Origin of the sequence: Pandoraea terrae (assembly GCF_902459695.1) — a bacterium.
GTDB lineage: Bacteria > Pseudomonadota > Gammaproteobacteria > Burkholderiales > Burkholderiaceae > Pandoraea > Pandoraea terrae.
Genome location: NZ_CABPRZ010000029.1, coordinates 1 through 57,671, shown reverse-complemented (window position 1 = coordinate 57,671; position 57,671 = coordinate 1). Strand labels below are relative to the sequence as shown.

Genomic DNA, 57,671 nt, shown 5'->3' with positions numbered 1-57,671 from the left:
TTCGAGACAACACCAAGATCTTTATCCTATCCAACCCGCACAACCCGACGGGTAACGTGTGGACCGAGGATGAACTACGCACCATGGGCGAGATTTGCTTGAACCATGGGGTGCTGGTGATGGCTGACGAAATCCATTGCGATTTCGTGCTCGCCGCAGGAAGAAAGCACACTCCGTTTGCTTCACTCGATCGGCGATTCGCCCACAACTGCATCACCTGCACGTCAGCGAGCAAAACATTCAATCTGGCTGGGCTGCAATGCGGCAACATGTTCATCGCCGACAAGGTGAAGCGAGACGAAATCACCCGGACCATCGAGAGAAACCACAACACCCGCATCAATCTGCTGGGAATGGTTGCTACCGAAGCCGCGTTCCGGCACGAAGCTGACTGGGTGGATGAACTGGCGGCCTACATCGCACAGAACCAGCGGCACTTTGCCAACCGCATCAACACGCTCGATGCTGGCTTAAAGGTGATCGACATGGAATCGCTCTATCTGGCCTGGATCGACTGCCGCGCACTAGGAATGACGCCCGAGGAGCTCGAAGACTTCATGCTCGTCAAGGGCCGTGTATGGCTGGACAAGGGGGCGAAGTTTGGCGTTGAAGGGCACGGCTTTATGCGTGCGAATCTCGGCTGCCCTCGCCAGACGGTGGACTTGGCGATCGAGCGTATCTCCAAGGCGCTTGCGCAGCGCTGAGTACCTCCTTGAGGTCGCGCTGAAAGCCTCTCTTGCGCGCACCCTTCATTGAACGTGTTCGCGCGGGCCCGCATACAAGGCCCGCTCAAGTGGGCAGTCGCTAAATCACTCACGACTGAGCATTGAATTGACTTTCAATTGTGAGTGAGGACTGTGAGTATTAGAATTTCTCAAAAGTCATGCAGTGACGAGGAAGGCGATGGATTCACTTAACTTCTCATGTGGTTCTTGGTCATTGGAGCGCGCCATCCCCGCGCGTCAGATCGAGCCCGCAAACGGTGGTGTCGTATGAACACCGATCAGAAGACCGCGCTAGCTGGAATCAAGGTCCTGGATCTCTCCCGTATCTTGGCGGGCCCCAGTGCGGCCCAGCTTCTTGGCGATCTTGGGGCTGATGTCGTCAAAGTCGAAAAACCTGACGAGGGGGATGACACGCGCAAATGGGGCCCACCCTACGTACGCGGGACGTCGGGGGAGCAAACGGAGGAGAGTGCCTATTACCTCTCGGCCAATCGCAACAAGCGATCGATTGCCATCGACATCGGATCTGCCTCGGGTCGGGAACTCGTGCATCAGCTGATCGCGCAGGCCGATGTACTGGTGGAGAACTACAAAGTGGGCGGCCTTGCCAAGTACGGCTTGGCGTACGAGCAAATCAAGGACCGATATCCGCGCCTGATCTATTGCTCTGTCACGGGTTTCGGGCAGACGGGCCCGTACGCCGCCCGACCTGGCTATGATTTCTTGATCCAGGGCATGGGGGGCATCATGAGCCTTACCGGCGTGCCGGACGGCGAACCGATGAAGGTGGGTGTTGGGATTGCCGATGTCATGACAGGCATGTACGCCACCGTCGGAATCCTGGCGGCTCTGCAGCATTGTCAGCGAACGGGAGAAGGGCAACACATCGACATTTCCCTCCTCGATACGCAGATCTCCTGGCTCGTCAATGCCGGCACGAATTACCTGGCTGACAGGCAGCTACCGACTCGCTTGGGTAACGGCCACCCGAACATCGTTCCATACCAGGTGTTCTCGACGGCCGATGCGCCGATGATCCTTGCCGTTGGAAACGATGCCCAATTTCGCCGGTTCTGCGAGGTCGCGGGGATGGACGAACTCGCGTCCGACGAGCGTTATGCAACCAACCCGATGCGAATCCGTCATCGAGCCGCACTGTGCGAACTTGTTGACCACGCGCTAAGAACGCGGTCTCGCGCGACATGGCTGCGGGAGCTCGAAACGGTCGGTGTCCCGTGCGGGCCCGTGAACAATTTGGAAGACGTATTTGCCGATCCACATGTCAAAGCCCGCGGCGCCGAGCTGCGCATGCCGTGCGAGTGGGCGATGGACGGGGAGATTCATCTCCTGGCAAATCCTCTAAGGATGTCCGCAACGCCACCGAGCTACATGCGACCACCGCCACGGCTCAATGAGCATGCTGCAGAAGTACTGATGGATTGGCTTGGAAACACTAAAACGCTTTAGGAGACGCCATGTACGACCTGACCCCTGAACAGTTGAATCTGCAGGCGAAAGCACGAGAGCTCGCGCAATCTGTATTCGCCCCCACCGCCGCCAATACGGACCTCACCGAACAGTATCCGTGGGATAACGTCGCGCAGCTGCGCGACGCGGGATTCATGGGCATGACACTGCCAAAAAACGTGGGCGGCCGGGGCCTCTCTTATTTGGACACTGTGATCGTCATTGAAGAGATGGCCAAGGCGTGCGCCACCATGGGGCGGATCACGGTAGAGGCAAACATGGGGGCGATCGGCGCCATCGCGAAGTATGGAACCGAGGCGCAACTGAGGTTGGCGGCCGATCTGGTGCTATCGGGAGACAAGCCGGCGATCTGCGTCTCGGAGCCGAATGCCGGCAGCGCCGCCAGCGAGATGACCACGCGTGCCGACAAGAAGGGGGATGACTACATCCTGAATGGAGAGAAGTACTGGATCACTGGCGGTGGCGTTTCGCGGTTGCACCTGATCTTCGCGCGCGTGTTCGACGACGGTGTGGAGCAAGGCATCGGTGCATTCATCTGCGTGCGGGATGGCAACGCACCTGCCGAACTCGTGGTGGGACGAAGGCTTTACGCCATGGGTGTACGCGGCATCCCCGAAACCCATCTCGAGTTCCGTGACCTCAAGGTGCACAAGTCGATGCTGGTGATGCCCCCCGCCGGGCTGAAGCGCGGTTTCGCCTCACTGATGACAGCCTACAACGCGCAGCGTGTCGGTGCAGGCACGGTGGCCCTGGGTATCGCGCAGGGCGCGTTTGAGGAAGGCATGGCCTACCTGAAATCCCGGCATCAGTTCGGCCGACCTATTGCCGAATTTCAGGGGCTGCAGTGGATGTTGGCCGACATGTCGACCCAACTGGAGGCAGCCCGATTGCTGCTGCGTTCCGCGGCTTCCAGCGGCGCGGATTTCCCGGATATCGACAAGGCGGCACGGGCCAAGATCTTTGCGGCTGAAACGGCCAACAAGGTCACCAACGACGCTCTGCAGTTCTATGGGTCGTCCGGTTACGGGCGGCATCACCCGATGGAGCGGCACGTACGTGATGCCCGCATGTTCACCATCGCCGGCGGCACGGCGCAGATTCTGCGCACGCAGGTCGCTGCCACGCTGCTCGGAATGAAACTACCGCAGACGCGCGACGGCTATCTGAAAGCGGCAGAGCAAGCCCGCCTGAGTTGATACGAGTAACGAAGCACGTGGGCCACGTGCTTCTCCATCCAACATTGCCGTGCCTCCTTTTTTCTCCAACCGTTGCATGCATCGTTTTGTACAATCGGGGCGCTCGACCTCGGCGAGGCACACATGAATCGTCAATTGCTTTTATGTATCGGCCGTGCCGGTACCTGCATGGGCACGATGGCATTTGCAGGTGCATTGCCAGTACTCCGTTCCGTATGGCACATGGACGCAACAACTGCCGGTGCGATCCAAACCGCGTTCAATCTGTCCAACGCAGTTGCGCTCCTGGTTGCCTCGTGGCTTTCCGATAGCTTGGGCGCCAAGCGCGTGTATCTGGCTTGCACATGGGCAGGTGCCGCTGCCTTGGTGATGTTCGCGATTTTTGCCAGATCGCCGCATACCGCGTTGATCTTGATCGTGTTCGTCGGGCTAACACAGGGAGGCGCGTACACACCCGCGCTACTTCTGGTAGCGGATTGGAGCTCACCAGCAGAGCGGGGTCGCGCAATGGGCCAGATGCTGGCGGCGGGGTCATTCGGCTATTTGCTTTCCGTCTCTCTCTCGATGTGGGTTGCGAGGGCGTATGGGCCGGCGGCGGGCTTTGCCATATGTGCGATCGGCGCTTTGGCTGGCGCGATGGTTGGACAGTTCAGTCTCAAAGGCGTTGAGAACCGCCGTTGTCAGCGTGAGGCAGAAGGATCTTCAGAGCCAATTCAATGGAAGAGTGTGTTCGGCACAACGTCTGTATGTCTTCTTGTCGGCTACGTTGCCCATTGTTGGGAGTTGCTAGGTAGCTGGGCTTGGACTCCAACGTTGTTGGCGACGGTACTTCAACCGTCTGGATTGGGCGCAATGACCATCAGCCTGATTGTGGGGGGCACGGTACACCTATCGGGCATGATCGCCACGGGAGTCGTCGGTGCGCTGTCGGATCGATGGGGACGATCGCGCGTGCTGATTTGCGTTGGGGCAATGGGCGCCCTATGCTCTACGTTGATAGGTTGGTCCGAGCAGTGGGGCGCCGGCTGGGTGATCGCGCTGGCAGCCATCGGCAGCTTCTTTATCCTGGCCGACTCGGGCGTGCTTTCGGCCGCCATGACTGATGAGGTACCCGCAGTCTATCTGGGGCGCGTGATGGGCGTTAGATCGATTTTGGGGTTCGGAGCTGGGGCGCTTGCGCCAATGACGTTCGGAGCAACGCTCGATTGGACCCACCAGTGGGGGTGGGCGTATATGCCGCTCGCTGCTGGGGGGCTCGTCGCGTTCCTTGCTGCTTTGGGGTTACGGAAAATCAGCCAGCCTGTGGCGGGTATCACGGCCTTGGCAAGGACCGACTTATGACAAGCAGGATCAGGAGCCAGTGGTCCGCGTTGCCAGGAGACAACGCCAAGCAAGCCATGGCACAAACGGCCGGCGGGGCAAACTGAATGCCAATCAGGGGCCGTTGAGCCGCGGGCAACGCTGCCACGCAAGGCCAGCCAGAGGAGCTTGGTGGCCGCATCGTCACTGGGGAAGTGACCGCGTGTTTTGATGATCTTGCGCAAGCTCGCCGGGAAGACCGCCCCCAACGCTTCCTCCATGCCCTGCAATCCATCGGTGACCGCAATCAGGATGGCCTGCACTCCGCGAGTCTTCAGGTCGTTGAAGACCTTCAGCCGGAACTTCGCGCCCTCGGTGTTCTCGATCCACAGGCCGAGGATGTCGCGCGTGCCGTCGGGCAAGATGCTCAGTGCAAGGTGCACCGCCGTGTTTCGAACCACGCCGTCCGAGCGAATCTTGACCCGCAATGCGTCGAAGAAGACCACCGGATACATCGGAACGAGCGGGCGGGATTGCCAGGCCAGTACCTCATCCATGACAGAATCGGTGACGGAGTTGACGAACTCCGGCGAAACCTCCGTGCCGTACTGTTCGAGCAATAACGTCTGGATATCGCCAAGGCGCGTTCAATCAGCGCCTTCTTGAACGCCATCGCCCCGTCCTGCACGGCTTCTGCCGTCATCGGACCTTTGATGAACTGGTCGATCAGCTCCGGCGGGATCCCGGGTAGGGGGTATGCCAGGAGCGCCTGCCGCGCGAGCCGCTGCGCATTGTCGACGGCGAGGTTGCCGTCCCCGATCGGCCGGGGCGCGGCATTGAGATCGACATGGCCCGTGTGACGGAGGCCCATGAGCTTTACAAACGCATCGGCACCCGCGCGCGCGATGACGCGATAGCGATGCAATACCTCGTGCCGGGATGGACGTACGATCCCAAGCGCCCCAGCCTGGGACGATAGATGGCGTGCACGCTGGCGGCATTCTTCGTATGAAACGTTGCCAGCGGCACATCATCCTCACTGGCTTGCTTATGACGCCGTAGGCATCGCGAATTCGGCACCCTTGGCCGTATCGTCGAGCCACCTTTGCATGACACTTTTCTGGCGCGTAAAGAAGCGAACACCTTCCTCGCCGTATGCGTGCATGTCGCCGAACAAGGAACGTTTCCAGCCGCCAAAGCCGTGCCAAGCCATGGGAACGGGGATCGGGACGTTGATGCCAACCATGCCGACTTCGATTCGCCGGGCGAATTCCCGCGCGACGTGGCCGTCTCGCGTATAGCACGCGACGCCATTGCCGTATTCGTGATCATTGACAAGCTTGACCGCTTCGGAAAAGTCCTTCACACGAATGCATGAAAGGACCGGGCCAAAGATCTCTTCCTTATAGATCCGCATGTGGGGCCTAACGTTGTCGAACAGGGTCCCTCCGGTGAAGAAACCTTTCTCATGGCCGGGGACCGTGTAATTGCGACCGTCAACGACCAGGTCTGCCCCTTCTTCCACCCCGAGGGCGATATAGCTCTCGATACGCTCCAGCGCCTGTGCCGTGACGATCGGCCCCATTTCGGCATCCGGCTCAATGCCGTTCTTGATGACCAGTGCCTTCGCGCGCTCGGCAAGCTTCGGCACGATCTTGTCCGCAACGTCGCCTACAAGGACCGCAACAGAGATGGCCATGCAGCGCTCGCCGGCTGAGCCATATCCTGCGCCTACAAGCGCGTCAACGGTTTTGTCGATATCCGCATCGGGCATCACGACCAAATGATTCTTTGCCCCTCCCAGGGCCTGGACACGTTTGCCAAGCCTGGCGCCAGTCTCGTAGATGTAGTTGGCAATGGGCGTAGAACCCACAAAGCTTACGGCCTTGATATCTGGATGGTGGAGCAGTGCGTCAACAACCACCTTGTCCCCTTGCACTACGTTGAAGACGCCATCGGGCAGGCCAGACTCCTTCAAGAGACGCGCAATGAACAGCGACGCGGACGGATCGCGCTCGCTCGGCTTGAGCACAACGCAATTACCCGATGCAATCGCGATCGGGAACATCCAGCAGGGGACCATGCACGGAAAGTTGAACGGCGTAATGCCGGCCACCACGCCCAACGGCTGTCGCATGGTCCAGTTGTCCATGCCGGTCGATACCTGATCGGTATAGTCGCCCTTGAGCAACTGCGGAATACCGCATGCAAACTCGATGATATCGATGCCGCGGCTGACTTCTCCGATGGCGTCACTTAATACCTTCCCATGTTCGGCCGTGATGATCGCCGCGAGTTCTTCCTTGTGGCTGTTCATCAGCTCCAGAAACCTGAGCATGATCCGAGCGCGCCGAATCGGTGGAATGTTCGACCACTTCGGAAACGCCTTGGCGGCACTGCCGACGGCTGCATCGACGTCATCGTTGGTTCCCAGGCGTACATGCCGTGCGATCGCGCCGGTGGCGGGATTGAAAACCGCCTGCGTTTGGCTGCCTGCTCCCGCATAGGGCTGACCGGAAACAAAGTGGGTAACGTCGTCAGTGCTGGTAAAGGGCGTGGTCACGGAAGATCTCCTTTAAGAGGTGGCAGCGTGGCGGCTGCAACGAATACGTTGACCGCAGTGTAGGCAGTGGTTCAGCGCAGCGGTAGCCGTCCATTCATAAATTCATTGTTCAGAATTTTGTGCTATTGAAATAGCAAAATGGCAAAATTGGCGAATGATATGACTTTGGATTGGAGGGCAAGAAAGTGAAGCACGATGCTGTGGAGGGGCTTTGGGCCCACTTGCATTGGCTGACGGTGCTGCAACAGCAGGGCAGTTTCAGCAAAGCTGCAGCCCGGCTTGGGGTTAGCAAGGCGTCGATGAGCCAACACATCGCTGATCTCGAGAAGGCGACAGGAATCGCGCTCGTGCAACGAACGACGCGAAGCGCAAAATTGACCGAAGCCGGCAAGCAATTGGTTGAGTCAACGCGAGGTGCCTTTGAGCAAATTGCGACGGGATTCGCAAGCGTTCGCGACCTGGCCGGGGCTCCAAGGGGCTCATTGCGTGTCACCGCGCCGGTTGCGTTCGCACGTCAGCAGTTGGTGCCTCGGCTGCCTGAGTTTCTCAGGCGGTATCCCGCGATCCATCTGGAGCTCGACATGTCGGACCGTATTCGGTCGTTGGCACAAGAGGGATTCGACGTCGCTGTGCGCCACACCGGGGCTCCCCCGGAGACCCATGTCGCCTGGACGCTCACGCCGACCCGCACGGTGTTGGCGGCGAGCCGCTCTTACTTGAGAGCAAGAGGCATTCCTGAAACGCCACAGGCACTATCGTCGCATGCTTGCTTGCACTATCCACGCGCCGAGGGAACCCCGACCTGGACATTCGTTCCTGCACGCAGTGCCCCGTCGGGTCCTGCAACGTCGCACGTCGATCCTATGACCGTGGCGGTGGCTGGCCCGATGGCCGTCAACAACAGTGAAGCACTGCGGGACGCCGCCATTGAGGGGCTGGGGATCGCGCTCTTGCCCGACTTCAGCGCGCAGTCAGCCCTGGAAACAGGTCGACTGATTGAGGTCCTCCCGGAATGGAGGCCGACAGGCGCGTTCGGGGAGTGGCTCTATGCCATCCGCCCCTATTCGGCTCATACGTCGCGTGTTTCGCAAGTGTTCATCGAGTTTCTCCGCGGGGCCTTTGCAAACGGCTTTTCGACGAAGGCGCCGACCCTGATCTAAGGGGGGCGAATCTTGGCGCGCACTACATTGCGCTTTGGCTATATCTTCAAAAAATATCAACCAAAATAATCTTGATTAAGATATTTCGATTACTTAAACTGACTTCAAGCCAACCACGTTAGGCCTTGGCCGCAGCGAAGCGGTCGGGCACGGGCGCTTGCATTGACAGATACCAGAGGAAGGGAGATGGAAGCCACAAAGCCCGATCGACGCACGCTCACAGTACGAATCATTCGTGGTGCTGCTGCCGAAGACAACTGCGACACCTACCACGTTCCGTGGAGAGAGAATCAAACTGTGCTCGATGTGGTAACCGAGGTTCAGCGCCGGTTCGACCCCACGCTTTCCTACCGCTTTGCCTGCCGGGTCGGGGTATGCGGGTCATGCGCAATGACAGTGAACGGAAAGCCGCGATGGACGTGCCGCACGCATGTCAGTCGAGTCCAAGAGGACGGCGTGATCGTGATCGAGCCCTTGCGCAATATGCCGCGCATCAAGGATCTGGTCGTTGATATGTCCGAGTTTTTCCAGAAATGGAAGAAGGCTGGCAACACGTTCGTCGGCACGGCCAGTCGCAACGATCCGCCCGCTAACGTTTCTCCTGCCAGCCGTAAGCGGAAGATGGCCGATGCTGCCATCGAATGCATCAATTGCGGTGTTTGCTATGCAGCTTGCGACGTGGTCTCCTGGGACAAGGAGTATCTCGGGCCGGCAGCGCTCAATAGGGCATGGACACTGTTCAACGATGAGCGCCACGCTGATCCCAAGGATGTCTTGCGCAAAGCGACTTCAGGAAGCGGATGTAACTCTTGCCATACGCAGGGAAGCTGCATGACCCACTGCCCTGTGAGCCTGAGTCCGACGGGAAGCATCGCCGGGCTGAAGAAGAACGCGTTGATGCAGTTCTTGAAAGGAGGGGAGTAATCATGGAGCCCCGCCTGTTTGCGCTCCAGCGACTGACCGCCATGATCATGGCGCCCTTCGTGTTGATCCATTTGGCCGTCATTCTGTACGCCGTTCGCGGCGGCCTGACTGTCGCCAGCATCCTTTCGCGTACCCAAGGTAGCTGGGGGTGGATATCGTTCTACTCCCTGTTTGTGGTAAGCGTCGGCATCCACGTGCCCATTGGCCTGCGCAACATTCTGATTGAGTGGGGACGTATCAGTCGCGCCTTCGCGTCCGTGATTTGTCTGGTGTTTGGCCTTGTGTTGTTGACCATGGGGCTGCGAGCCGTCATCGCCGTTGGAGGGCTGCTTTCATGAAATCGCCTCGCAATCACAGGGCTTATTGGGCTTTCCTCGGCCACCGCCTCTCGGGCCTGGCGCTCGGGCTCTTCCTGCCTGCTCACTTTTATGTGCTTGGGATGGCCCTGCAGGATCGTTCTCGCATGGATGCGTTCCTCAGATTTGCCGAATTAGGGGCAGTGAAATTCGGTGAGTGGGGATTAGTACTGCTGCTTTCGATTCATTTGTGCTTCGGAATGCGCCTGCTTGCACTGGAACTTCTTCCGTGGAGCTCAACGCGCGACGCGCGCGTTTCCTGGATTCAGTGGGGGGCTGTGTTTTCGCTGGCAGTCGGACTGGTCTTCGCCCTGGGGGTAATTTGAATGCAAATCGAGAACCATAAAACCGACATCCTGATTCTTGGAACCGGCGGCGCAGGGCTTTTCGCGGCACTCCACGCCAAGAAGGCAAATCCGGCGCTCAAGGTGTCAGTTGCCGTCAAGGGGCTGCTGGGCAAGTGCGGATGTACTCGCATGGTACAGGGCGGGTACAACGTCGCATTGTCGGCCGGCGACTCGGTCGAGCGCCACTTCATGGACACGATCGAAGGTGGCAAGTGGTTGCCTCGTCAGGATCTCGCATGGCGCCTGGTCGAGGGCGCAATTGAGCGAGTGCGGGAGCTGGAGAACGAGATTGGATGCTTCTTCGACCGGAATCCAGACGGGACTCTTCATCAGAAGGCGTTTGCAGGACAGAGCTTCGACCGTACCGTACACAAAGCTGACCTTACTGGCATTGAAATCATCAATCGCTTGATGGAGCAAGTCCGGGCGCTTGACGTAGAGGAAATGGAGGAGCACCGGGCGATCGAACTGATTCCGGCTGCCGACGGCTCGGGAATTGCCGCCGTGTTGTTCATTGATATGCGCCGCGGCACCTATCGCATGGTGCAAGCCAAGGCAGTGCTGCTGGCGACGGGGGCCGGCCCGACAATGTATCGGTATCACACGCCCTCTGGCGACAAGACATGCGACGGCTTGGCGATGGCGATGCGGTACGGGCTTAGCCTGCGGGATATGGAAATGGTCCAGTTCCATCCTACGGGTCTGCTCGGTGGCCCCGAAACCCGCATGACCGGTACGGTACTGGAGGAGGGCTTGCGCGGCGCCGGCGGTTACCTGATCAACGGCAACGGCGAACGGTTCATGACGAACTATGACTCACGCGGAGAGCGAGCTACCCGTGATGTCGTGAGCCGCGGAATCTACGCCGAGATGCGAGCTGGCAGAACTGGTCCGATGGGCGGTATCTACATCCAGATGAGCCACTTGGGTCCAGAAAAGGTTGCCAAGACTTTCCCGGGCATGGTCAATCGCTGCAAGGATTGCGGCTTTGACCTGGCGGCTGGGCGCGTTGAGGTCGTGCCCACCGCCCACTACCTGATGGGAGGCGTCGAATTCAATGTGGACGGCTCCACCGCCTCACCAGGTTTGTTTGCCGCAGGTGAGGACTGCGGCGGTGTCCATGGTGCGAATCGGCTCGGCGGGAACGGTGTGGCCAACTCGACTGTCTTCGGGGGGATTGCCGGCGATTCGATGGCGGCTTACGTTGCCAATGTGAGTCAGTGGCGGGAGCCTGACAAGCGCGTGATCCAGAGCGGTATCGAGCGCGCCGAATATCCATTCTCCCGCCCGGCGGGGGCGATCCATCAGTTGCGTGACGCGTTGGCTCAGACGATGTGGGACGACGTCGGTGTGCTGCGTAACGAAGCGGCGATGCGCCGCGGTCTTGATGCGATCGGCACGCATCGCGCATCGCTACTCGGCATGGGCGTAGCCGACGGTGATCGCCGATACAACGTCACCTGGCACGATTGGTTGAACTTGCAGAGTCTCGTTGATCTCTCCCGGGTGATTGCCGTGTCTGCGCTCGCACGCGAGAACAGTCGTGGCGCGCATTTCCGTCAGGACTTTCCGGACGCCGGCGACCTGCATACCAGCCGGTACACGCGTGTAACGGCCGATGGCGATGGACTGCGCCTGGAAATGGTTCCGGTGACGTTCGATATCGTGCGGCCCGGGACTTCCCTGATATCCGGCGAAGCCGGTCAACCCCCGAAAGTTGAAGCATAGACAGGACCGCAACGATGACAATATCCATCGATCGGGTCGAGGAAGCCGCGTTGGAAATCATGCGACGCGCCGCGATCCAGATCCCCAAAGACTACAAGCAAGGCATCCAGGAGCTTCAGAAAACGGAGACCGGCAAGCTGCCTCGCTTCGTTATCCACGCCATGATGGACAACTGGGAGGCCGCGGATCAGGATCAGCGCCCCATGTGCGCTGACACCGGTTTGCCTCGCTATTATGTCAAGGTGGGTAACGATACCTCCGTGCAATCCGGCTTTGTTGCAGTTGAGAGAGCGCTTCGCAAGGCGACGGCCGACGCAACTCAGGCGATTCCCCTGCGGCCTAATCGAGTGCATCCGCTTTGGCGAACCGATAACAACAACAATGTTGGTATTAACGCGCCCGAGATCGAATGGTCTTTTGAGCCGGACGCAGACTGGATCGATATTACGACCGTCCACAAAGGCGGGTTGTTCGGCACCGACTACAGAATGCTGTTCCCCGGGGACGGCATTGACGGAATCAAGCGCTTTGTCCTTGACACGCTGATTGCGTTCGGGAAGCGCGGACTTGCCTGCCAGCCCGCCATCGTCGGTATCGGCCTGGGCGGGTCAAAGGATACGTGCATGCAGTTGGGCAAGCAGGCCGCCTGTCTGCGGGTGGTGGGCGACCGCAACCCGGACCCAAAAATTGCTGAACTCGAGCTGGAACTGAAGAAGCTTGGGAACTCTATCGGCATGGGCGCGATGGGTTTTGTCGGATCTTCGATGGTGGTCGACTGCCACATTGAAGTCGGTCATACCCATACCGGCGGCATGCCCATCAGCCTCCACACCTTCTGCCTGTCCTCGCGGCGCGCCACGGCACGCATCCATGCAAACGGCGACATCGAGTATCGCACGGACCCTCAGTGGTTCACCCCTTACATGCGCAGGGAGACAGTGGAATGGTAGACCAACAGGCAGATGAGATGAAGGTGTTCCACATCAATGTCCCAGCCTCGACCGAAGACGTCGCCAGGTTGGAACTGGGGGCGGCAGTTTATCTGAACGGCCTCATCTATACGGCACGGGAGGGCGTGTACAAGAAGGTACTCGACGAAGGACTCGAGTTGCCCGTTGAACTGAAAGGGCTGAGCAATGTGAACTTTCATTGCTCGCCTGCTGCAGCGCTCGATGAAAAAGGTGGCTACAACGTCGGTGCGGTGACCGCCACCGCAAGCTTTCGATTCTCGAAGTGGATGCCGAAGTGGATTGCGCGGACGGGTTGTCGAATCGTCATCGGAAAGGGGGGGATGCCGGCCGACGACTACAAGAACGTGCTGGCGCCAGGAGGGGCCGTCTACCTGACCACCGTTGGCTATGGTACTGGAGCGTTGCTCGGGCGGGGCATCAAGCAAGTACGCGATGTCTTCTGGCTCGACGAGCTTGGTATCGCACAGGCGATGTGGATGTTTGAAGTCGAAAGCTTCGGTCCGTTCATCGTCGAGAGCGATCTCCAAGGTAACTCCTTGTTCGCCAAGCATGGCGAAGAAATCAATATCGGCATCGAGAAACTGTATGCGGGGCTCAAGCCACCGGCGTTGCATCGCTACGGTGAGACTGACGACCGTAAGAACGAGGTGATGTGACGCGCTTCGTGTAAATCCAGGAAAGGAAAAGAAATGATCGTTGACTTTCGACTTCGCCCACCACTCGGCGGCTTCCTCAGTACGCTCATGTATTCGGCGGGCGAACGACGGGATGGCTTTACCCGGACTGTGGGCTTTGATCCGTCCCCTGCGGCGCAGCAGCATTCCATGGATCTCCTGATCAAGGAGATGGACGATGCCGGGGTGGACAAGGGCGTTGTGGTGGGACGTCTGGCCGGCACGCTGGGCAGTGTCACTAATGCTGACGTGCAACGGATTGTTCGAGACTTCCCGGGGCGTTTCGTAGGGGCGGCCTCCATCGATCCAACGAAGCGCGTAACTGCCTGTGAAACGATCACTGAAGCTGTTAAAAGCGGTTTCAAGGCAATCAACATTGAGCCAGGTTCGTATCCTGTGCCGATGTATGCCGACGATCGCCGTCTGTATCCGATCTACGCTCATTGTGAGGATCTGAACGTACCGGTCATCATGATGGTTGGTGGCACAGCCGGACCGGATCTGAGTTATTCGGATCCCATCCGTACAGACCGTGTGCTGGCAGACTTCCCGCGGCTGAACGTCGTGGTGGCGCACGGCGGCTGGCCATGGGTGACGGAAATCCTCCATATCGCATTCCGTCGCCAGAACATGTATCTGTCACCTGACATGTACTTTTCCCGGATGCCTGGCTGGGAGGAGTATGTCAAGGCCGCGGACACATTCCTCGCTGACAGGATGCTGTACGCGAGCTCATTCCCCTTCTGCCCGGTCCGGGACTACAAGGTCTGGTTTGAGCAACTTCCGATCCGACCCGAAAACCTCGAGAAGGTGATGGGCGGAAACGCGCAGCGACTGCTGGGACTGTAGAAGAAGATGGAGGCGTCCTTGCGGAACAATGACGATTGCAACAGACTAGCCTGTCTGTAACGTACTACACCTTGTCAATCATGGACGTCAAAACACTCTACACCTTAGTCGCCATCGCGGACCGCGGCAGCTTTGCCGAGGCGGGAAACGCGATCGGACTGTCTCTGTCTGCGGTCAGTATGCAAATGCGTGCCCTGGAAGAGGAGCTCGGGATGACCATCTTCGACCGTAGCAGGCGACCACCCGTTCTCACCGACGCAGGCCTGGCGTTCACGAATCGCGCCAGAGACTTGTTGACGCATTGGGAAAGCATGAGTGCCGCTCTCAAGCGGGACGCGGCAGGCGGCGTACTCAAGATCGGTTCCGTGCACACCTCCGTGTCTGGCGTGCTTCCGCTGGCACTGAAAAGGATGCAGCAACAGGGGCACAGGATCGATGTTCACCTGACTACTGGCCTGACTCACGAACTGGAGAAGGCAGTGCATCGTCGCCAACTCGACGTTGCAGTCGTCACCGAACCGGAGGTGCAGCGCCTGGACCTGCAGTTCTTGCCTTTCGTGGACGAGGAATTTGTCGTCATTACACATGTGACAACGAGGGGCGACTCAGACAAGGGGGTGCTCGAAACCACGCCGTACGTCCGCTTTAACCGCGCTGCACGTGTCGGGTTCATTGTGCAGGAGGAAATGGTCAGACGACAGATTGCCGTTCGCTCAATCATGGAGATCGATACCCTCGAAGGGGTCATTGCGATGGTGGCAAATGGCTTGGGTTCCTCCGTGGTGCCTGCTCGCGGCGTTGAGAATGAGTTCCCGCCGACGATCAGGACAATCCCGTTCGGGTCTCCACCACTTACACGAAGGCTGGGCATTTTGGTCCCTCGCGACAATCCGCGCTCGTATTTTTCGAATGTGCTCTTGGACGCCTTGCGGGCTGTAACGTTGCCGGGCGCTGCGTCAACTCAGGAAGGCCAGCCGAAGTTGATCGAGAGAGGTTAGGCATGGATTAAACACATACCTGCTTAGACCGTTCACAGGAAAGACATGACAGTCGCGAAGCAAGCGACGCAGCAAAGGAGACAGTGATGAATTCACGATACCTGACCAGCACCATCAGCAAACTGGTAGCGAATGGGCTGACACGCATTATCGGACGGCAGGTCGATATTACGGCCGGCGTTAACCTTGCAAGGCGTCATGCAATTCGACGCCGTATGTCGGCCGCGCTCGCCATGTGGGCTTTCGCCGTCGTTCCCTTGTACACGAACTCCGCAAATGCCGCAGACTGGCCAACGAATCCAGTCCACCTCGTCATCCCGTTCGCCGCGGGTGGAGCAACGGATTCGCTCGGCAGGGCACTGGCCCGCGAGTTGGGCAAACAATGGAAGCAGCCTGTGATCGTTGACAACCGCCCGGGCGCCGGCGGTGCAGTCGGCGCTGACGTAGTCGCCAAATCGGCGCCGGACGGATACACGCTTCTACTTGCCTCCGGAAGCATGTTTACCGTCAATCCGTTCATCTATAAGAAGCTCCCGTACTCTGCGGCGAGCTTCGAGATGATCACCAAGGTTGCTAGCGGCCCAATGGTGGTAACAGTCAATGCGCAGGTACCCGCGAAGAGCCTGAAGGAGTTGATAAGTTACGCCAAGGCGAATCCCGGGAAACTCAGCTTCTGCTCAGCTGGTATTGGTAGTCAAGTGCACATGGCCGGCGAGGCATTTGCGGACGCGAGCGGCATCAATATTGTTCACGTTCCGTACAAGGGGGAGGGCCCGGCGTACTCTGACCTGATGGCAGGCGTGGTCGAGATGACGGTCGGAAATATCAATGCGATTGCTCCGCTTCTCAAGACCGGAAAACTGCGCGCCCTTGCCGTAACAAGTAAAGAACGCTCCCCCATGCTCGCAGATGTGCCTACGGTTGCGGAAGCTGGGCTGCCCGGCTTTACCTTCTCCGGCTGGTTTGCATTGATGGCACCCGCAGGCACGCCAAAAGAACTGACGTCAAAGATGTACGCTGACGTTGAGCGCGCAGTCGCCGACGCTGATATGCAGCGCTATCTGGCAACCCTCGGAATGACAAAGACATTGTCTCCCAAGGGCACGCTCGCTGACGAGGTTGTCCAGGAATCGGTGCGATGGAAGATTTTGGTCAGTAAGCGGAAGATTTCTGCCAACTAGCCCCAAGGTGGGGGTGCACATTTTCAGCGAGTCAGTTGCATGGGCATAGACCACTACGTTGCATTGGCGCTCACCGTTGTTGTCGCATATGCGGTGTTTGGGCTCACTGGTTTTGGGGCGGCCATGGTTGCCGTCCCGGTGCTGGTTCAGTTCATTCCGCTGCATTTTGTGGTTCCGATGCTTTTGATGTTGGACCTGGTTACCACTACGGTGGTGGGAATGCGGAACTGGTCCCTGGTGTCTCGGCGCGAGTTGACGAGGTTATTTCCGTTCATGTTGGTGGGCGTGGTGCTTGGGACTTCAGCATTGGCGAAACTTGACTCGCGGTTATTGTTGATCGGACTTGGGGCGTTTGTCCTCCTTATGACCGTGCGTACGTTGCTTCGGTCCACATCCGGGGCAGACCAAACGCATGGGATCTGGGCAATTCCGGCCGGTGTTATCGGTGGCGCGTTCAGCGCTCTATTCGGTACGGGGGGGCCGATTTACACCATGTATCTTTCGCGGCGACTGACCAGCCTCAATCAGTTTCGCGCCACGATTTCGGCAGTCATTTTCGTCAGCGCAGTGCTTCGTCTCCTGACGTTCGCAACAAATGGATTGCTGCATCAGGCGGACTTGCTGCGCAGCGCCGTCGTCGCCATGCCTTTTAGCTTGTTCGGGTTAGCCGTCGGGGCGCGTTTGCGCCAACGTATTGCTCCACACGTGGTACGCCGTGCCCTGTTGCTGTTCTTGGCAGCGAGCGGAGTATCGGTGCTATACCGCGGCCTAATGTCGTGAATACATCTGCCTGAGTGGTCTCGGTTGAGAGGCATAGCCATAGGTCGCGTGAACATTGGCATGCTCAGAAGGCGGAGGAGACAGAATGATCAGATTACACAGTGACCTTCGCTGCCTGCGAGTGGGTCGCGCCATATCGCATCGAATAGCCCACAAGCTCAGGAGGGGCACACAATGAAGCACGCCAATCGTTTCAGGAAGGATTACTACGGGGGCGGCCTCATGACGCTGGTAGGCCTGGCCGCAGTTGTTGCGGGCCTGCAGTACCGTACCGGCGCGCTTAGCCGCATGGGGCCTGGCTTTTTCCCGGTGGCGGTGGGTTCGCTCCTGGCACTGGTTGGCGTCCTCATCGCTGTGACTGCGCGTAGCGAGGCGCCGCAAAGCATGCTGCCGGTTACCCAGGGGCACAGCCACTGCGCGCCTGACCTGCGCGGTGCGCTGTGTATCGTGCTGGGCGTGCTGGCCTTCCTGCTGCTCGGCAAGTACGCCGGTCTAATCCCGGCCACCTTTGCCATCGTCTTCATTTCCGCATTGGGCGATCGTAGTAACACCCTCAGGCAGGCCGTGCTACTGGCGTTGGTCATGTGCGTGGTGGCCGCCGTCGTGTTCTGGTGGGCGCTGAAATTACAGCTGCCGCTCTTTACCTGGGGAGCTTGATTACCATGGTTTCCAACGCTTTACATGATCTTTGGTTTGGCTTCGGCGTTGCCTTTCAAGGCAGCAATCTGATGTGGTCGTTCGTTGGCGTATTGGTAGGCAACCTGATTGGCGTGCTGCCCGGCATGGGGGCACTTTCTGCCATTTCCGTCCTCTTGCCGATAACCTATGTGTTGCATCCGGTACCCGCCATCCTGATGCTGGCTGGCATCTTTTACGGTTCGCAGTACGGGGGCGCAATTGGTGCCATCCTGCTGAACCTGCCGTCGCACCCGCCCCACGCGGTGACCTGCCTGGACGGCTACCCGATGACGCGAGCTGGAAAGGGGGGCACCGCGCTGGGCATCACGATGATCAGTTCGTTCTTTGCTGCGTCGGTGGGCATTCTCGTGATGATATTTGCATCTCCGTTGCTCACCACCATCGCATTCAAGTTTGGACCTGCCGAGATCTTCTCGATCATGCTGCTTGGCTTGCTTGCAGGCTCGACGATGTCGCGTGGCTCACCGTTGAAAGGGGTCGCGATGACGCTGTTCGGTCTACTATGTGGCATGGTCGGCACGGACGTGAACACAGGAACGTTCCGGTTCGCAATGGGCATCCCTGAGCTAAGCGACGGCCTGGAGCTCGTGGCGATCGCAATGGGCTTGTTCGGTGTGGCGGATTTCTTGCTTAATGTGAACCGCATGAGTGCGGTTACGAGCAGCAAGACGAAACTGCGCGTCCGTGACATGCGACCCAGCCTGTCCGAACTCAAGACAGCGTTCTGGCCGATGGTGCGAGGCACTGGCGTGGGAACGCTTTTCGGCGCCATGCCTGGCACGGGGCCCACGATTACGACTTTCGTTGCCTACGCGCTTGAGCGCAAGATTTCCAAGACGCCGCAGAAATTTGGTACCGGCATGATCGCGGGGGTGGCGTCGCCGGAGGCATCATCGCACTCCAAGACACAGGTGGACTTTATCCCGACGATGAGTCTGGGCATTCCGGGCGACGCGGTGATGGCGCTAATCCTTGGAGCGCTGATGATTCAGGGCATCACCCCTGGACCTCAACTGATCAGCGAACACCCCGATATCTTCTGGGGCCTGATCGCCAGCTTCTGGATCGGCAACGTACTGTTGATGATTTTGAACGTACCGTTGATCGGCGTGTGGGTCAAAATGCTGCAGGTGCCATACCGCTACCTGTTCCCGTCGGCCATGTTCTTTATCGTGGTGGGCGTGTTCAGCACGCAGAACAGCCTCTTCGGTATCTGGGAGGTCTTGGCCTTTGGCGTGATCGGCGCGGTACTGCTGTACCTGGAATTTTCGGTGGCTCCTATCCTGCTCGGCTTTGTTCTTGGACCTATGATTGAAGAGAACTTCCGCCGCTCGCTGCTGCTGTCGCGCGGCGACCTGACCGTGTTCCTGCAGCGCCCGATAAGCTGCACATTCATGATTGTGTCGGCACTACTGCTGATCGGAGTAACCTGGTCAGCCTGGCGCAACAGCGCTGCCAAGAATGCGTCCTTCGAAGTGCCTGAGTCTGACATCGCGGTCAGCGAGTAGAGCTGCACGGCTTTGCCGCCATCGAGAACCTTGACGGCGGACGCTGGTGGACGACGCTATCTTCCCGGCCGGTCGACGGCCGGGCGTACCTAACGTCTGCCGTGGACCGCGGATTCAACCGACAACCGTTTTCGACCGTTACGTCCGTTCGGGACGCATTGCGTCACTGTCGAATCTCGCTTACTTGCGGCACTTCGAGCCACGCACGGCGTATTTGGCCAGCTTGCGCCGTCATTCGCGGTCTGTGTACCGCCCGGCGCGGTTCGGATGGTGCAGCGTAACAAGGGCGATAGCCGTTGGCGCACGCTGCAAGGACCTCGCACAGCGCCAACAGCTGACTATGTCGCGTTTGCAATAGTAGTTTGTCGCTCTCGTTCTAGGAACGGCATTTATGGCTGGTTCTAATGGTCCGGCACCTTTCGCAGCGTGCCAAGCGCCCTTGCCATACGGTCGGGCCCAGGTCATCGCCTGACAATATGCGCGCTCCCATCAATTCTGAATGGAATGCCTCATGATGAAGACCGATCAGCCTCAAGTTGATCCGAAGACGCTCAGAAAAGTAATCGTTGCCGCAGCGGTCGGAAACTTTGTTGAATGGTTCGATTTTGCCGTCTACGGATTCCTGGCGACACTATTGACACGCCAGTTCTTTCCAAACGGCGATCCAGCGATTGCCTTGATGAAGACTTTCGCTGTGTTTGCGGTCGCATTTGCTTTCAGGCCGCTCGGCGGCATTTTCTTCGGCATCATCGGCGACCGCGTTGGCCGCAAGAAGACCCTGGCAACGACCATTCTGATCATGGCGGGGGCTACCACGCTGATTGGTTTTCTGCCGACCTACGCCACAGCCGGTGTTGTGGCACCGCTACTGCTGACTATCGTGCGGTGCGTGCAGGGCTTTTCGGCGGGCGGGGAATACGCGGGGGCATGTGCCTATTTGATGGAACACGCGCCCAAGCATCAGCGCGCGCGCTACGGAAGCTATCTTCCGGTCTCGACGTTTCTGTCTTTCGGCTGCGCCGCTGTCGTAGCGTTCGGCCTGGATGCGCTATTGCCGGCAAGTGAGATGAACAGTTGGGGTTGGCGCGTGCCCTTCATTGCTGCAGCGCCGATCGGCCTCGTCGGCCTGTACCTTCGCAACCGCCTGGGCGAAACACCGTCATTCGTAGCCGTAGAGGGAGACCATGCCCTGGCGCATGCACCGCTCAGGGAAACGCTCCGCACGCAAGGCAGCAAGATCGTGCGACTGGGGGCGTTCGTATCAGTCACTGCGGTGTCGTTCTACACCTTCACCACCTACTTTTCCACATACCTCCAGGTAGTCGGGGGGCTGGGCCGCGCGGCTTCACTACTGATCACGGTCATCTCGCTCGTGTTCGCGGCGGCGCTCTGCCCGATTGCCGGCCGCTATTCGGATGCGGTGGGTCGACGCAAGACTATGGCCACGGTGTGCCTGATCATTATCGCCGCGGTCTACCCGTCGTTTGCGCTAGGTGGGGCAGGTGGGTTTGCTGCCGCGACAATCGGCGCCATGATGCTCGCATTTGGCGCAGTTCTCTCGGGGGTGGTCACCGCCGTGCTGCTCTCCGAAGTGTTCCCGACACGCACCCGGTATACCGCGTCCGCGGTTACGTACAACCTTGCATACACTGTTTTCGGGGGCACTGCGCCGCTGATTGCTACTTTCCTTATCGAGAAGACGGGAAACAGCATGTCTCCGGCATTTTATCTGATGGCGGTCTCGGTGCTGGCGCTCATCGGGGGCTTGTCGCTGCCGGAAACGTCGAAGAAATCGCTCGACGGAAACATGGAAGAGGATTCAATGACACCATACGCAGCTAAGAATTTCGGCCGGGTCACAGGCGACCTTCGATAACATGACGAGGGACGAGGAACAACCATGAAAAGCTTGCACGAAAGCAGCATTATTATCGATGGGCTTAACACTTCGCGGTTCGAGCGAACGGTTTTCGAGGATATGCGTCGCGGTGGCATCACGGCGGCAAACTGCACGGTGGCGTACTGGGAGAATTTCGAGAAGACCGTTGACAACATCGCCCAGATGAAAAAGCAGATTCGCGACAATAGCGAAATGCTGACATTGATACGCAACACGGAAGATATTCTGCGAGCGAAGAAGGAGAAGCGTGTCGGGGTAATACTCGGTTTCCAGAATACGCATGCATTCGAGGATAACCTGGGATACATCGAGGCTTTTGCCGACATGGGTGTGCGCGTGGCTCAACTATGCTACAACACGCAGAATCTTGTCGGCACCGGATGCTACGAGCGAGATGGAGGTCTATCCGGTTTTGGCCGGGAAGTCATCGCCGAGATGAACCGGGTCGGCATCATGGTTGACCTTTCTCACGTCGGTGCCAAAACCTCGTCGGAGGCCATTGCGGCCTCGACGAAGCCGGTATGCTATTCACACTGCCTACCCTCCGGACTCAAGGAGCATCCGCGTAACAAATCCGACGAACAACTTAAGGAAATTGCTGACGCAGGAGGTTTCGTCGGCGTTACGATGTTCGCGCCGTTCCTGAAACGCGGCATTGAGGCGACAGTCGACGACTACATTGAGGCGATCGACTACGTTGTGAATCTGGTTGGCGAAGATGTGGTCGGTATTGGAACGGATTTCACGCAGGGCTATAGCGTCGACTTTTTTGATCGGATCACGCATGACAAGGGGCGCTACCGCCGTTTGACCAATTTCGGCCAAGTCATCAACCCGGAAGGCATCCGCACAATCGGCGAGTTCCCCAATCTGACCGCCGCGATGGAACGGGCTGGATGGAGCGAGGGGCGTATCCGCAAGATCATGGGCGAAAACTGGGTACGTGTGTTCCGTGAAGTGTGGGGCGCCTGAAACGCCTTGCGGTGAATTGCAACCGCGATTTGACCGTTTGGTGCATGTGCGCCCCGCCCCCCGGGGGCAAGTCCAGCCCCGGCGCCGCCAAGGCATGTTGACAGTATGCCTATTGCCGAACCATTCTTGAACCGAGGGCCGAGATGCAACCCGAATTGCCGATTCACGTCGATCCCGAGACCGGCGTCTGGACCACCGACGCACTGCCAATGCTGTATGTTCCGCGTCACTTCTTCACAAACAACCATGTCGCGATCGAGGAGGCGCTGGGTCGCGACGCCTACGCAGAAATACTGTATCGCGCTGGATTTGCTTCAGCGTACCACTGGTGCGACAAGGAAGCGAAGCAGCATGGTTTGAGGGGCCTCGCAGTATTCGAGCACTATCTGAAGCGCTTGTCGCAGCGTGGCTGGGGCCAATTCAAGTTCGCGGTGGCAGATCCTTCCCGTGCCCATGCGCGAATTGAATTGCGCAACTCATCGTTGGTACTTGCGCAGCCCGACAAACATGGCAAGCTCTGCTACATGTTCTCGGGATGGTTCGCCGGCGCCATGGATTGGGTCAACGACGACGGCGGTCGGGCCCAGCGCTCGAAATCCAGGGAAGTGCAGTGCGCGGGAGAGGGACGGGAGTTTTGCGTATTCGAGGTGTCAGCGTTAGATTGATTCATCCGGGGTCCCCCGCTCGGTCGTGCCGTTTTGCTGCGGGGGGAACCTCGGGCCCTGGAAGCTGGAATGGAGTGGATGACGCGCGAGACCGCTTCAGAACACCACCGTCCGGTTGCCGTTGATGAACACCCGCCACTCGATGAAACCTTTCACCGCGCGCGCCAGGCTTACGCATTCCGCGTCGCGCCCCACGGCGAGCAGTCGTTCGGGGCTGTAGGTATGGTCGACGCGCTCCACCACCTGTTCGATGATCGGCCCCTCGTCGAGGTCGTCAGTGACGAAATGGGCAGTGGCGCCGATCAATTTGACGCCCCGCGCATAGGCTTGGTGATACGGGCGCGCGCCCTTGAAGCCGGGCAGGAACGAGTGGTGGATGTTGATCGCGCGACCAGCCAGCTGCTGGCTGGCGTCGGCCGACAGCACTTGCATGTAGCGGGCCAGGATCACTAGTTCGGCGCCCGTGCGCTCCACCAGGGCGAGCAGCCTGGCCTCCTGCTCGGGCTTGGTCTCCGGCGTGACCGGCAAGTGGTGGTAGGCGATGCCGTGCGCCTGTGCCATCGGCGCGAGGTCCGGGTGGTTGGAGACGATGGCTGCGATGTCCATTGGCAGCTCGTTCATGCGCCAGCGAAACAGCAGGTCAGCCAGGCAGTGGTCGAGCCTGGAAACCATGATGATGACCTTCGGACGGCGCGCCATGTCATGCAGTTGCCAGTCCATGCCGAATTGCCGGCCGATCGGCGAGAAGTCCTGCCGCAAGTCGGCCAGGTCGAGCTCGGCTCGGCCGGTGCCATGGAACAGGCAACGCACGAAAAAGCGAGAGTTTTCCTTGTCGTCGAATACCGCAAGTTCGTCGATGTAGCCGCCGCGCTGGTCGAGAAAACTGACCACCGCAGCCACTTCGCCGGCCTCGCTCGGGCAGGACAGGGCCAGGCAGAACTGGCGGGGAGTGATCGAAGTTTCCATTGAGATGCTCTCCTGTTGGACGTCAGGCGGCCAGCGACGCGGACCGCGCGTTTTCGTCGGGATAAGCGGGGAAACGTTCACACAGCGCGCGCGCCTGCTCGCGCACTGTGGCGATTACTGCCGCATTCTCGTGATCATCGAGTACGTCGCACACGCAGGCGGCGACCGTTTGCGCCTCGGGCACGCCGAAGCCGCGCGAGGTAATCGCGGGCGAGCCGATGCGGATGCCGCTGGTGACGAACGGCGACTGCGGATCGTTGGGCACGGCGTTCTTGTTGACGGTGATATGCGCTGCGCCCAGCGCGGCGTCAGCCGCCTTGCCGGTCAGCGGCTTGCCAATCAGGCTGACCAGGAACAGGTGGTTGTCGGTGCCGCCCGAGACGATGCTGTAGCCGCGCGCCTCGAACACCGCGGCCATCGCGCGGGCGTTGTCGACCACCCGCCGCTGGTAGTGGCGGAATTCGTCGCTGGCCGCTTCCTTGAGTGCCACAGCCTTGGCGGCGATCACGTGCATCAATGGGCCGCCTTGGGTGCCGGGGAACACCGTCGAGGCGATCTTCTTCTCGATCTCGGCGTTGGTCCGGCCCATGATGAGGCCGCCGCGCGGGCCACGCAGCGTCTTGTGCGTAGTGGTGGTGACGACGTCGGCGTGCGGCACCGGGTTCGCGTACAGGCCCGCGGCCACCAGGCCCGCCACATGGGCCATGTCGACGAAGAGCCACGCGCCGACGCGATCGGCGATGGCACGGAAGCGCTCGAAGTCGAGCTGGCGGGAGTAGGCCGAAAAGCCCGCTACGATCATTCGCGGCTGGTGTTCGACGGCCAACGCTTCGAGCGCGTCGTAGTCGATCATGCCGGCGTCGTCAATGCCGTACTGCACGGCGTTGTAGAGCTTGCCGGAGAAGTTGACCTTGGCGCCGTGGGTGAGGTGGCCGCCGTGCGCCAGGCTCATGCCGAGCACCGTGTCGCCCGGTTGCAGCAGCGCCTGGTAGACCGCCGCGTTGGCCTGCGAGCCGGAGTGCGGCTGCACGTTCGCCCAGTCGGCGCCGAACAGGGCCTTCGTGCGGTCGATCGCCAGTTGTTCGACTTTGTCGACAAATTCGCAGCCGCCGTAATAGCGCTTGCCAGGATAGCCCTCCGCGTATTTGTTGGTGAGCACCGAGCCCTGTGCTTGCAGCACGCGCGGGCTGGTGTAGTTTTCCGAGGCGATCAGCTCGATGTGCTCTTCCTGGCGACGCGCCTCGGCGCCCATCGCGGCCCACAGGGCGGGGTCGAAATCTTCGATGTTCATGCGGGTGGAAAACATGGCGAGGTCCGTTAAGATGGTGGTTATTCCGGCTCTGTCGGCGCTCACCGGGGGAAGCGCCGCGAGCCACAAGTACAACAGAGGCCGCTGCACACGACTAGAACAGAATCGCCTCGACGGCAGGACACGTGCGCCATGCCCCCTACCGGACACTCGGAAGAGATTCAAGCGATGACAACCCACGCCCATCAGGATGTACCGCAGGTGCGCTTCGGCATTGTGTTGCTGCCGAACTTCACGCTGACCGCCCTCTCGGGGCTGATCGACGTGCTGCGGCTTGCCAGTGACGAAGGCGACAAGAGCCGGCCGGTGCGCTGCTCGTGGAAGATCATCGGTGAATCGCTGGCGCCGGTGCGCGCGAGCTGCGGCATCGAGATCGCGCCCTGGGAGACGTTCGGCGACCCCGCGCGGTTCGACTACATCGTGGTGGTGGGCGGCTTGCTGCACTCCGGGCCGGAACCCGGCCGCGCCACGCTGGAGTTCATTCGCGCGGCCGGCGCCACCCGCGCCGAACTGGTGGGCGTGTGCACCGGCACCTTCGCGCTGATGCGTGCCGGCGTGCTGGACGGCCACCGCATCTGTGTGAGTTGGTTCCACTACTGGGATTTTGTCGATCAGTTCCCGGCCACGCCACCTGAGCTGGTGCTGGCAGACCGGCTGTACGTGGCCGACCGGCGTCGCATCACTTGCTCGGGCGGGCGAGCGTCCATCGATGTGGGCGCGGCGATCCTGATGCGCCACATCGAGCCGTCCATCGTGCAAAAGGCGCTGCGCATCCTTCAGGTGGACGAGCAGCACAAGTCCAACGCCCCGCAGCCTCACCCTCCCGGGCTGGCGCCGGCCGCGCATCCCAAGATCAAGCGCGCCATCCTGCTGATGGAACAACACCTGAGCAGCGCGCTCACAGTCGACGAGATGGCGAAGAAGCTCGACATGTCCGTGCGCCAGCTCGAACGCCTGTTCAAGGCCGAGACCGGCAGTACCCCGCAAGCGTACGCCAAGGCCATGCGAATGCGCGTCGCGTCGTGGATGCTCACGCACTCGGGCAGGACGGTCGCGGCGATCGCCTCGGCCTGCGGGTTTTCCGACGCTTCGCACATGGGCCGAGAATTTCGCCATGCGTTCGGCGTGTCGCCCGGCGCTTATCGCAGCGGAGGCACGGAGGGCGCCGCGACGCAAGGCCAGGCGCCGGAGGCCGACTATGGCGAGGTATACCCGGGCCGCAAAGAGTTTTACTGAGCGGCGGTAGCAACCTCGTTCTGACGCCACCGGGCCGTGGCGCATTTATTCCAATCGGACGGCGTTCCCGTTCTATCCGGCGATGCGGGCGTTTTGATGTACTAGCGCCACGTTACCGGCATATGCGAGAGGCGTCATGTCCATCAGTGCGTTTGACCTTTTCAAGATCGGGATTGGCCCGTCGAGCTCGCACACGGTCGGTCCGATGATCGCCGCGCATCGGTTCGTCAACCGATTGGGTGAGGAAGGGAAACTTGAATCCACGCGGATGGTGCGCGCCGAGCTGTACGGCTCGTTGGGGGCCACCGGCAAAGGACACGGCAGCGACAAGGCCGTACTGCTCGGGCTGGAAGGCGAATTGCCCGACAGCATCGACCCGGATGTGATCGCGCCGCGGCTGGAGACGATTCGCGCCAGCCGCGAGTTGCGCCTGCTCGGCTCGCACCCGATCGCCTTCGTCGAGAAGGAACACCTGCAGTTTTTCCGGCGCGAAGCGTTGCCTCAGCATCCCAACGGTATGCGCTTCACCGCTTTCGACGTGGCTGGCGACGTCCTGATGAAGAAGGAGTATTACTCGGTCGGCGGTGGCTTCGTGGTTAATTGCGAGGGTGTGCGCGTCAACGGTGCGCCGGACGCCGCCGGGGTGCCGTACCCGTTTCGCACCGGCGATGAGTTGCTGCGCATTTGCGCCGAGACCGGCCTGTCGATCGCCGGGCTGATGTTCCAGAACGAGATTCACTGGCGTTTGGCCGAAGACGTTCGGGCGGGGCTCCAGAAGATTTGGGAAACGATGGCCGCTTCGGTGCGGCGCGGCTGCGCGGTTACCGGCGAGCTGCCCGGCCCGATGCGCGTCAAGCGCCGCGCGCCCACGCAATACGAGCAACTGAAGAGCCGTCCCGAAGAATCGCTGCGGGACCCGCTGTCCATGCTGGACTGGGTGAACTTGTATGCGATGGCGGTCAACGAAGAGAACGCCGCAGGCGGGCGCATCGTCACCGCGCCCACCAATGGCGCGGCGGGCGTGATCCCGGCGGTGCTTCATTACTACACCAAGTTCGTGCCGGGCGCGAACGACGACGGCGTGATCACTTTCCTGTTGACCGCCGCCGCCATCGGACTGCTCTACAAGGAAAACGCGTCGATCTCTGGCGCCGAGGTGGGTTGCCAGGGCGAAGTCGGCGTGGCGTGCTCGATGGCAGCCGCCGGTCTGGCCGCCGTGCTGGGCGGCAGCAACGCGCAAATCGAGAATGCCGCGGAGATCGGCATGGAGCACAACCTCGGCATGACTTGCGACCCGGTCGGCGGGCTGGTGCAGATCCCGTGCATCGAACGCAACGCGATGGGCGCGATCAAGGCGATCAACGCCGCGCGCATGGCACTGCGCGGCGATGGAAACCATTATGTGTCGCTCGACAAGGTCATCAGGACCATGATGCAGACGGGGGCCGACATGAAGACCAAATACAAGGAAACGTCGCGCGGCGGCCTGGCCGTGAACGTGATTGAGTGTTGAGGAAACCATGAGCCGATATTCGATTTTCAGCCTGATTCGCAACGGGCTCAGCTATCACGAGAACTGGCAGCGCGCTTGGCGTAGCCCCGAGCCGCGGCGCGAATACGACGTCGTGATCGTCGGCGGCGGCGGCCACGGCTTGGCCACGGCCTACTATCTGGCCAAGGTGCACGGCGTGCGTAACGTCGCTGTGGTCGAGAAGGGGTGGATCGGTGGCGGCAATACCGCGCGCAACACCACCATCGTGCGCTCCAACTATCTGTGGGACGAGGCCGCTCAACTGTATGAGAAGGCCATGAAGCTGTGGGAGGGGCTGTCGCAGGACCTCAACTACAACGTCATGTTCAGTCAGCGTGGAGTGATGAACCTGGCTCACACGCTGCAGGACGTGCGCGACACCCAGCGGCGTATCGGCGCAAACCGCTTCAACGGCGTGGACGCAGAGTGGCTCACGCCGCAGCAGATCAAGGAGATCGTGCCGATCATCAATCTCCAGAGCCGCTATCCGGTGCTCGGTGCTTCGTTCCAGCGTCGTGCAGGTGTGGCACGTCACGATGCGGTGGCCTGGGGCTTCGCACGAGGTGCCGACCGGCTCGGTGTCGACATCATCCAGAACTGCCCGGTGACCGGCATCCGCCGCGAGAACGGCGCGGTCACTGGCGTGGAGACCGGCAAGGGCTTCATCAAGGCGAAGAAAGTCGCGGTGGTCGCCGCCGGGCACTCGAGCGTGATTGCCGACATGGCGGGAATCCGGCTGCCGCTCGAGAGCCATCCGCTGCAGGCGCTCGTCTCGGAGCCGATCAAGCCAATCATAAACACGGTAGTGATGTCCAACGCGGTGCACGCATACATCAGCCAGTCCGACAAGGGCGACCTCGTGATCGGCGCCGGGGTAGACCAGTATACAGGCTACGGCCAGCGCGGCAGCTTCCACATCATCGAGGGGACGCTGCAGGCCATCGTCGAGATGTTCCCAGTGTTCAGCCGCGTGCGCATGAATCGCCAATGGGGGGGCATCGTCGACGTGTCTCCCGATGCCTGCCCCATCATCTCGAAGACGGACGTCAAAGGCCTTTATTTCAACTGCGGCTGGGGTACGGGCGGCTTCAAGGCCACGCCTGGATCGGGGTGGGTGTTTGCCCACACCATCGCGAATGATGCGCCGCACCCGCTCAACGCACCGTTCTCGCTCGACCGCTTCTATACCGGCCACTTGATCGACGAGCACGGCGCCGCCGCGGTCGCTCACTGATTTCGGAGACTGTCGATGTTGCTGCTTACCTGTCCCTGGTGCGGACCGCGCGCCGAAAGCGAGTTCAGTTGCGGCGGCGAAGCCGATATCGCCCGGCCGCTGAAGTCAGAGGAAATGACCGACCGCGAGTGGGGTGACTACGTGTTCATGCGCGAAAACACGCGCGGCCTGCATCGCGAGCAATGGCACCACAGCCAAGGGTGCCGCCGCTGGTTCATTGCCGAGCGCGACACCGTGACCTACAAATTTCACAGCTTCAGCAAGATCGGCGAGACCAGCGAGGAGAAAGCAGCATGAAGCAGAGCCATCGCCTGCCGAGCGGCGGGCGCATCGATCGCCACAAGCGGCTGTCCTTCACGTTCAACGGCCGCACGTACCAAGGCTTCGCCGGCGATACGCTCGCCTCCGCGCTGCTCGCCAACGGCGTGCATTTCGTCGCCCGCAGCTTCAAGTACCATCGCCCGCGCGGCATCATGACCGCCGGCGTTGAGGAACCGAACGCGGTGGTGCAGCTTGAACAGGGCGCCTATGCCGTGCCCAATCCCCGCGCTACCGAAATCGAACTGTATGACGGCCTCTCGGCGACCAGCGTCAATGCCGTTCCCAATCTCGAGCATGACCGCATGGCCGCGATGCAGAAGTTCGCGCGTTTCATCCCGGCCGGCTTCTACTACAAGACGTTCATGTGGCCGCGCAGCTGGTGGGGCATGTACGAGCACAAGATTCGCGAGGCGGCGGGTCTTGGCAAGGCGCCCGAGCGTGCTGACGTCGAGCGCTACGAGAAAACGTTCGCCCACTGCGATGTGCTCGTCGTTGGCGCCGGTCCCGCCGGGCTTTCCGCTGCCCATGCGGCCGGCGCGGCCGGTGCGCGCGTGATCCTCGTGGATGACCAGCGCGAGGCCGGCGGGAGCCTGCTGGCGTGCGGCGCGACTATCGACGGCCAGTCCGGCGGCGAGTGGGCCGCCGACATGATTGCGGCCCTGCGGGCCATGCCCGAGGTCACGATCCTCGCGCGCACCACGGCGTTCGGCTACCAGGACCACAATCTCGTGACAGCCTGCGAACGACTGACCGACCACCTGCCGCTGCTGGCGCGCCGTGGCGTCAGGGAGCGGCTCTGGAAAATTCGCGCTGGACAGGTGATCCTCGCGACCGGCGCGCACGAACGTCCGCTGGTATTCGGCAACAACGACTTGCCGGGCACGATGCTGTGCTCTGCAATCAGCGCGTACATTCACCGCTATGGGGTGTTGCCCGGTCGCCGCGCGGTGCTGTTTACGAACAACGATTCTGCATACCAGACCGCGATCGACCTCAGGCGCTGCGGCGCGCAGGTGACGGTGATCGATGCGCGCCCGGCCAGCGTAGGCGGCCTGTCGCGTGCGGCGGTGGCGCTCGGCATCCCGGTCGTCAACGAAGCGATCGTGGTGGCGGCCAAGGGCGCGCGGCACGTGCGCCAGGTTACCGTCGCCGCGTACTGCAACGGCAAGCCCGGCGCCACGCTTGGCACCTATGCGTGCGATCTGCTCGGCGTCTCGGGCGGCTGGAATCCGGTGTTGCACCTGTTCGCGCAGTCCGGCGGCAAGGCGCAGTGGCATGAGGCGCGTGCGTGCTTCCTGCCGGGCGCCGGCGTACAGGCCGAATGCAGCGTGGGCGCCGCAAACGGCGAATTCAGCCTGGCCGGTGCCTTGCGCGACGGCGTGCTGGCCGGCCGCTCCGCGGCGGCGCGCACCGGTCACACGGGGGGCGAGGCAGGCACATGGCGGGCTGAGGACGTGCCCCAGGCGCCGCTTCAGCCGCTCTGGCTGGCCGGCGACCCCGCGCGGGCCGCCCGGGGCCCGAAGCAGTTCGTGGATTTCCAGAACGACGTGGCCGCCTCGGACATCCGGCTGGCCGCGCGCGAAGGGTATCACTCGGTCGAGCACGTCAAGCGCTACACGGCGATGGGTTTCGGCACCGACCAGGGCAAGCTCGGCAACATCAACGGCATGGCGATCCTCGCCGCTGCGCTGGGCAAGACCATCCCCGAGACCGGCACGACGACGTTCCGCCCCAACTACACGCCGGTGACGTTCGGTACGCTCGCCGGTCGCGAGCTCGGCGACTTCCTGGACCCCATCCGAAAGACGTGCATTCACGAATGGCACGTGTCGCAGGGTGCACTGTTCGAGGATGTCGGCAACTGGAAGCGGCCGTGGTACTACCCGCGCGCGGACGAGGACATGCATGCCGCGGTGGCGCGCGAGTGCCGCGCGGCGCGCAACGGCGTCGCTATCCTGGATGCCTCGACGCTCGGCAAGATCGACGTGCAGGGGCCGGACGGGGCCACGCTGCTCAATTGGATGTACACCAACCCGTGGAGCAAGCTCGAGGTCGGCAAGTGCCGTTACGGCCTGATGCTCGACGAGAACGGCATGGTGTTCGACGACGGCGTGACAGCGCGCCTTGGCGAGCAGCATTTCCTGATGAGTACAACGAGTGGCGGCGCGGCACGCGTTCTCAACTGGATGGAGCGCTGGCTTCAGACCGAATGGCCGCACCTGAAAGTGCACCTGACGTCAGTTACCGACCACTTTGCGACATTCGCAGTCGTCGGGCCGCATAGCCGCAAAGTGCTGCAGAAAGTGTGCAAGGACATCGATTTCGCGAATGCGGCGTTCCCGTTCATGAGTTTTCGCGAAGGCACGATCGGCGGAGTTTTCACGCGCATCATGCGCATCAGCTTCTCCGGCGAGCTGTCCTACGAAGTCAACGTGCCGGCCAACATGGGACGCATGGTTTGGGATGCGATCCTGGCTGCCGGCCGCGAGTTCGACATCACGCCGTACGGTACCGAGACGATGCACGTGCTGCGGGCGGAGAAGGGCTACATCATCGTCGGCCAGGACACCGACGGTTCGGTAACACCGGTCGATTTGGGCATGTCCGGCCTGATTGCCAAGTCCAAGGACTTCCTCGGCAAGCGCTCCTTGGCCCGCGCGCATACGGCGGCCGAGGGGCGTAAACAGCTCGTAGGCCTGATGACGCGCGATCCGGCGGTGGTACTGCCCGAGGGTAGCCAGATCCTGCTCGCACCAACGCAGGCCGAGATCGCGCCGATGTTCGGACACGTGACGTCAAGCTACATGAGCCCGACGCTCGAGCGCTCGATCGCAATGGCGCTCGTCAAAGACGGCTTCAACCGCATGGGCGAGGAGGTCATGGTGGCGCTGCCGGGCGGCCGCTTCGTACCGGCCGCCATCACCAGCCCGGTGTTCTACGATTCGGAAGGAGTACGACAACATGTGGAGTGAAGCTCGCCAGGAATCGCCGCTGGTCGCCCTGCGGCCGTCGGTTACCAGCGTGGCCGATGCGAAGCCCGGGCCTTTCAGGCTGCAGGAGCGGTCATTTCTCGAACTCGTCAACGTGCGCGGCGACGTCTCGTCACCGGACTTCGTCGAGACGATTCGCTCCACGCTCGGCACTGCGCCGCCGGCACGTCCCAACACCGTCGTTGCGGGCCACGGCCATGCGCTGGCCTGGCTCGGCCCCGACGAGTGGATGCTCGTATCGGACGCGCCGCGCCGGCCTACCCTCGAGGGCGCGCTGCGTCCGGCGCTGGCCGGCCAGTACGCCGCGGTCGTCGACGTAAGCAGCGGCTACACGGTGCTGGACCTGTCGGGCGAGTCTGTGCGCGCGGTCCTGCAGAAGGGCTGTCCCCTGGACCTGCATCCGCGCGTCTTCACCGTGGGCCAGTGCGCGCAGAGCCATTTCTTCAAGACCGGCATTCTGCTGTGGCCGCTGGCGTCGGGCGCGTGGCGCGTGGTGGTGCGGCGCAGCTTCGCCGACTATGCCGTGCGCATCCTGCTCGACGCAGCCGGGGAATTCCTGCGATGACTTGCGCCGGCCATCACTGGGGGTGTTCGTCGATGCGCTGGCCGCGCCCGTACGCATCGGTTTGCACGACCATGAGCGACTGGCTCCGCAACCGGTCGTGTTCGATGTCGAGATACGCCTTCATTGGTGGTTTGCGCCGGCGCTTGAACCCCTGTTCTCCCAGACCGTTACACGTAACGGACCGGAGCAAAATTATACTGACGGATCAGGTCGTCATGCGTCAACAGGACGATCCCTTCGGCAATGGCCTGGCCAACCAGAATCCGGTCGAATGGGTCTTTGTGCAGCGGGGGTAGGGTGCCGCCCTCGAAGGCGTGTTGGGATTCGATCGAGAGCTCTTCGTACCCTGCGTCGAGCAAGCCCCGCCGCAGCACCCGCGCATCAACCTGAAAGTCGTCACGACCGAGCGCGCTTTTGATGACGATTTCCCAGATGCTCGCCACGCTGAAATACAGTGTGTTGTCGGTGTCCTCGATGAGCTCCCGCGCCGCGCCGGGCAGAGCCGGGTTATCCTCGGCCGCCCAGATCAGCAAATGCGTGTCGAGTAGCAGCTTCATTGCTGCTGTCCTTCAAACAGGTCCGAGATCTCAGACGAACCCATCGTGTCGAAGTCGGCCGGCACCTTGAACTGTCCCTTGAGAAAGCCGGTGCGCTTAGCGGGCTTCTCGGACTCCTCGAGGCGCACGACCTTCACGAGGGGCTTACCAGCCTTAGCGATCACGAACGGCTCGCCGTCCCTCACAATTTCCTCGATGAGGCGAGACAAGTTCGTTTTCGCGTCGTGGATGTTGTAGACGTGCATCCGACACCTCCATTAAACTTAGTTTGCTTGACTTAGTTTAGCAGAAAAACGGAAGAAGTTATTGACTATCTATCGGTTATTTATATAGTTAAATATAATCGAATGCTTGAGTGGCCACTTCTGCTTTTCTGGGATGCCTGGCGAGCTGGGTCAGGCGCAGCGTCGCGCGCCGGCTGATTCAGATTCGCACCGATATCAAACCGGGTAACCCCACTTCTTGGCAAGGTCCTACTGCCAGATCAAGTCGGAACTACTACACCTTAGCGGCGCGCCCCGAGCTTGACGCGAGACCCCCTGAGTCGGTGGGAGTTGCGTTGTAACCCCAGCACGCTGTGTCATAGGCGCGTCCGCACCCCATATGTATCAAATACTTACGCTATAGCGCACCGAATCGCTGTGACACAATAGCGCGTTACCATGTCTTTGATTTAATTGAATGAATCTCTGTGGCGCGCGTAGGTTAATAGCCTATCGGGGGTTCGAATCCCCCTCTCTCCGCCAGAAATTCACGAAAGCCCTTGAATTGAAATAGATTCAAGGGCTTTTTCGTCAGGCGGCCTTACACAGCCAAGCGTTCGCTAGGTCGTCAAGGGCGACCAGTTACTCCCGCTCTGGAGACCACTGTTCCATTTCTTCCTTGATGAAGGTAGCGAGGGGCTTGATGTCGCGGTGGACGCTGGCGTGCTCGAGCGCATTCATGTACTCGGCACGGCGTTTCATCCTGATCACCGTCCACGGGTATCCACCTGAAGCAAGCAGGGCATTCATCAGGAACCGGCCAATGCGCCCGTTGCCGTCGAAGTAGGGGTGAATGAACACGAACAGATGGTGGCCGAGTACGGCCCGCACGCCCGCGTGAGGCTCGTACCGGATCAAATCGAAGAGCGTCTCAAGACCGTCCAGTATCGCTTCGCGCGGAATAGGCGTGTGCATGGAGTTACGGATGAAAATGGGCCCGGTTCGATAGCCTGCGAGCTGATGACGTTGAAGAACGCCAACCGTCACGGCTGGGCCGAACAATTCCGCATACCAGTCGTGGTGATCCCGTTGCACAACGTCCCCGGCGTTCTCCCGCACAAAAATCCGCGCGATACTCTCCTTCACAGTCTGGAAGGCTTGGTAGTAACCACGCGCCGCCAACGCGTCACGCGTTTTCTGCTGCTCGGGGCCGCCGTCCGGGTTCCAATCGCCTCGGGCAACGCGCTCGATCAGCTCATCGGTTACCTGATAGCCCTCGATCGACAGCGAGTTGTACGCGTCCGAGACATATCGCTCCTGGACCAGCGCCAGATATGCGGAGACATCCATGTTGCGACCTGGCTCCGCGGGGAAGATCTGCATAACGTCTTCTCGCCAGGCCGCCCACATGGATTTTAGGCGCAGAACATATGGGGACCGTTCCCGGCTTGGAGCGAGAGACGGTGTCGCCCGCTCGAAAGGGTTGGTCGGCTTCAACGCGACGCCTGCCTGAGCAAATGCCTTGACGATGCGGTCTGCGTCGTGCGGCCTCTGTGCAAACTGAAGCGCGCCTGCCAAACGAGCCGCGGCCGAAGGCATCCCCTCATTCGCAAGTAGCGTCGTCAAGAGTTCGGACGGGTCCCGCACCATGGCCAGCGCAATCTCGGCTTCCGTGGGATAGTTCACGAAGAATTGAGGGGGCGACATGCATAGGGCTTCGGCTACAGGCCAAACTTGTAACCCCCTGACCTCGACGCGGGACTTCGGAACCCGCTTATTGTCTGGATAAACCAGAAGAGACGTGTCAAAGGGCATCTTCACCACCGTGGAACCGCTATCCACGGCGACGGCCGTAACCTGTCCAGGTACGGTCGTGTTTCCAGTGTGGAGCAGCAGGGACGCCTCGGGATTGAGGCAGTAGCGTTTGCCGAACCGCTTGCCCAGATATCCCGAAATGAACGCCCAGAAACTCGCATACCATGCCGTCGACTCTCCATCGCCGTCGGCCGGATTGCTGCAGATGTACCAACCCTTCATGACCGGCCGCAGGAAACCGGTATCGACCAGGAGCGCGCGCTGATCGTCCGTCAGATCCTTGTGCTCCACCACGCCGTGGTGCTTGTCCTGTAGACGTTTGAGTACCCGCAGCGCCGCTGCCAGCGCCGGCGAACCTGATGTGGAGATGCGCTTTCTGGTAGCCATATCGCAAATAAATCACTATGGGATAGGCATAAAGTTTACTATGGGATAATGTAAAGATCCACTATGACATAGTCATAAAATATACTTTGGCATAGATGCATGAGTGTGCTCGGAAGCCTTAATGGGTGGGCGTCCAAGGGGGCGAAAGGAGCCGCTGGAATCGTGAAATTATGCCTCAACTATCTCCGACAGACCGTCGAACACGAGATCAGGAAAACGGGTGAGCCTCACGCTGAGAAGGCATCCCCTTCCTCCGCGGCCTTGAAAGCAGGGAGCGACCTCCGGCCGGCGGCGCTCCAGAGCGTGCAATCAGCAGCGATACCACGGCATTCCGACGGAGCAATCGCCACATTGAAGATAGCGACTGCGTCCCGCAGCGTCTGTGCTTGCTGAGCTAACGACTCTGCCGCCACGGAGGCTTCTTCAACCAGAGCGGCGTTCCGCTGGGCCACTTGATCCATCTGCGTGACCGCCTGGTTGACCTGCTCGATACCGGCGCGCTGTTTTTCTGACGCCGTGGTTGCCAGCATGGTCGCCTGCTTCGCATTGTCCGCATTGTGACGAACCGTGGTTGTCAACTGCTGCATGCTGGAAGCGGTTTCCTCGAGTGATGCGGCCTGTTCCTCCGTGCGCTGCGACAGGTCAGCGTTGCCTTGAGCGATTTCGCCCACGCGTCCGACAATTCGCCGAATGCTAGGAGACTCCCGCAGGCGTGCATGCCAGGTGTGCGTCGGGACCGTGATTCAGGCGACTTCGAACAGGCCCGCCGCGCCCATTCCGCCACCGACGCACATTGACACCACCACGTAGCGTGCACCGCGCCGCTTGCCTTCGATCAGCGCGTGGCCGACCAGGCGGGCGCCCGTCATGCCATACGGGTGGCCGATCGAAACGCTGCCGCCGTTCACGTTGTATCGGGCCGGATCGATGCCGAGCTTGTCGCGGCAGTACAGCACCTGGCACGCGAACGCCTCGTTGAGTTCCCACAGGCCGATATCCTGCACCGACAGTCCGTGCAACTTCAGCAGCTTGGGAATCGCGTAAATGGGGCCGATGCCCATCTCTTCAGGGGCATTGCCGACGACAGTCATCCCTCGGTAAATGCCGAGGGGCGCGAGGCTGAGCTGTTGCGCCAGTTTGCCATTCATCAGCACGCATGCGCTGGCGCCATCAGACAACTGGCTCGCATTGCCGGCAGTCACGACGCCGCCTTCGACAACCGGCGTCAGCGCGCTGAGTGAATCGAGCGTCGTGCCGGGACGATTGCCTTCGTCCTGTGCGAGCGTGATCTCCTTGTGCGACGTTTGCCCGGTGGCCTTGTCGATGACCAACATCCGTGTGGTGATCGGTACGATCTCGTCCGAAAAGCGGCCTTCCACCTGAGCCTCGGCGGTGCGCCGTTGCGACTCGAGCGCGTACTGGTCCTGTACCTCTCGCGGGATGCAGTACTTGCGCGAAACGAACTCGGCGGTTTCGAGCATCGGCATATACGCGGCCGGCTGCACGGCCAGCACGTTCGGATCCTGCTCGGTCCGCACCCACTCCAGGTAGCGGCTCTGTACGGCCGAGATGTTTTCCTGCCCGCCCGCGACGACAACCTGCATGCCGTCGCACATGATCTGCTTGGCGGCTGTGGCAATCGCCATCAGCCCCGACGCACATTGGCGGTCAAGCGTCTGCGCTCCCACCGAAGCAGGTAACCCGGCAGCCAGCACGCCATGTCGTGCGATATTGCCGCCGGCAGTGCCGGCGTTGAGCACGGAGCCAATCACGGCGTCCTCGATGCGATCGGGCTCGATGCCGGCGCGCAGTACCGCGTGCCGGATCGCGTGTCCCAGCAGGGTGGGCGAATGCGTGGCGTTGAATGCGCCGCGATACGCCTTGCCAATCGGCGTGCGGGCGGTGGAAACGATGACTGCGTCGATCATGATGCGTCCTGGGTCGAATTGGAAAGGGGCGAGGGAAGCCACGCGTAAAATTGCGCGATGGCGTCGTTCAGAGCCATTGCTCGGGCACGTTCAGCGGGGTTGTCTCGACCGGATCGAGCACGGCAAGCCACGCAGCCACTTTGGGCATTTCCCAGCCGAAGAAGTAATCGCAGGCGGCGAGCTTGCCGCGATGGAAGTCGCTCGCGCGCGGGCCGCTCGCAAGTGCGTCCGCGGTAATTGCCTGATCGAGCCACAGCCAGCCGACCACGACATGGCCGAACGCTTCGAGATAGGCCGCCGCATTGGCGAGCTGAAGTTCCGCATCGTCAAGCGCGTGCAACTGGTCCGTCACGCTGCGGATTCGCCCCCACGCGCTTTCAAGCGCGCGGGCATGACGTCGCAACGATGCGCAAGACTGCGCGCGCGCTACGGTATCGGCGACTTTCTCGCCGAGCAAAGTCATGGCTGCGCCGCCGTTCATGCGGGTCTTCCGGCCGAGCAGGTCGAGCGCCTGGACGCCGAACGTGCCTTCGTGGATCGGGTTGAGCCGGTTGTCTCGATAGAACTGTTCGACGTTGTATTCGCGCGTATAGCCATAGCCGCCGTGTACCTGGATCGCGAGGTCGTTGGCGACGAGGCCCCATTGGGAAGACCAGCTCTTCACGACCGGCGTGAGCAGGTCGAGCAGGCATTGCGCTTCCTCGCGAGCGTGGGCGCTCTCCAGCGAATGGATATCGTCGCTGAGACGAGAGGCATACAGGCATAACGCCAGCGCTCCCGACGCGTATGCCTTCTGTGCAAGCAGCATACGCCGCACGTCGGCGTGGCGAATGATCGGCACCTGTGGTGCCGTAGGGTCGCGCTCGCTGCGCGGCCGTCCTTGCAGGCGTGTCTTCGCATAGTCGAGCGCGTGCAGGTACCCCGTATAGCCCAGCGCCGCTGCGCCGAGACCTACCGAGATGCGTGCCTCGTTCATCATGTGAAACATGTAGGCGAGTCCCTTGCCTGGCTCGCCTACGATCTCGCCGAGCGCGCCTGCCTCGCCTTCCGGACGGAAGCGCCCTTCGCCGAAATTCAATACGCAATTCACCGTGCCGCGATAACCCATCTTGTGATTGATGCCGGCGAGCACGACGTCGTTGCGATCGCCGGGCAGCCCGTCGGCGCCAACGAGCTTGCGTGGCACCGTGAACAGCGATATGCCCTGCACGCCGGCAGGCACTTGGCCGTTCTCATCCGGAATCTTCGCCAGCACCAGGTGGACGATGTTCTCGGAAATCTCGTGATCCCCACCCGAGATCCACATCTTGTTGCCGAACAGGCGATAGCGGCCATCGCCTGTCGGCACTGCGCGCGTGCGGATATCCGCGAGGCTCGAGCCGGCTTGCGGTTCCGACAGGCACATCGTGCCGAAACAACGGCCTTCCGACATCGCCTCCACGTAGTGCGACACCCGCTCGCGCTCGCCGTGCGCAATCAGGAGGTTCGCATTGGCGATCGTGAGAAATGCATAGCCGGCCGTGCCAGGATTCGCAGCAAGCAGGTACGCCATGCCGGCCCGCTCTATGGTGCCCGGCAGGCTCATGCCGTTCCATTCCGCTGGAAATGCGGCGCTCATGAGGCCGGCACCGGCAAATGCACGCAATGCGACGCCGACTTCCGGGTTGACGGTCACGCGTTCTCCATCGAACAAGGGTTCGTGGCTGTCGTTCTTTTTGTTGTGGGGCGCAAAGAGGTCGGTCGCGAGGGCTTCATAGACGTCAAGCACGGATGCGTAGTCGAACCGATCCTGACCGGCAAAGCGCGGGCGGTTGGTGAGTGAGTCGACCTGCAGCCAGTCAAACAGAATGAAGTCCAGGTCGCGGCGAGAGAGTATGAGTTCGCTTGTCATAGGATCGAATGGGAGAATGCGACCTGGTTGTGACTGAAGCCATGACCGTTTCCTGCATCCTTACGAAGGAATCATGAGGTTCACGGAGTGGCTGCCAGATCCGGGATCACTCGCTTGAGTCTCAGGTGTTGATGAGCGTCAGCCACTCGGCCACCAGCGCGGGCTTGGGCTGGTGCTCGATTTCCACGGCAACGCCGATCGTCAACTGACAACTCCCGTGGCCTCGTTCCATGACCTGCTTCAACGTGAAGCGTCCACGCACCCGCTCGCCGCTGCGCACCGGCATCACGAAACGTAGACTGTTCAGTCCGTAATTGACGGACGTGCGTTGGCCTTCGAGCGTAGGGAGGACGTCGTACGCCATCGCCGAGAGCAGCGAAAGGGTGAGGAATCCGTGAGCGATCGTGCCGCCGAACGGGCTTGTAAGCGCGGCTTCTTCATCGACATGGATGGCCTGCCAGTCGCGTGTGACGTCGGCGAAGGCATTGATCGACGCCTGATCGACGCAGATCCATTCGGATACGCCAAGCGCCTCGCCTACGAGGGCCGACAGCTGTGATCGTGAGAGCGGTGCGCGGCCACGACACCCGGTGGCATTCGTGGTGCCGGTCTGGCCGGCGCCGACGATGCCGGTGGTCGTACTGTACGTGTCAGGCATGTGAGGGCTCCGTGGCGTTCGCGCCGGTGAAGCCGGCCTTGTGCAATTCGAGATCGCCCTGGGCAGCGCCCGACGCGGGGACGGATTCGCCGTTCCGGCTGGCCACTTCGTCGAGCCGCTGCGCGAGCAAGTGCGGCACCTGCTCGCCGGTCCCGACGTGGATGCCGGGCGTCAGCGTGATGTGCGCGGCTTCGAAACTGCCTGCGCCTGCGCACAGCACCATCCGGGTAGGGGCGTCATCGCTGGCGAGTACAGCCACGGCCGGACTGACGGCACCGGGCGCCAGGGCATTGAGAACGTCCTCGGGCATCAGGCCATCAAGCATGCGCGTGCCCGCCGTGGGCGCGAGGCAATTTACACGGATGTTGTTTCGCTCGCCTTCGAGCGCCAGTGTTTGCATCAGGCCGACCAGCGCCATCTTCGCGGCGCCGTAGTTGGACTGCCCGAAATTCCCGTACAAGCCCGACGACGACGTCGTCATCACAATGCGGCCGTACTTCTGCTCTCGCATGACGTCCCACACGGCCTTGGTGCAATTCACGGATCCCATCAGATGGACTTCGATCACCGCGCGAAAGTCATCAAGCGTCATCTTGCTGAAGCTCTTGTCGCGCAGGATGCCGGCATTGTTCACGAGAATGTCGACGCGTCCCCATCGCGAAAGCGTCTGGCTGATCATGTCCTGCACCTGTTCGACGTCGGTGACCGACGCGCCGTTCGCGATCGCCTCGCCTCCCGCAGCCACGATCTCGTCGACGACCTTCTGTGCCGCGGTGGCGGAGCCTCCCCGGCCATTCACATCGCTGCCGAGGTCGTTGACGACGACTTTCGCGCCCAGCCGCGCGAGCAGCAGTGCATGTTCCCGTCCGAGGCCGGCGCCGGCACCCGTCACGATCGCAACTCGATTGGTCAGATTTATCGTCATAGCTCGCTTCCTTGATATGAACTTCGTAATGACCTGCAAATGCGCCGGTACGGACTGCGGGCGCCTTGCGCGACCGATTGCCGTGCCGCCGGATGGCCTCGGCTCACAAGGTCATGTTCGAGGCACGGCTATCTGCCATGAAGGCCAAAGAAGATGGTTGTACGGATATTGGCTGAGAGGAAAATCAACGGACATATCCCATAAATCAGCCTACATGAAGGCTAATGTAGCGACCTTGCTAGATCGCGTCAATAGTTTTTCGATCATGTGTACAGATTTTATCCGGCTGACGAATTCGCCTTCCCGTACCCCAGCGCATCAAGCGCTGCTAGAAACTCGAGTCGCAGGTCGCCCAGCGCCGAGATCTCGGCGCCGGTTGCCAGCAAGCGAACCTGCATGCCCGTAAAGAGACTCACCATGAGCAGCCCATCGGCTGCAGACGCTGCACTGTTGAATTTGGTCAGGAGCCGGTGCCATGGCCGGCTCCGGTCGCTGAACCATTGGCCGACCATGGGGCGCAGCGTCGGCTGCCTCGCGGCCTCCACCTCGATCGCGAGGGTGGCGAGATTGAAATCGCTGAACTGCGTGACTTCGCGGACTAGCACGGCGGTGGTCAAGTCGACGATCTGGTCGAGCGTGGCGGTCGCAAGGTCGATTCCGGTCACGCTTTCGCGATAACGCGTCTTGGCGGCTTCGTAGAGTTGTTCGCGTGCTGCGTCGATCAGCGTGCCGACCGGCTTGAAATAGTAGGATGGAACAGCCGGCGCCACGCCGGCTTCGGCGGCAATCGAGCGTCCTGTCACGGCGCCGGCCCCATGCGTCGCCATCAGCCTGATGGCGGCGTCGAGCAATTGCTGGCGGGTTTCGTGCCCTTTGACGCGTTTTGTGGGGGCGCGTGCCGAAGTGGGCACCGGGGCGTCGGACAAGGGCGCGGGCCCGACTTTGTCGAGGCCGTCGGTGTAGCAGGCTGCGGCTTCATCTGGCGTCAGGCCGAGCGACATGACGATAAACAGCAGCCCAATGGTCCGGTCGATCACCGCCTGGACGTGGAGTGGGTCGGCGCTTGCGCCCAGGAGCGATGCGATATCCGTCCAGATCTCGTGCAGGCGCGCGTACCAGACCTTCGCAAGCGCACGGGTGTCGGCGTTTCGACCGGCGATGAGCATGATCTCGCACCAGGCGATCGTGCGCAGTCGCTCCCGTCCCGCAGCATTGTGCAACAGGCGGACGAGGAACTGCTCGAACGTCGGGCGGCCCGACGTGAGCGTCGTCTGCCGGGACGCGAAGCCGCGAAATCGCGTCTCGTAGTCTTCGAGGATAACGGACGACGCGTGTGCGAGCAGGTCGAATTTCGACGCATAGTGGTAAGTCGTGGCGGCCAGCGAGACCTGAGCGCACGTTGCGACGTCGCGATGCGTCAGGCCGGCTTCGCCGATTTCCCCGAGCAGTTGAATCGCTGCCTGCGCGATCCGGTTTCGGGTCACTTGTGATCGTTGCTGCTTGGGTTGCCGTGCGGGTGCCGTTTTCGGGAGCATGTCGAGAGGTTCCAATTCCACTAGCACGCTATTTTGCCGAAAGTCGGGCGGGGGTGCGACGGCCGAACCAGCAAGCGGACCTCCAACATGTTGTGAACCCGCATCAGAACTTCGGCCAGATCGAACGGTTTGCTGATGAAGTTCTTCGCGCCGGTTTGCAGTGCGCGCAATTTGTGGGTTGGCTTCAAGAAAACCCAATATATTTCTGCCCCAGCCGATCCGGTGCCGCTCCTGTCTGGCTTCATGGCGCGCATTCAAAATTGTCGCGCCAGTTGGTGTTTTCCCTGCCCTCAAGTGCCTTGATTATAGGTCACAACACCGCTAATTTAGGTCAGTAATACGTGTATTGTGGGTCATAAAGACGTGTCAATGGGTTTGGTGCGATGCCGGCTTCAACGCGATTCGCCTCTCCGGCTCGCAGTGTGATGGGATCGACGAACCGGCCGCCGAGCGTCTGGGATTCCGACTTAATTCTCAACTATTGCTGAAAAAGGAAGGGTTACATGCAAGTAACTGAACAGATGAAGCAGGACTTGGCAGTTAATGGTGCCATCGTCATCCGGGGCTTGTTCTCGCCGGAGCAAATGAAGCGTGCACGTGAGTGTTTCGACTACGCGATTGCCCACCCCGGCACCGGCAAGATTATCTTCGAAGGAACGAGTGACGCGCACTACAACGAATACGGCAATCCTGCGAACAGAGATATGTACCTGGCATTTGTCCGGGAGGTTGGGCTCCAAGATCTCTTTGCGTCCCTGTGGGACTCGGAGCACGTCTGGTTCATTACCGAAGAACTGTTCATCAAATCAGGTGGGAAGGCAGGGGGGTCACCCTGGCACCAGGACACCTCAGTGATACCGGCAAACGGGCCGCACGTGGCCAACCTCTGGTTCAGCTTCGAGAGCCTTCCCAAGGAGAATTCGCTCGAAATCGTGCGCGGCTCCCACCTCGGCCCCGAGTACGACGCACCGGCATATGTCGACCCATCGGATCCCACTGCGCCGGGGTGGGGTGGAGACTTCTTCCAGAAACTTCCTGACATCGAGGCGGATCGCAAGAATGACCCGACGTCGTGGGACGTGATCTCCTGGGATCTAGAGCCCGGCGATGCCCTGGTGTTCCACTCCGGTGCCCTGCACGGCGGTGCTCCCGTGACGCCAGCCTGCCCGACGCGCCACACAATGGCACTGCGGTTCACCGGCGACAAGCTGTTCTACCGAGCGCTGCCCCCTGTGGAGAGCGACTATCAGATGGAGTTTGGTGGGGCCAACGATCCGTCGCTGAATCCCGGTGATCCCTACCACCCCAGTCATTTCACCCAACTGCGCTGAGCATGGTTGCCGCGACCGCGGCCATCCATCACTCTTAAGCGGCCGATGGTGAGAGGATGGTGACGTTGAGGTTGGTGATGACTCGCGTTGTCTGGTCTGCTGCCGTCCCGGTAGCAGACCAAGAAGCTTAGGTCGATGTCCACCGAATCGGCAGTAGTCCAGTTTGACGCTCTTCTCGCGAGCCACAACGAATGGCATCGAGCGTCGTGCCAACGGAGTCCAACAGGGATCGTGACCGTCGTGCGGCCGGCACGCTCGACGAAGATGTCCTTTATCTCGCGGAGAATTTGAGCGTACCGATATTCGACTGTATTGATTCGGCCTGAGGGTCACGCGCGTCGATCGCCGCACTTGCGCGCTAAAAGCGGCTGAAATCCGGCTTTCTCTTTTCCTGGAACGACGCGATTGCCTCCTTTGCTGCATCACCGGCAAGCATCTTTGCGAACGTAACAGCTTCTTCGTCAACACGTGCCGATATCTGATCGCCATACATTGCCTTCATCAAACGCTTCGTTTCTACAAGGGACTCGATGGGCTTCGCGACAAGTCTCGCAGCCTCCTGGTTCGCGAAATCAAATACATGTTCGACAGGAAGCACCCGATTGACTAGCCCCATCTCGCGTGCCGTTTCGGCGTCAAACGCCTCGCACGACAGCAAGGCCCATGATGCTCGCTGATGTCCCACTCTCAGAGGTAGCAGAAGACTGGACGCCGCCTCAGGGCACAATCCAAGGTCAACGAATGGCACGCTGAATTTGGCGTTCTCACCCGCGAAAACCAAGTCGCAATGGAGTAGCATCGTCATGCCGATACCGATCGCAGCCCCGCACACAGCTGCGATCACCGGTTTCGGAAATGCGGCGAGACGCCGCACGAATTTCCATGTCGGGGAGTCCAGGCTCGCTGGCGGGTTGTGGATGAAATCCCCCAGATCATTACCCGCCGAGAACACTTTCTCACTACCCGTTATCAGGACAACCCGGACTTCTCTGTCGTTTTCAGCTTCCGACAATGCGGCCTCGAAGGTCGCATACATTTCGGCCGTGATCGAGTTTCGCTTTTCCGCCCGGTTGATAGTGATGGTCAAAACGCCCTGCGCGATACTTTTGATAATGTCAGACATTGCTTCTCCTGATCTCGTTTGTGTGTTCGGCTTCGTATAGTCCCGAGGATTCGACGATTTCTTTCGGTTCCATGTCTCCGTCTCCGGGTATCGTTGCTTATTCAATCGAGCAGCCAACGTTCATCGGGACACCAGCAAATCTAAGGTTCGATCTATCATATACGCCGCTTTTTCCGGGCTCCATTCGGATTCCGCTGCCATATCACCGCGTCCGACTGGCCGGTCGTCCAAGCTTCACCGCAGCGCCGCAAAACAGCCCATTCGGATACGTGAATTCGTCAGTTCAGAGCTGGCCTAACGACTTGCCGGTCTTGACACCCCGCCCAGACTCTTCTTGGGTTCGCTTCATTCGGATTTCCAGTGTTGGCCCAAGTCTCGTTGCAGCGAAATATCGCTACAATGGGCGACAGGCGCAGGCGTCGGGCAGCCTTTCGTTTGGCGCAAAACGATGACGACAGGAGGACACGTGCCCATCAGGAACCGGAAATTTACCGCGGGCACGCAGATCGCCGTACGACGCAGACCAAGGCAGGGTCGGTCCGTGATGACGGTCAATGCGATCCTCGATGCGGCGCAACACCTGCTGGTACGCGACGGATTCGAAGCCACCAGCACCACGCGGATCGCCGAGGCAGCGGGTGTCAGCGTAGGCTCGCTCTACGAGTATTTCACCAGCAAAGAAGCAATCGTCGCAAAGCTCATCAAACGTCACTGCGACGACCTTCTGAACATGTATGCACGCGCGTTCGGCAAAGTCGAAGGCAAAGGTATCGCACAGCTTGTCGACGCGTGGGTCGACACCACGGTAGATGCATACGAAAAGGATCTCGATCTGCATCGCGTGTTGCTCGACCAAATGGGTAGAGTAAGCAAAATCCATCACCTCAAGCGTGTTTCCCTTGCCATTGCCGATCTGCTCGAACACGCATTGCGCGTCTGCGGTGAGCCCATCCCGCGGCCCGACTTGCGGCTCGCGGCCTTTGTTGTCGAATCCACGGGCGAAGCGTTGGTGCATCGAGCGATCCTGTACGCGGGCGACCTGTTTGGCCACGAGCTACGACGTGAACTCAAACTGATGACGACCCTGTACCTTTCAAGCGGCGATCGTCCACAACGCGACTCCTGATGCGCGTTTCCCGCGCTCATACAAATCAATCCGCATTCGTAAAACCGAATCATTGGTATTCGGAGGCTTCGTCGCGCCGGTCATTCCCGCCAATGCCGGGCGGAATGATCGCGCTGTCTTCCCACGCGGAACCCGAATGGAGCGGACACGACAGGATCACTATCATGGTTCCGTCAACGTTGCCAAAAACCGCGCACGCGCTGAGAGACAAGGAAACCAGCATGAAGACACGAATTACCGAACTGTTTCAAATCAGGCACCCGATCATCCAGGGCGGGATGCACTATGTCGGCTTGGCCGAGCTCGCGTCGGCCGTTTCGAACGCAGGCGGCCTCGGCATCATCACGGCGTTGACGCAAAAAACGCCTGAACTGCTTGCGAAGGAAATTGCCCGTTGCCGAAACATGACCGACAGCCCCTTCGGCGTCAATCTCACGTTTCTTCCGACGTTTTCAGACCCGCCGTACGCCGAATATATCGACGCGATCGCCCAGGGTGGTGTGTGTATCGTGGAAACGGCTGGCCGCAATCCGGAGCCCTACATCAAGCAACTGAAGAACGCCGGGATCACGGTGTTTCATAAATGCACGTCGCTTCGTCACGCACTGACGGCCCAACAGATCGGTTGTGACGCCGTGACGGTCGACGGCTTCGAATGTGGCGGCCATCCGGGAGAAGACGATATTCCGAATATGGTGTTGATTCCGCGAGCGGCGACCAGGCTCACCGTTCCAATCGTCGCGTCGGGCGGCATCGGCAACGGCCGCGGCCTGGTGGCAGCGCTTGCGTTGGGAGCTGATGGCATCAACATGGGCACGCGCTTCATTGCTACGCGGGAAGCCCCAGTGCACGAGAACGTGAAAAAAGCTATCGTCAACGCAACGGAACTTGACACGAGGCTCGTCATGCGCGGTCTTCGAAATACCGAGCGCGTCCTCAACAACGCGGGTGTCGAACGCCTGCTGGATATCGAGCGGGAGAAAGGCAAGGATCTTCGCATCGACGATATCATGGACCAAGTGGCCGGCGTGTATCCGAAGGTGATGCGAGACGGGCTGATGGATTCCGGTGCGTGGAGTTGCGGCATGGTCGCCGGCCTCATTGACGACATTCCGACAGTCAAGGAACTCATCGATACAATCGTCGACGATGCGGAGATCCTGATCCGGTCTCGGTTAAGGCAGATGCTCGACCATACGTCTGATCTCGCAGTCGCCGCGCTCTAACGGCGCTGCGATATCATGGCAGTCGCACAGTTTGAATTCGACAGCCGGTACAAACGGGCAAAGCGACCACGCCGCGCCAATTGCGATGACATACGGGACCGAGGTCCCGTATGTCATTCGTCACGGTTGGTGAGCCGCCTTAATCGTCGCGTTGCTTGCCGCGGATTGCGCCGCTTTTGGCTGCCTCCCAGAAGGAGGCGCTGAGCTACAAGAAACCCGTACGCGCTAACTTGCACGCGCGTTGGCGCGCGAGTGTGGCCAACGAATGTGACGGCTCTACGCCGCGCCCTTTGCGCCAATGTTTCCGTGCGCGATGCGAATCGTTATGGCCCTCATCAGCTCGAAAACGCGGTCCATGTCCGGACGTTGCTTCTGGGAACCGAACATCAAAATCGTTGCGCCTTCCATCTGCGCCGCGATTAGTGTCGCGCGCGCGTGGCATTCGCGCGCGGTGGCAGACGAGTCTATCTCGCGCAGCAGATCCACGTAAATCGCTCGATAGGCGGGGTAGAGTCTTCTCAGGAGTTCAAGCGTTATGTCCGAGTGCTGGGCCAGTGCAATTATTTCGAACAAGAATCGACATACCCTCGAATCGCGGGCTTCTTCTAAAGCATTGTCAACGATTCCACACAGTCGCTCCAGCGCAGGTTTCCCGCTCGGCTTGCCCATTTCTGCATAGCGGTCCAGATAGGCCTTCATGATCGCGTCAATTGTCGAGCGGAGCAGGTCGTCATGTGTTGGAAAATAGTTCTGCAGCGCGGATGGCAGAATGCCCAGCTCCTTGGCCACTCGCGCTAGAGTAAAATTCGCGTATCCTTCCGCCGCCAAAAGGTTAGCGGCAGAAGAGACGATCTCGTTGACCTTTACCTCTCGACGCTTCCCTTGAACCGTTGGTCGGGAATAGAAGAGGGCATCTTGTCCTGTGTGTCGCATGCTCAGCTCGAATAGCCTGTGCTGGACGTGCTTCTCAGCGTCAAAGACGCCGACCTGCGCACTGCTCTTGCCATATGCTTGACGATTGCGCGAACCGTGAAGACGAGCTTCGTTTTCCAGCGTTTGTGGCGACAAGCCCACGATCATTTTCACAGATCGCCCTGTCATGCGAACGAATTCCGCATAGTCCTTATCCGAGTCTCCGCCGTAGTAGGCGAATATCATCAATCCGGACGTCTGCGCGACAAGAACGGATGCGCGCGCCAGGCTCTGTTCGTTAGTCAAAGTCGGGTGGAGCTCTGATAGCAGCTTCGCGAAGGTACCCCGATATTCGGCATACATATCGTCAACGAGCTCCGCAGCATACGGCTCATGCTGCGCGAAAGCCCGGACTTCAAACAGGAACTTCGGTAGATCGGTTTCGTTAATGTCGTGAAAAATGCGCTCTAGCAGCACGGAGCAACGCCGCGCGGCGCTGACACCTGACTGGCGTGCGATTGCCGTGTAGTCGCTGACAATCTGGCCAATATGTGTCTGCAGCGCCGCGCGTAGCAATTCCTCTTTCGTTCGAAAGTAGTATTGAAGGTTTCCTAATGTGATTCCTACGCGAGCCGCGACGCTGCGTGTTGCGAATCCAGCATACCCATCCTCCTGAAATGTCTGCCGGGCGGCAAGGATAATCTGCGTAAGGCGCAGTTCCCGGTTTCGCCGCGCACCCGGTCCGGAATCGGGCCTTGCCTCCCCGTGATCGTCAAAGGTTCCTTGCTCTACCGTCTTCTGTTGCACGTCGGCTCTCCCAAAAAGCTTACATCGACCTGCTGCAAATTATAGGTCGCTTCGATGGTAGGAGGAAACCTCATCGTGTCTTCCCATATTCGGCCTGTTCCTGCAATGAGATCGTGATTGAAGTCAGCGCGGGCTCCCTATCGAGTTCAGGTGAGTTTGGGGGGGCAACCGTCGGTGGAGGGCCGCGTCCTGCCGCTCCTTGCCGGAAATATCGTAGCGCCAGTTGGTGTTTTCCCTGACGCCAATCGGCTTGCTACTAGGTCATTGCGCCGCTATTATTAGGTCATACATACGCACATTATAGGTCATATGCATGTAGTGCTGGATCTGGCGGAACGTCGGCACCTGGGCAAAAGGCAAAGGAGTGGGAGATGAGTAGCGATGCAACGTCCTTGCGCAGCCTGATTGACAAATGGGTTGCCTCGACACCGGCTTCACCGATTCGCTTGACCCGGCTGACTTATGCGAAGCGCAGATCTGTGCGATGTGTACGCGCGGAGTCTATTCGGGCGTCAGGCTCGTTGGCGATCTTCTTTTTTCGGCACGATGACGGGGCGTGGTGTGTGTTTCCTCCCATGTCGGAACGGCCGACGATGCGAGCACTTATGAAGGTCCAGTAAGGAAGGCCGGCGCATACGTCAGATTTGAAGGCGAATTGATGTGAATATCGAAAAGATTGCGAACGCTTTTGGCATGCAGGTTGTGCTCGATGGCCCGATCGGCATCGGAGAGCACGAGCCCGTGTATGGATCCCTGTAGGCTCCTCAGCGCTTTGCCAACCGTATTCGCGATTCAGTTTCCACACATTTGAATCAGCCAAATTATTGAAAGGTCAAGATATGAGCATCCGTAAGCTACCCAATATATCGTCACCCGATGAAATCGCCGCTGTCCTGCGGGAGGATGGGGTTGTCTGCGTACAAAGCTTCGTGACGCCGGAAACGCTGAACGGCTTGAAACAGGATCTGCTGCCTCTCCTGGAGCAGACTAGCGCGGGAGATGATCCGTACTTTCACGGCGACAAGACGCGCCGCCTTTCGCGGCTCTTCTCGCGCACGGATCACGCTGTATCCATTGCGATGAATCCACTGTTCCTGGAGACTTCGCGCAAGATCCTGCAGGCGAATCCGCCCAAGGTCTGGTTCGGTGATCAGCAGATGGAAGTTGTGCCCGACATCCAGGTCAGCGCGACGCAGATCATTCAGATCTGGCCCGGGCAAGGCGGGCAGCCGCTGCACCGCGATGACACCGTCTACCTCTGGCGCCATCCGACCTATCAGCGAGACTCTACCGTGAACATCATGGTGGCGCTGACCGAGTTTACGCACGAGAACGGTGCAACGCGGGTCATTCCCGGCAGCCACAAGTGGGATGACGAACGCATGCCGAAAGTAGAGGAGACGGTTTCTGCGGAGATGAGCGCGGGTGATGCTCTGCTGTGGCTCGGGTCGACGTACCACGGCGGCGGCGAGAACGTTACGGATGCTCCCCGTACCGGCATCGTGATGCCCTACATCCTGCAGTTCCTAAGGCAGGAAGAGAATCATTACCTCTCCATTCCGATCGAGAAGATGAAAACTTTCCCCGAGGAATTCCAGCGGCTTTTGGGCTGGTCCATGGGGGAAACGTACGCCGGCTGGATTGAACGCAATGGCCGGAGTGTTTCGCCGCTCGAACTCCTGAAGCTGGAGAGCTTCAAGGAAGTCGGCTTGATTCCGTGAGCGTCCTTGCAGCCAACCTTGACCGTCCGGATTCGAGTTACCCCGTTTTTGTGGGCGCTCAATAAGTCTAACTTTTGGGGGCCTCCATTCCGCTTCTGTCGGCTCGTTCTCGTTTAAACAAAGGTGCTTATTCGTCATGGCAACAACTACCAATCGACAATCGATCATTCCGCCGCCGTTCCAGGCGTGGTACGACGCCTACCATTTCTCTCCGGCCACTCGCGTGGGAGACACGATCTGGGTGTCCGGCCAGGTCGGGATCGGCGCGGATGGAAAACCCGGCGAAGGTATGCAGGCGCAGGCCCGGATCGCCTTCGAGTCCTTGAAAATGGTTGTCGAGGCCGCGGGCGCGAGTCTTGCCGACGTCGCCGAACTGACGACCTTTCACACGGACCTTAGGGGCGAAATGGAGTCCTTTGCGCCTGTAAAGGACGAGTACTTTCCGAACCGGTATCCGTCGTGGACGGCGGTTGGGGTGACGCAGTTGGCGCTTCCTGAGTTGTGCATTGAGATTCGGGCGGTAGCGGTGGCCGGGTGCGGGGTAGTCGACTAGCGGATGATCGTATCCGAGGGATCGTATTCCGCCCGTGAGGGGCGTAACCTGTGTGGGTAGGCGTAGTCGGAAGGGGAATCATCATGAAGAAGTGCAGCATTGGAGCCGTATCTGCTATCGCGGCCGCTTTATTGCTTGTGGGTGTGACTGCCGTCGCGGCAGACGACCTCACCCCTGAGGGCGCCGACCGCGCCGCGAGCAAGGACGGCGCCGTGCCGGCCTATGCCGGGAAGCAGTCGCCCGAGCCCGGCTGGGAGTATGGGAAGTACCGCGGTGATTTCTGGAAGCACCGGAACGAGAAACCGCTCTATTCGATCGATGCATCGAACGTCGACAAGTATGCGGAGCAACTTTCGCCCGGCCAGATTCAGCTGGTCAAGCAGAAGAAGGGCTATCGGATGGACGTCTATCCGTCGCACCGCGAATGCCAGTTGCCGGACGCCGTTGCACAGAACTCGAAGGCGAATCTCACGGCGGCGAAGCTCGATTCGAACGGTGAAATGGTGCAGACCGCCATTTTCCCCGGGGTGCCGTTTCCGCAACCGAAAAATGGAGCCGAAGCGATTCTGAACTACTTAATGCGGTACCGAGGCGAAGGCCTGGAATGGCCGCAGGTGGTGACTTCTGTTTCCCCACGTCCGGGTAGCAGCGAATGGATCGATGTAATCAGCGTGGCGACTGAGTATTTCCCGTCGGGCAAATTGGGCAAGAACACGCCGAAGGACGTTGATCAACTTGCTCAGGGCGCCTATTTTCAGATGAATACGCCGCCGGCGCTGGCCGGGCAGGCTTTTGTGCAGCGTCAATTTTTCAACAAGGATGCGGAAACCTTCTACTACTTCCCCGGGCAGCGGCGCGTGAGGCGCATGCCGGCCTATACGCACGATGCGCCGGCTATCGGCTTCGAGAATCAGTACTTGATCGATGAAGCCAATATGTTCTACGGTTCCCTCGACCGGTTCAACTGGAAGCTCGTGGGCAAGCGCGAAATGATCGTTCCGTACAACGCCTTCGGCATGTACAAGTTCAAGAGCAAGCTGCATGACGTCTTCAGGCCTGACGGCATCGCTGGCGAAAACCGGCGCTACGAGGTGCACCGCGTCTGGGTCGTCGAGGCGACGCTCAAGCCCTCTGCACGGCACGTCGCGTCGAAGAAGGTCTTCTATCTGGACGAGGACAGCTGGCTGGCACTCACAGGCGAGGACTACGACGCGCAGGGCAAGCTGTGGAAGGCGCGGGAAAGCTACCCGATCCCGGTGTGGGAGCTGGGCGGCGCCTGCGACAACCAGCCGTTCGTGCAGTACGACCTAATCAACGGGCGTTACGTAACTGATCAATCGTCTATCGGCCAGGGCAAAGATCTTCACTGGTTCCAGCAGATCAGCGATCCGCGATTCAAGTCCGATTTCTACACTGCAGAGACGCTGAGGTCGGTCAGCGAGCGCTGAGAACTTTTGCGCGGATAAGAGGGCCGACGTGCACCTACGGCGCACGTCGACATTGAATGCCACTGCTGGGTGAGGGGACAATGAAAAGCAAAATTATAGGTAGGTGTACTACTGTTTCGTTCGTGATTTTTGGCGCGGCAACGTCAAGCGCATACGGCTATGAGTTCACGATGGGGCCGGACGACGGCATCAAGGCTTCGTGGGTGAGCAACATCACAGCGGGCGCGGGGATTCGGACCAAGAATCCGAGTTGCTCGCTCACCGGCGATCCTAACGCGAACGGCTGCGGCGCGGCGGCCAACGTCGACCAATGGGGGTTCGGTGACAACGGCGACTTGAATTACCGTAGAGGAAAGCCGTTCACCACCTACCTGAGTGCGACCAGCGAATTGCTGTTGACGATGCCGAGCGAGGGCCTCAAGTTCATGGCCCGCGGCACTGGCATGTACGACTTCATGGCCAAGAACACGGAGAGAACGCCGCTATCGAGCACCGCGTCAGCGCAGGTCGTCTACAACGCGCAATTGCTCGACCTGTGGGGCGAGAAGGATTTCACGGTTTCCGGGCGGCAGGCACATGTGCGAATCGGCAACCAGGTGATCAACTGGGGCGAGAGCATATTCGCACAGAGTGGCATCAATGCGACCAACTCGCTCGACATCCAGAAGCTGCTGATTCCGGGCACGCAGCTCAAGCAAGCGCTGCTCCCGGCGCCGATGCTGAGCTTCGCCGCGGACCTTTCCCACGGGGTCAGCACCGAGGCTTACTACCAGTGGCAGTGGAACGGGAACCGCTACCCGCCGGTCGGAACGTTCTGGTCGACCACGAATGCTTTTGGCCGCGGCGCGGAACCGCTCACGGTCAACACGAACAATTTCAACGTGGCCGGCCCCAGCGCGGGCACGATCGCCGGGCCGAACAGCCACAATCAGGCGGCGATCAATAACATCAATGCTGGCCTCGTCAATGGGGACTTCGCCGGATCGCCCTTCTTCGATATCGGCGTTCCCGTCTCGACGAAGTTGCCGTCGAAGTACAAGCCGCAGTTCGGCGTGAAGTTCAACTATGCGCCGAGTTTCGTTGACGCGAACTTCGGATTTTATTACGAAAACTATGTCGACAAGTCCCCGGTGATTACGTCATTGGCCAACGGCACGGCACAGTTTTCGTATCCCGAGAACCGGCACCTCTTTGGCGTCAGTACGAATTTCGGGCTGGGCGACTGGGCGATCGGCGCCGAGCTGTCGTATCGCCCGCGCGACGCCGTGGCGCTCTCGGGTTGCTTTGGTCCCGGCGGTCCGCTCGACGTGAACACGAACGGCGTGGCCGGCATCGACTGCAAGCAATGGGTCGACAAGAAAAAATTCCAACTCGACATCAACGGCATCCTGGCGCTGACGCCTAGCAAGCATCCGTTCATCAAGCTGATCGGCGCGGATGCGGCGGCGCTGACGTGGGAAGTGACGTGGATCAAGTACCCCGGCCTGAGTTCGAGCGGCGTCACCCGCACGATCAACGGACAAACGGTCACGCAGGTGCCCCAAGCCGGGTATCTGCCCTGGCTGAACCAGAACTCGGGCCTGGGCTATCCGATCGCGATGGCGCAGGGTACGTCGAGTTCCGTGGGCGCGACCATCGATTTCAACTGGACTTATGACGGCACCTTGATCCGTGGCTGGCAGGTGACGCCCGGCGTGACCTTCTCCGACGCGCTCTATGGCTATACGCCGACGCTCACGGCGAACTACCTGCAAGGCGCGAAGTCGCTGAATTTCTACGTACTGTTCAATCAGAATCCGACTGTCTGGCAGGCGGGCATCAATTTCACGATGTTCTTCGGAGGGCACCAGACGGTGGGTCAGCCATTCTCAGATCGAAATTTCATCGGGGTGTTTGCCACTCGGAACTTCTGACGGGTGAACCTGTGGGAAATGGCGCACGTCATGCGCCATTGAAATACTTGAAGGGATAATGCCGTGTTAAATCGTCTAGTCAGCGGTCTGGAAAGAGGCTTCTTCGGTCACCGTGTGATCGTGCTCGCTGTCATCGGCTTGTTTACTGCCCTCATGGCGGTGTTCGCAGTGCAGTTGCGCATGGATGCCGGCTTCGAGAAGCAGATGCCGATCGGCCATGAATACATCCAGACGTTCCAGAAATACCGGTCTGATCTGCTCGGTGCGAACCGGATCACCGTTGTCGTGCGGGCGCGCAAGGGTTCCATCTGGACGACGGAGGGGTTGACGCGGCTGTACAAGGTGACCCAGGCGGTCACGTACCTGCCGAACGTCGATCGAATCGGTGTTCGGTCGCTGTGGACGCCGAACGCGTTCGTCAATGAGATTACCGATGAAGGGTTTCGCGCGGAGCCAATCATTGCGGGCACGATCACGCCCGACCAGTTGACGCCCGGGATCGTCGCAAACATTCGTCGCTCGACAACGCTTGGCGGCTATGTCGGCACGCTCGTCTCGCATAACGAAGATAGCGCGATGATCACGGCCGAACTGAACGAGCGGGATCGCACTGGCAAGGTGCTCGATTACGTGGCGTTCAACCATCTGCTCGAAGCCCAGATTCGCAAGCCGTTCGAGGATGCAGGCTATGAAATCCAGATCATCGGCTTCGCCAAGCAGATTGGCGACATCGCCGATGGGGCCACCGCCGTGCTCGGCTTCTGCGCGATCGCACTGTTGCTGACTGCGCTGGCCGTGTACTGGTACTGCCATTCGGTGCGCTTCACGGTGCTGCTGATCGTCTGCTCGCTGACCTCGCTCGTCTGGCAGTTCGGGACGTTGAAGCTGCTGGGCTTCGGGCTCGATCCGCTGGCCGTGCTGGTGCCGTTCCTGGTGTTCGCCATCGGTGTGTCGCACGGCGTGCAGCAGGTCAACTTCATCGTGCGCGAGATCGCGCGTGGGCATAGCTCATTCGATGCGGCACGGCACAGCTTCAGCGGCCTGCTGATCCCGGGCGTGCTGGCCCTTGTCACCGCCTTCGTGTCGTTCATCACGCTGCTGCTGATCCCGATCCCGATGGTGCGCGAACTGGCGATCACCGCCTCGCTGGGTGTGGCCTACAAGATCGTGACGAACCTGATCCTGCTGCCGGTCGCCGCATCGTGCTTCAACTTCTCGAAGGCATACGCCGAAAGCGCACTCAAGCGTGGCGCTTGGCGCTCGGCGTTGCTGCGTCCGCTGGCGAAGGTTGCCCAACCGAAGTATGCGGGGGTCACGGTCGCCTTGACCTGTGTGGTCTTTGCACTCTCCGCCTGGCAGAGCCGCGACCGCGTGATCGGCACGCTGCAGCCGGGGGCACCGGAGTTGCGTGAGCACGCACGGTTCAATCTCGATGCGACGTCGATCGCGAGCAGCTATGACATGGGTCTCGACTGGCTCTCGGTCGCGATCGAATCGAGCGGTAAGGCCTGCGACAACCCGGCGCTCGGGTTGTACGAGGACGACTTCGCGGCTGCCATGCGGACCGAGCCGGGCGTGGTATCGGTGCAGTCGTATTCGGCGATGCTGCGTACCTACAACGCGGGGTACAACGAAGACTATCCGAAAATGAATGTCGTGCCGATCTCGCCGGAAAACTATGGCGCCGTTTCGGTCGACGTCGGGCGTATCAAGGGCTTCATGAAAGCCGACTGCAGCATGACTGCCGTGCACCTGTTCCTGACCGATCACAAGGCGACGACGATCAACCGGATTGTGGCTGACGTGAAGCAATACCGCGCGTCGCACCCGTTCCCCGGTATCAACATCCGCCTTGCAGCGGGCAACGCGGGCGTGCTCGCCGCCACCAATGACGAGGTGGAGAAGAGCGAGCTGCCGATGATGCTGTACGTGTACGCGGCGATCCTGATCCTTGTGTTCCTCGCGTACCGCGACTGGCGTGCGATGCTGGCCTGCTGTGTGCCGCTGTCGGTGGCGACCTTCATCGGCTACTGGTTCATGAAGGAATTGAATATCGGGCTGACGGTGGCAACGCTGCCGGTCATGGTGCTGGCGGTGGGCATCGGCGTGGACTACGCGCTGTACATCTACAACCGACTGCAGAGGCATTTGGCCGAAGGCGATCCGATCCTCAAGGCGATGGAGCGCGCGCTCGAGTTCGAGTGCGTGGCCACGATCTTCACGGCGATCACGCTGGCGGTCGGCGTGGTGACGTGGAGCTTCTCGGCACTGAAGTTCCAGGCCGACATGGGCAAGCTGCTCGCCTTCATGTTCCTCGTCAATCTTTTGATGGCCATGACCGCATTGCCCGCCTTGGCATCGTGCCTCGAGCGCTGGTTCCCGCGCCGTCAGCCGGCGCGTGCGCCGGGCCTGCTCAGCCACTGATGCCCGCGAGCACCATTACAGAGATTCAGCCATGATCAAGACGCTTGTTGCCT

Annotated in this window: 48 protein-coding genes and 3 pseudogenes (1 of these 51 running past the window's edge); 35 read left to right on the top strand and 16 right to left on the bottom strand. The window is 60.3% G+C overall.

Annotated features, from left to right (window positions below; genetic code table 11):
* The 4 genes from PTE30175_RS24130 to PTE30175_RS24115 form a co-directional block, all read left to right on the top strand.
* Positions 1-704, top strand: the 3' portion of a protein-coding gene (locus PTE30175_RS24130; RefSeq protein WP_150699609.1) for a MalY/PatB family protein. Its footprint begins 523 nt before the window's first position; only the last 704 of its 1,227 coding nucleotides appear in the window; its start codon lies beyond the left edge, outside the window; it ends in the stop codon at positions 702-704.
* Between the two features lie 288 nt (positions 705-992).
* Positions 993-2,192, top strand: coding sequence for a CaiB/BaiF CoA transferase family protein (locus tag PTE30175_RS24125; RefSeq protein WP_150699608.1), 1,200 nt, complete (start codon positions 993-995; stop codon positions 2,190-2,192).
* An 8-nt stretch (positions 2,193-2,200) separates the two neighbouring features.
* On the top strand, positions 2,201-3,409 hold the full coding sequence (gene acdA / locus PTE30175_RS24120; protein WP_150699607.1) for a 3-sulfinopropanoyl-CoA desulfinase: 1,209 nt from the start codon (positions 2,201-2,203) through the stop codon (positions 3,407-3,409).
* A gap of 123 nt (positions 3,410-3,532) precedes the next feature.
* Entirely contained in the window at positions 3,533-4,750 is a 1,218-nt protein-coding gene (locus PTE30175_RS24115; protein WP_150699606.1) for an MFS transporter, read from the top strand.
* An 89-nt stretch (positions 4,751-4,839) separates the two neighbouring features.
* Here PTE30175_RS24115 and PTE30175_RS24105 read toward each other — a convergent pair.
* A pseudogene (locus tag PTE30175_RS24105) lies at positions 4,840-5,471 on the bottom strand (transposase); the annotation flags it as partial.
* On the opposite strand from PTE30175_RS24105, the pseudogene PTE30175_RS28875 reads away from it, so the two are divergent.
* Positions 5,469-5,687 (top strand): annotated as a pseudogene (locus tag PTE30175_RS28875) (glucarate dehydratase); the annotation flags it as partial. The pseudogenes PTE30175_RS24105 and PTE30175_RS28875 sit on opposite strands and share 3 nt — an antisense overlap.
* A gap of 69 nt (positions 5,688-5,756) precedes the next feature.
* On the opposite strand, the gene PTE30175_RS24095 reads toward PTE30175_RS28875, so the two are convergent.
* Entirely contained in the window at positions 5,757-7,271 is a 1,515-nt protein-coding gene (locus PTE30175_RS24095; protein ID WP_150699605.1) for a CoA-acylating methylmalonate-semialdehyde dehydrogenase, read from the bottom strand.
* Between the two features lie 185 nt (positions 7,272-7,456).
* Between PTE30175_RS24095 and PTE30175_RS24090 the strand changes: the two genes are divergently transcribed.
* From PTE30175_RS24090 to PTE30175_RS24015, 16 genes are all read left to right on the top strand, one after another.
* Positions 7,457-8,431: a LysR family transcriptional regulator gene (locus PTE30175_RS24090; protein WP_150699604.1), complete on the top strand. Its 975-nt coding sequence runs from the start codon at positions 7,457-7,459 to the stop codon at positions 8,429-8,431.
* Positions 8,432-8,617: 186 nt separating this feature from the next.
* A complete protein-coding gene (locus tag PTE30175_RS24085; protein ID WP_150699603.1) occupies positions 8,618-9,355 on the top strand; it encodes a succinate dehydrogenase/fumarate reductase iron-sulfur subunit in 738 nt (245 codons plus the stop codon).
* A gap of 2 nt (positions 9,356-9,357) precedes the next feature.
* Complete coding sequence (locus PTE30175_RS24080) at positions 9,358-9,693, top strand: succinate dehydrogenase/fumarate reductase transmembrane subunit (protein ID WP_150699602.1); 336 nt, start codon at positions 9,358-9,360, stop codon at positions 9,691-9,693.
* Positions 9,690-10,037, top strand: a complete 348-nt coding sequence (locus PTE30175_RS24075) for a succinate dehydrogenase/fumarate reductase transmembrane subunit (protein ID WP_150699601.1) — start codon at positions 9,690-9,692, stop codon at positions 10,035-10,037. The genes PTE30175_RS24080 and PTE30175_RS24075 overlap by 4 nt, the downstream gene beginning before the upstream one ends.
* Positions 10,038-11,786, top strand: a complete 1,749-nt coding sequence (locus tag PTE30175_RS24070) for an L-aspartate oxidase (RefSeq protein ID WP_150699600.1) — start codon at positions 10,038-10,040, stop codon at positions 11,784-11,786.
* A gap of 14 nt (positions 11,787-11,800) precedes the next feature.
* Entirely contained in the window at positions 11,801-12,736 is a 936-nt protein-coding gene (locus PTE30175_RS24065) for a fumarate hydratase (protein ID WP_150699599.1), read from the top strand.
* On the top strand, positions 12,730-13,413 hold the full coding sequence (locus PTE30175_RS24060) for a fumarate hydratase C-terminal domain-containing protein (protein ID WP_150699598.1): 684 nt from the start codon (positions 12,730-12,732) through the stop codon (positions 13,411-13,413). The genes PTE30175_RS24065 and PTE30175_RS24060 overlap by 7 nt, the downstream gene beginning before the upstream one ends.
* A 33-nt stretch (positions 13,414-13,446) precedes the next feature.
* Positions 13,447-14,280, top strand: a complete 834-nt coding sequence (locus PTE30175_RS24055) for an amidohydrolase family protein (RefSeq protein WP_150699597.1) — start codon at positions 13,447-13,449, stop codon at positions 14,278-14,280.
* Positions 14,281-14,360: 80 nt separating this feature from the next.
* The gene (locus PTE30175_RS24050; protein WP_150699623.1) at positions 14,361-15,278 is read left to right on the top strand and encodes a LysR family transcriptional regulator; all 918 of its coding nucleotides are present in this window, start codon (positions 14,361-14,363) and stop codon (positions 15,276-15,278) included.
* Positions 15,279-15,493: 215 nt separating this feature from the next.
* On the top strand, positions 15,494-16,459 hold the full coding sequence (locus PTE30175_RS24045; protein WP_420819673.1) for a Bug family tripartite tricarboxylate transporter substrate binding protein: 966 nt from the start codon (positions 15,494-15,496) through the stop codon (positions 16,457-16,459).
* A gap of 39 nt (positions 16,460-16,498) precedes the next feature.
* Positions 16,499-17,239 carry a sulfite exporter TauE/SafE family protein gene (locus tag PTE30175_RS24040; protein ID WP_150699596.1) on the top strand — a complete coding sequence of 247 codons (741 nt, stop codon included), beginning with the start codon at positions 16,499-16,501 and terminating at the stop codon, positions 17,237-17,239.
* Between the two features lie 174 nt (positions 17,240-17,413).
* Positions 17,414-17,896 carry a tripartite tricarboxylate transporter TctB family protein gene (locus PTE30175_RS24035; RefSeq protein WP_191629197.1) on the top strand — a complete coding sequence of 161 codons (483 nt, stop codon included), beginning with the start codon at positions 17,414-17,416 and terminating at the stop codon, positions 17,894-17,896.
* Between the two features lie 5 nt (positions 17,897-17,901).
* Complete coding sequence (locus PTE30175_RS24030; protein WP_150699595.1) at positions 17,902-19,446, top strand: tripartite tricarboxylate transporter permease; 1,545 nt, start codon at positions 17,902-17,904, stop codon at positions 19,444-19,446.
* A gap of 511 nt (positions 19,447-19,957) precedes the next feature.
* Entirely contained in the window at positions 19,958-21,322 is a 1,365-nt protein-coding gene (locus PTE30175_RS24025) for an MFS transporter (protein WP_150699594.1), read from the top strand.
* A gap of 24 nt (positions 21,323-21,346) precedes the next feature.
* Positions 21,347-22,318 (top strand): dipeptidase, encoded by a 972-nt coding sequence (locus tag PTE30175_RS24020; RefSeq protein WP_150699593.1) that lies wholly within the window; start codon positions 21,347-21,349, stop codon positions 22,316-22,318.
* A 143-nt stretch (positions 22,319-22,461) separates the two neighbouring features.
* Positions 22,462-22,983: a DUF5943 domain-containing protein gene (locus PTE30175_RS24015; RefSeq protein WP_150699592.1), complete on the top strand. Its 522-nt coding sequence runs from the start codon at positions 22,462-22,464 to the stop codon at positions 22,981-22,983.
* A 96-nt stretch (positions 22,984-23,079) separates the two neighbouring features.
* Here the strand turns inward: PTE30175_RS24015 and purU are convergent, their stop codons facing one another.
* Both purU and glyA read right to left on the bottom strand, forming a co-directional pair.
* Positions 23,080-23,949, bottom strand: coding sequence for a formyltetrahydrofolate deformylase (purU, locus tag PTE30175_RS24010; protein ID WP_150699591.1), 870 nt, complete (start codon positions 23,947-23,949; stop codon positions 23,080-23,082).
* A 22-nt stretch (positions 23,950-23,971) separates the two neighbouring features.
* Positions 23,972-25,255, bottom strand: coding sequence for a serine hydroxymethyltransferase (glyA, locus tag PTE30175_RS24005; protein WP_150699590.1), 1,284 nt, complete (start codon positions 25,253-25,255; stop codon positions 23,972-23,974).
* 171 nt (positions 25,256-25,426) lie between these two features.
* Here glyA and PTE30175_RS24000 point away from each other — a divergent pair, with 171 nt between their 5' ends.
* The 6 genes from PTE30175_RS24000 (at position 25,427) to PTE30175_RS23975 (ending at position 33,135) form a co-directional block, all read left to right on the top strand.
* Positions 25,427-26,494: a GlxA family transcriptional regulator gene (locus PTE30175_RS24000; RefSeq protein WP_150699589.1), complete on the top strand. Its 1,068-nt coding sequence runs from the start codon at positions 25,427-25,429 to the stop codon at positions 26,492-26,494.
* A 136-nt stretch (positions 26,495-26,630) separates the two neighbouring features.
* Positions 26,631-28,007 (top strand): L-serine ammonia-lyase, encoded by a 1,377-nt coding sequence (locus tag PTE30175_RS23995; protein WP_150699588.1) that lies wholly within the window; start codon positions 26,631-26,633, stop codon positions 28,005-28,007.
* Positions 28,008-28,014: 7 nt separating this feature from the next.
* A complete protein-coding gene (locus PTE30175_RS23990; protein ID WP_150699587.1) occupies positions 28,015-29,259 on the top strand; it encodes a sarcosine oxidase subunit beta family protein in 1,245 nt (414 codons plus the stop codon).
* Between the two features lie 15 nt (positions 29,260-29,274).
* The gene (locus PTE30175_RS23985; RefSeq protein ID WP_150699586.1) at positions 29,275-29,556 is read left to right on the top strand and encodes a sarcosine oxidase subunit delta; all 282 of its coding nucleotides are present in this window, start codon (positions 29,275-29,277) and stop codon (positions 29,554-29,556) included.
* Positions 29,553-32,552 carry a sarcosine oxidase subunit alpha family protein gene (locus tag PTE30175_RS23980; RefSeq protein ID WP_150699585.1) on the top strand — a complete coding sequence of 1,000 codons (3,000 nt, stop codon included), beginning with the start codon at positions 29,553-29,555 and terminating at the stop codon, positions 32,550-32,552. Before PTE30175_RS23985 ends, PTE30175_RS23980 begins: the two co-directional genes overlap by 4 nt.
* On the top strand, positions 32,542-33,135 hold the full coding sequence (locus PTE30175_RS23975; protein WP_150699584.1) for a sarcosine oxidase subunit gamma: 594 nt from the start codon (positions 32,542-32,544) through the stop codon (positions 33,133-33,135). Before PTE30175_RS23980 ends, PTE30175_RS23975 begins: the two co-directional genes overlap by 11 nt.
* Positions 33,136-33,302: 167 nt before the next feature.
* Here PTE30175_RS23975 and PTE30175_RS23965 read toward each other — a convergent pair whose 3' ends face one another.
* The 10 genes and pseudogenes from PTE30175_RS23965 to PTE30175_RS28870 all read right to left on the bottom strand — a co-directional run.
* Positions 33,303-33,692 carry a type II toxin-antitoxin system VapC family toxin gene (locus PTE30175_RS23965; protein ID WP_150699583.1) on the bottom strand — a complete coding sequence of 130 codons (390 nt, stop codon included), beginning with the start codon at positions 33,690-33,692 and terminating at the stop codon, positions 33,303-33,305.
* Positions 33,689-33,937 carry a type II toxin-antitoxin system Phd/YefM family antitoxin gene (locus PTE30175_RS23960; RefSeq protein ID WP_150699582.1) on the bottom strand — a complete coding sequence of 83 codons (249 nt, stop codon included), beginning with the start codon at positions 33,935-33,937 and terminating at the stop codon, positions 33,689-33,691. Before PTE30175_RS23960 ends, PTE30175_RS23965 begins: the two co-directional genes overlap by 4 nt.
* Before the next feature lie 600 nt (positions 33,938-34,537).
* Entirely contained in the window at positions 34,538-36,097 is a 1,560-nt protein-coding gene (locus PTE30175_RS23955) for a Fic family protein (protein ID WP_150699581.1), read from the bottom strand.
* Positions 36,098-36,324: 227 nt separating this feature from the next.
* On the bottom strand, positions 36,325-36,768 hold the full coding sequence (locus tag PTE30175_RS29295) for a hypothetical protein (protein WP_420819672.1): 444 nt from the start codon (positions 36,766-36,768) through the stop codon (positions 36,325-36,327).
* Positions 36,769-36,840: 72 nt separating this feature from the next.
* Complete coding sequence (locus PTE30175_RS23945) at positions 36,841-38,025, bottom strand: acetyl-CoA C-acyltransferase (protein ID WP_150699580.1); 1,185 nt, start codon at positions 38,023-38,025, stop codon at positions 36,841-36,843.
* Positions 38,026-38,092: 67 nt separating this feature from the next.
* Positions 38,093-39,916 (bottom strand): acyl-CoA dehydrogenase, encoded by a 1,824-nt coding sequence (locus PTE30175_RS23940; RefSeq protein ID WP_150699579.1) that lies wholly within the window; start codon positions 39,914-39,916, stop codon positions 38,093-38,095.
* Positions 39,917-40,037: 121 nt separating this feature from the next.
* Positions 40,038-40,574 carry a MaoC family dehydratase gene (locus PTE30175_RS23935; protein ID WP_150699578.1) on the bottom strand — a complete coding sequence of 179 codons (537 nt, stop codon included), beginning with the start codon at positions 40,572-40,574 and terminating at the stop codon, positions 40,038-40,040.
* Positions 40,567-41,499 (bottom strand): SDR family NAD(P)-dependent oxidoreductase, encoded by a 933-nt coding sequence (locus tag PTE30175_RS23930; protein ID WP_150699577.1) that lies wholly within the window; start codon positions 41,497-41,499, stop codon positions 40,567-40,569. The genes PTE30175_RS23935 and PTE30175_RS23930 overlap by 8 nt, the downstream gene beginning before the upstream one ends.
* 278 nt (positions 41,500-41,777) lie before the next feature.
* Positions 41,778-42,983 (bottom strand): TetR/AcrR family transcriptional regulator, encoded by a 1,206-nt coding sequence (locus PTE30175_RS23925; protein WP_191629196.1) that lies wholly within the window; start codon positions 42,981-42,983, stop codon positions 41,778-41,780.
* 113 nt (positions 42,984-43,096) lie between these two features.
* A pseudogene (locus PTE30175_RS28870) lies at positions 43,097-43,219 on the bottom strand (adenylate/guanylate cyclase domain-containing protein); the annotation flags it as partial.
* A 318-nt stretch (positions 43,220-43,537) separates the two neighbouring features.
* Here PTE30175_RS28870 and PTE30175_RS23915 point away from each other — a divergent pair.
* Positions 43,538-44,365: a phytanoyl-CoA dioxygenase family protein gene (locus PTE30175_RS23915; protein ID WP_150699575.1), complete on the top strand. Its 828-nt coding sequence runs from the start codon at positions 43,538-43,540 to the stop codon at positions 44,363-44,365.
* 358 nt (positions 44,366-44,723) lie between these two features.
* Here PTE30175_RS23915 and PTE30175_RS23910 read toward each other — a convergent pair whose 3' ends face one another.
* Positions 44,724-45,488, bottom strand: coding sequence for an enoyl-CoA hydratase (locus tag PTE30175_RS23910; RefSeq protein ID WP_150699574.1), 765 nt, complete (start codon positions 45,486-45,488; stop codon positions 44,724-44,726).
* A 544-nt stretch (positions 45,489-46,032) separates the two neighbouring features.
* Here PTE30175_RS23910 and PTE30175_RS23905 point away from each other — a divergent pair.
* Positions 46,033-46,614, top strand: a complete 582-nt coding sequence (locus tag PTE30175_RS23905; RefSeq protein WP_224788948.1) for a TetR/AcrR family transcriptional regulator — start codon at positions 46,033-46,035, stop codon at positions 46,612-46,614.
* A gap of 164 nt (positions 46,615-46,778) precedes the next feature.
* A complete protein-coding gene (locus PTE30175_RS23900) occupies positions 46,779-47,840 on the top strand; it encodes an NAD(P)H-dependent flavin oxidoreductase (RefSeq protein ID WP_150699572.1) in 1,062 nt (353 codons plus the stop codon).
* 276 nt (positions 47,841-48,116) lie between these two features.
* On the opposite strand, the gene PTE30175_RS23895 is transcribed toward PTE30175_RS23900, so the two are convergent.
* Positions 48,117-49,559 carry a TetR/AcrR family transcriptional regulator gene (locus PTE30175_RS23895; RefSeq protein WP_150699571.1) on the bottom strand — a complete coding sequence of 481 codons (1,443 nt, stop codon included), beginning with the start codon at positions 49,557-49,559 and terminating at the stop codon, positions 48,117-48,119.
* A gap of 839 nt (positions 49,560-50,398) precedes the next feature.
* On the opposite strand from PTE30175_RS23895, the gene PTE30175_RS23885 reads away from it, so the two are divergent.
* The 5 genes from PTE30175_RS23885 to PTE30175_RS23865 all read left to right on the top strand — a co-directional run bounded on the left by PTE30175_RS23885 (position 50,399) and on the right by PTE30175_RS23865 (position 57,618).
* Complete coding sequence (locus PTE30175_RS23885; RefSeq protein WP_150699569.1) at positions 50,399-51,280, top strand: phytanoyl-CoA dioxygenase family protein; 882 nt, start codon at positions 50,399-50,401, stop codon at positions 51,278-51,280.
* 136 nt (positions 51,281-51,416) lie between these two features.
* Positions 51,417-51,833 carry a RidA family protein gene (locus PTE30175_RS23880; RefSeq protein WP_150699568.1) on the top strand — a complete coding sequence of 139 codons (417 nt, stop codon included), beginning with the start codon at positions 51,417-51,419 and terminating at the stop codon, positions 51,831-51,833.
* Between the two features lie 83 nt (positions 51,834-51,916).
* Positions 51,917-53,281, top strand: a complete 1,365-nt coding sequence (locus PTE30175_RS23875; RefSeq protein ID WP_150699567.1) for a DUF1329 domain-containing protein — start codon at positions 51,917-51,919, stop codon at positions 53,279-53,281.
* Positions 53,282-53,361: 80 nt separating this feature from the next.
* The gene (locus tag PTE30175_RS23870; protein WP_150699566.1) at positions 53,362-55,194 is read left to right on the top strand and encodes a DUF1302 domain-containing protein; all 1,833 of its coding nucleotides are present in this window, start codon (positions 53,362-53,364) and stop codon (positions 55,192-55,194) included.
* A 63-nt stretch (positions 55,195-55,257) separates the two neighbouring features.
* Complete coding sequence (locus PTE30175_RS23865; protein WP_150699565.1) at positions 55,258-57,618, top strand: efflux RND transporter permease subunit; 2,361 nt, start codon at positions 55,258-55,260, stop codon at positions 57,616-57,618.
* The last annotated feature ends 53 nt before the right edge of the window (positions 57,619-57,671 follow it).

Excerpts from the sequence above, each read along its gene's own strand:
- glyA (WP_150699590.1), bottom strand. The coding sequence starts at position 25,255 with ATGTTTTCCACCCGCATGAACATCGAAGATTTCGACCCCGCCCTGTGG.
- PTE30175_RS23875 (WP_150699567.1), top strand. The coding sequence starts at position 51,917 with ATGAAGAAGTGCAGCATTGGAGCCGTATCTGCTATCGCGGCCGCTTTA.
- PTE30175_RS23960 (WP_150699582.1), bottom strand. The coding sequence starts at position 33,937 with ATGCACGTCTACAACATCCACGACGCGAAAACGAACTTGTCTCGCCTC.
- PTE30175_RS23965 (WP_150699583.1), bottom strand. The coding sequence starts at position 33,692 with ATGAAGCTGCTACTCGACACGCATTTGCTGATCTGGGCGGCCGAGGAT.
- PTE30175_RS23910 (WP_150699574.1), bottom strand. The coding sequence starts at position 45,488 with ATGTCTGACATTATCAAAAGTATCGCGCAGGGCGTTTTGACCATCACT.
- acdA (WP_150699607.1), top strand. The coding sequence starts at position 2,201 with ATGTACGACCTGACCCCTGAACAGTTGAATCTGCAGGCGAAAGCACGA.
- PTE30175_RS23980 (WP_150699585.1), top strand. The coding sequence starts at position 29,553 with ATGAAGCAGAGCCATCGCCTGCCGAGCGGCGGGCGCATCGATCGCCAC.
- PTE30175_RS23975 (WP_150699584.1), top strand. The coding sequence starts at position 32,542 with ATGTGGAGTGAAGCTCGCCAGGAATCGCCGCTGGTCGCCCTGCGGCCG.
- PTE30175_RS23930 (WP_150699577.1), bottom strand. The coding sequence starts at position 41,499 with ATGACGATAAATCTGACCAATCGAGTTGCGATCGTGACGGGTGCCGGC.
- PTE30175_RS23940 (WP_150699579.1), bottom strand. The coding sequence starts at position 39,916 with ATGACAAGCGAACTCATACTCTCTCGCCGCGACCTGGACTTCATTCTG.
- PTE30175_RS24040 (WP_150699596.1), top strand. The coding sequence starts at position 16,499 with ATGGGCATAGACCACTACGTTGCATTGGCGCTCACCGTTGTTGTCGCA.
- PTE30175_RS24000 (WP_150699589.1), top strand. The coding sequence starts at position 25,427 with ATGACAACCCACGCCCATCAGGATGTACCGCAGGTGCGCTTCGGCATT.
- PTE30175_RS23905 (WP_224788948.1), top strand. The coding sequence starts at position 46,033 with ATGACGGTCAATGCGATCCTCGATGCGGCGCAACACCTGCTGGTACGC.
- PTE30175_RS23880 (WP_150699568.1), top strand. The coding sequence starts at position 51,417 with ATGGCAACAACTACCAATCGACAATCGATCATTCCGCCGCCGTTCCAG.
- PTE30175_RS24050 (WP_150699623.1), top strand. The coding sequence starts at position 14,361 with ATGGACGTCAAAACACTCTACACCTTAGTCGCCATCGCGGACCGCGGC.
- PTE30175_RS24045 (WP_420819673.1), top strand. The coding sequence starts at position 15,494 with ATGTCGGCCGCGCTCGCCATGTGGGCTTTCGCCGTCGTTCCCTTGTAC.
- PTE30175_RS24115 (WP_150699606.1), top strand. The coding sequence starts at position 3,533 with ATGAATCGTCAATTGCTTTTATGTATCGGCCGTGCCGGTACCTGCATG.
- PTE30175_RS24075 (WP_150699601.1), top strand. The coding sequence starts at position 9,690 with ATGAAATCGCCTCGCAATCACAGGGCTTATTGGGCTTTCCTCGGCCAC.
- PTE30175_RS23935 (WP_150699578.1), bottom strand. The coding sequence starts at position 40,574 with ATGCCTGACACGTACAGTACGACCACCGGCATCGTCGGCGCCGGCCAG.
- purU (WP_150699591.1), bottom strand. The coding sequence starts at position 23,949 with ATGGAAACTTCGATCACTCCCCGCCAGTTCTGCCTGGCCCTGTCCTGC.
- PTE30175_RS23990 (WP_150699587.1), top strand. The coding sequence starts at position 28,015 with ATGAGCCGATATTCGATTTTCAGCCTGATTCGCAACGGGCTCAGCTAT.
- PTE30175_RS24060 (WP_150699598.1), top strand. The coding sequence starts at position 12,730 with ATGGTAGACCAACAGGCAGATGAGATGAAGGTGTTCCACATCAATGTC.
- PTE30175_RS24070 (WP_150699600.1), top strand. The coding sequence starts at position 10,038 with ATGCAAATCGAGAACCATAAAACCGACATCCTGATTCTTGGAACCGGC.
- PTE30175_RS23885 (WP_150699569.1), top strand. The coding sequence starts at position 50,399 with ATGAGCATCCGTAAGCTACCCAATATATCGTCACCCGATGAAATCGCC.
- PTE30175_RS23900 (WP_150699572.1), top strand. The coding sequence starts at position 46,779 with ATGGTTCCGTCAACGTTGCCAAAAACCGCGCACGCGCTGAGAGACAAG.
- PTE30175_RS23915 (WP_150699575.1), top strand. The coding sequence starts at position 43,538 with ATGCAAGTAACTGAACAGATGAAGCAGGACTTGGCAGTTAATGGTGCC.
- PTE30175_RS23955 (WP_150699581.1), bottom strand. The coding sequence starts at position 36,097 with ATGGCTACCAGAAAGCGCATCTCCACATCAGGTTCGCCGGCGCTGGCA.
- PTE30175_RS24125 (WP_150699608.1), top strand. The coding sequence starts at position 993 with ATGAACACCGATCAGAAGACCGCGCTAGCTGGAATCAAGGTCCTGGAT.
- PTE30175_RS23945 (WP_150699580.1), bottom strand. The coding sequence starts at position 38,025 with ATGATCGACGCAGTCATCGTTTCCACCGCCCGCACGCCGATTGGCAAG.
- PTE30175_RS23995 (WP_150699588.1), top strand. The coding sequence starts at position 26,631 with ATGTCCATCAGTGCGTTTGACCTTTTCAAGATCGGGATTGGCCCGTCG.
- PTE30175_RS24080 (WP_150699602.1), top strand. The coding sequence starts at position 9,358 with ATGGAGCCCCGCCTGTTTGCGCTCCAGCGACTGACCGCCATGATCATG.
- PTE30175_RS24015 (WP_150699592.1), top strand. The coding sequence starts at position 22,462 with ATGCAACCCGAATTGCCGATTCACGTCGATCCCGAGACCGGCGTCTGG.
- PTE30175_RS24065 (WP_150699599.1), top strand. The coding sequence starts at position 11,801 with ATGACAATATCCATCGATCGGGTCGAGGAAGCCGCGTTGGAAATCATG.
- PTE30175_RS24085 (WP_150699603.1), top strand. The coding sequence starts at position 8,618 with ATGGAAGCCACAAAGCCCGATCGACGCACGCTCACAGTACGAATCATT.
- PTE30175_RS24055 (WP_150699597.1), top strand. The coding sequence starts at position 13,447 with ATGATCGTTGACTTTCGACTTCGCCCACCACTCGGCGGCTTCCTCAGT.
- PTE30175_RS23870 (WP_150699566.1), top strand. The coding sequence starts at position 53,362 with ATGAAAAGCAAAATTATAGGTAGGTGTACTACTGTTTCGTTCGTGATT.
- PTE30175_RS24025 (WP_150699594.1), top strand. The coding sequence starts at position 19,958 with ATGATGAAGACCGATCAGCCTCAAGTTGATCCGAAGACGCTCAGAAAA.
- PTE30175_RS24035 (WP_191629197.1), top strand. The coding sequence starts at position 17,414 with ATGAAGCACGCCAATCGTTTCAGGAAGGATTACTACGGGGGCGGCCTC.
- PTE30175_RS24020 (WP_150699593.1), top strand. The coding sequence starts at position 21,347 with ATGAAAAGCTTGCACGAAAGCAGCATTATTATCGATGGGCTTAACACT.
- PTE30175_RS23985 (WP_150699586.1), top strand. The coding sequence starts at position 29,275 with ATGTTGCTGCTTACCTGTCCCTGGTGCGGACCGCGCGCCGAAAGCGAG.
- PTE30175_RS24030 (WP_150699595.1), top strand. The coding sequence starts at position 17,902 with ATGGTTTCCAACGCTTTACATGATCTTTGGTTTGGCTTCGGCGTTGCC.